The organism is Streptomyces sp. NTD91, assembly GCF_059510455.1.
Map to the genome: position 1 here is coordinate 1 of NZ_JCAJZW010000032.1, position 55,680 is coordinate 55,680.

A 55,680-nucleotide genomic window follows, 5' to 3' on the forward strand; every position below is an offset into this window, starting at 1 on the left:
GCTAGGGCGATGCTCGCATGACATCGGGCCAGAGCGGCCCGTCCCCCTCGCCCCCCACCGTGCCCTGAAACCCCGTCTCCCGCATCTTTCCGGCGACGACTCGCCGCGTCGGTGAGACCGGCACCCGAGGCAACGACGCCCACGTGCCGGCTCGCCGGTCCTCGCACGCCGTGTCCGGGTGCGGGGCGCGTTTCGTGGGCCTGCACGTGTGGCGGCAGCGGGCGGCGTACCCGTGGCAAGCCAGGGTCGAGACCCGTGAGGCACCGCAGCCGAACGAGCTACGGGCCCCACTCCTTCGTGTCCGATGATCAGACCGGCCCTTGATGTTCATGCGCTTGCGGCGATCGCTTCCCCCCGACCGGGAGACAGGGCATGCGCGAGACGGTACGAATCCGGAATGCCGCAGCGGCGGTCGCGGCCTCGGCCGCCGGACATCGACGCGCACTCGACGTACACCCTGCGCGTCGTGCTGAGCAGCGACTCGAACTTCCCGGCGCGCCGTTGGCAGTGCACACACCCCGGTCACACGCACGGCAGCACCAGCTACCTCTTCCCGGAGGCCTCGATCGCCTTCACCGGCGACGCCCTCGTCACCCATGACTCGGTGGTCGGCCGGGTCGGACCGTGCGTCATCTGCCGAGCCTTCACCCAGGACAGCCAGGCCGCGCTGGCCGCGCTGGAGAAGATCGCCGAACACGAGCTCGCCACCGTGCTGCCGGGCCACGGCGAACCGTGGAGGGACGGGTTGGCGCGGGCCGCGCGGCAGGCAGTGGCGAGCGGCATCCGGTGAGACGCCAGTTGCGCGGCTCCAGGTACCACCGGGGGCACTGCGCCATCGGTCTGTGTCTGGGCGCAAAGGAATCATGTCGTCCCGACGAACGACGACCGACGGGAACTGCTCCCCTCCCCCACCCTGCGGGCGGCGTCCGCGGTGCTGCCTACAAGGCTGCAGGCACGGTACCCCCCAGCTCGAAGTCCCTCTGTAGGAGACGAACTCGGTGAGAATTCGGACGGGGATTTCCTGTACGCCAACTACTCACATCCGGCACCGGGTCAACTACCGGACGGGCCTCGGGCCGGCACGTGCGGACGCCGAATTCCCTCGAGGTCGTCACTCTGGCGACTCCTTCAAAGCTGCGGCCCCTGGTTCGGGCGTCCGAGCCAGGAGATGAAGAGCCCGTCGGGATCCCAGGTGGCGCGGAGGTCGTCGAGAACACCCGCACTTGTTGTTCTTCCGGGTGCCCTGAGCACTGCACCCGGAGCCCCTCGACTCGGAGCGGGCCGAGTGCACGTGACACACTCCCCCGCCATCTGATCGAGCCGCTGTGCCGCCTCAGCCGCCGACGAGGGCGACGAGTTTGATGAAGACCAGGTCGGGGTCGGCCGTGAGATCCACGACTTCGTCGAGGGCGTCGACCTGCCGATCGCCGGCCAGCACGAAGAACCCGTTGGCCAGGAAGGCGCGTTCGGCGATCTCGGCCTGGCGCTGCCAGTCGATGCGGCGGGCCTCGCGGAGAGGGTAGCCGTTCAGCTCGGTCCCGGCGTCGTCGGGGCGGACGAGACCGTTGAAACGGTCGCCGGGACGTTCGTTGCGCCGGGCGACCTCTTCCCGGACCCGGAGCCTGATCAGCTCCCGTACGGTCATCCGGTCCGGCAGGCCGGCGACCTCCCACTCGGTGAGCGGCTTGCCCGCCGCGGTCTCGTCCCGGAAGGTCACTGTGGCCATCAGACGCCTCGCTCGATCTGCAGGAGAATGGTCTCGTCGGTGATGTCGGTGTCGGCGGCGAGCAGGAAGGCCTTGCTGACGATCAGGGAGAGCCGCTCGTCCTCGAACGGCAGGAACACCTTGCCGTCTCCCTTGCCGCGAGCCGGGACGACGCACAGGTAGCTGTCGTCCGGTTCCATGAGGATGTTGGCCGAGCCGAGGTGAATCCGGTACGTCCGCAGATCGCCGCGCACGACCAGGAACCTGCCGTCCAGCGTGCACCGGTCGGCGATCTTCAGGCGGGGCAGGATCCGTGCCAGGGCGTCGCGGCGCGCCTCGGCGCTCTCCGTCAGCTCGGCGAAGGAGGCCCGCTCCCAATACCTGCGCCCGGGGCCGCCGTCGGTCCAGTCGGGGTCGGCGGCGATCGAGGTCACGCCCACGAAGAGGTCCACGTCCCGCATCGCCTCGCTGAAGACGATCGGGGGCACGTCGGCGAGCGGTGTCTCGTGCCAGGTGCCCTCCACCCGGCGGTCGAACCGCACCTGGTCGGTCGAGGCCAGTTCGTCGCCGCCCGCCCAGTCGGCCCAACCGTGGAAGAAGCGGACCCGCCACTGTCCTGCGGCGAGGATGCGCTCGGCCTGATCGAACTCGCCGCCGTCCCAGGGGCCGAGCCGGTCGCTCTTCCATCCCCGGGACCGGAACAGGGCGAACATCGTGCGGTAGTGGACGATGTGCGCGGCGAAGCGGTTGGAGTAGACGCGGGTCCGCTCCTCGGCCGGGGCGAGGCGGTAGATCTCACGGAACGCCTGCTTGAACGGCTGCCGTACACGGCGTTCGGTGAGCAGGTCTCGAAAGGCTCGGACGGCGTCCGGGTCGGAGCGGAGCGGATGCCAGAGCCGTACGGCGGCCTCGTCGGGTGCGTCGGGAAGGTGCTCGTCCGTCTCGGGCAGGACGGCCCGCCACTCTCCGGGGGCGACTTCGATCTCCCAGATCAGCCGACGTACGAGAGTCCGGGCGAGCGGATGCCCGGCCAGCTCGGTTCGCCACCAACCGTAGGGGTGGACGGCGTCGACGGTGCACCCACCCTCCAACGCTCTTACCAAAGTGGCGAGTTGGGCGTTCACGCGCTTCACCAGATCGCGCAGTTCCCTGACCAGGGCGGTGTGGTCACGGCGGACCGGCGCCGGGAGGCTCCTCAGTGGGCGGCCGTCCTTCTCCCAGGTCAGCGTGGCGGTTTCGGCGACGGTGACCACGGCCTCGTAATCGCCGGCCCGCCGGCGCAGCACGCCGCCCATGGTGGACCCGCCGAGGCATGCGGTCTCGAAGCCGAGCCGGGGCAGCCGCAGTGCCACGTCCGTGCGTTCCGCCAGGGCCGCGTCCACCTTCTTGAGCATCTTGTCGAGCTGCTTGGGCACCCCGGCGTGCCGAACGGTCCGGCGAACGGTGCGGATCGCGGTCACCAGCTCCGGCGTCGGGAAGTCCTGCGCGGCGCGCACCACTTCGTACAGGAGGGCCTGCGACGGAAGTGTCCGGGCCGCCGTCGGGGCGAGACAGACGCCGGGCAGCAGCCGGTCGAACAGCTGAGGCAGCCAGGGTTCGTCACGCAGCAGCGCCACGCGCAGGGCCTGTCCCAGCGCAGTGATCTCCCGGTCCGTGAACGCCTTGTCCGCGTGGTAGGGAATGGCACCCTCCGCGATCGCGTCGGTGCGGTCGGCCGCCGCTTCCAACGCGCGGCGGGCGAACGCCACGTAGGCCGGGTTGTGGACCGACCTGCGCCATGCGTGGGCGCCCGGCGAGTCATACCGGTGCTCCGGGCCGAAGTCGGACAGCAGCGCCCGTCGCGCCGGGGGAAGGCCGGCGACGACGGCGATCTCGTCCGCGACGATGGGGCCCACGTCGCGCGAAAGGCGCTCCACGGCCGCGCGCAGTGTCTCACCGCCGGCGAGCCCCGCGACGGCGAGCAGTGCGTACGGCTGGCGCAGGGGCTCCCTCTCCAGCCGGATCCCGACGAGTGTGCGGGCCTGTTCGGACACATCCGGCGCCGGTGCCGTGCAGTGTTCCAGCGCGTCGAGGCCCAGGGTGAGGTCGGCCCAGCCGCGCTCCTGTGATTCTTCGACGAGTGCGTCGAACATGCTCCGGCAGGCGTCGGGTGTGTAACGCGGCCGCCGTTCCCTGGCCGCGTCCAGGATCGAGAAGCGGACCGTCGACATCGTGCGCCCGGCCGGGGTGTCCCTTCGGTGGGCCGCCACGAACAGAGTGCCGAGCTCCTCGTCGGAGACCTGCCACAGGTCCGGGTACCGGTCCGTGTCGCCGAGTGTGAAGTCCGGGTCGGTCAGCGCGCGCATCAGCCGGGCTGCGAGGTCCATCAGGCTCCCTTCTTGATCTGACGGAGAATCGTCCTGTCGATGATCTTCGTGTCACCGCGAGCAGGAAGGCGTTGTCGAGGATCAGGCAGAGCCGCTCGTCCTCGAACGGCAGGAACACCTTGCCGTCTCCCTTGCCGCGAGCCGGGACGACGCACAGGTAGGCGTCGTTGCGGCGCCGGGGAGGAATCGGCACCGGCGCGCGGCGGGGCTGCCCACGGGGCGTGAGCGGGGATCAGACCTTCGGGGATGTTTGCCTCGTCCACGGTCGCGAGCCGCGAGCGCAGACGCTGAGCGAGCATCGCACGCCCGCGTGCCTCGACCGTGGCGTCCACGAGTTCGGTGTGCGCGTGCCGCAGCCAGGGCAGGACCACGCGGAGGCCGTCGGCCTCGAGCTGGTCCGCGGCGTCCGGCACCGGCCTCGGTGAGTACGCGAACCGGAAGTTGCTGTCGTACTCGGTGGCGCGCAGGAGCATCACCGCGACCTCCTCGGGCGTCCACCTCCGCGCCCGGGAGATCAGGGGCTCCAGCTCGGTGCCGTACCGCCACGGCCTCGTGCCGTCGAAGCGGGCGGCCGGCACGAGGCACACGATCGCGGCCCTGCCCTCCTCGTCCGCGCAGGCGTCGAGCCGTCCGTCGATCTCGGCCCGGACCGCCGCGCCGGATCCGCCGGCTCGGCGGTGCTCGTGCCCCAGGACCCGCCGGAAAACCCTCCGCTGACGTTCGAGGAGATCCACGAGCCAGGGCACGCGGTGGAGCGCCGCGGACCGTGCAGGGTCCAGCGAGTCGTTCCTGCGGGATTCGGTCGCCGGGTCGTCGAACAACATGGCCGGATGATGACAGGGGGCACTGACAACGGGACCGACTCCGCGGGATCAGCGGGCCGCTGAACGGTGCGCCGTGCCCACGGGAAGGCCGGGCCCGTGCCGTCGGCTGAGACATCGCCATCTCACGCGTCCCGGGCATCAGTTGACCCGGGCAGCGGTACCGTGTGCCCCTGACCGTCGCCGGGCCCCATGGCCCGTGATCAACAGGGGAGTTTCATGCAGCACCGCAGACCGCGCCACCCCCGCAGACTCATAGCCCGAGCGGTCGGAACCGCCGGTGTGCTCGCCGTCGCGCTGAGTGCCGGGGTGACGCCGTCGATGGCCGCCGGGAAGGCGTCTTCCAAGCCCACGGCCACCGGGTCGTCGCCCGACGAGGACGCCACGAACTGGGCGCCCGACAACGACACCGCGGCTCTGCCCCAGGGCACCCGTCCCGCCGCCACGCTCGCCCGTGGCCGGGCCGCCGTCCAGCTCAAGCTTCCCGCGCCGAGCGGCCCCGACCGGGTCGGCACCTTCAGTCAGCACCTCGTCGACAAGTCCCGCACGGACCCGTACGTCTCCGGCAAGCGTGCCCGCGAGTTGATGGTGACGTACTGGTACCCGGCCTCCTCCACCTCCGGGCACGCTCCGGCACCGTGGATGCCGTCGGTCTCGGGCGCCCACTTCCTCCGCTCGCGTGGCCTGTCGCCGCAGCAGGTCTCGCTGCCGCAGACCTCCAGCCACGTCCTGGCCCCGGTCAGCACCAAGCTGGGCAAGCTGCCCGTGCTCCTGTACTCGACCGGGCTGCACTCGGACCGCGCGATGGGCACCGCCCTGGCCGAGGACCTCGCCAGCCGGGGCTACATCGTCATCGCCGTCGACCACACGCACGACGCCAACGAGGTGCAGTTCCCGGGCGGAAGGCTCGAGGTCAACGCCATGCCGTCGGGCGCGCACTCCTCCGACACGCTCAACGTGCGGGCCGCCGACATCAAGTTCGTCATCAACCAGCTCGGCACCGTCGCCAAGGGCGGCAACCCGGACGTCGACCACGCCAAGCTCCCCTCCGGCCTGTCGAAGACCGTGGACACCACCCGCATCGGGATGTTCGGCTGGTCGCTGGGCGGCGCCGCGGTCGACACCGCCATGCAGCTCGACCACCGCATCGCCGCCGGAGCCAACCTGGACGGCCAGTTCTTCGGCACGGCGCCGAGCAAGGACCTGAACCGCCCGTTCATGCTCTTCAGCTCCGGCACCCACAACCGCAACAACGACTCGTCGTGGCGCACGCTGTGGCCGCACCTCAAGGGGTACCGGGTCGACATCCAGCTCCATGGCTCGAGGCACCTCTCGTTCAGCGACAACGAGTGGCTGGTGCCGCAAGTGGCACCCCTGCTCGGGATGTCGCCGGACCAGGTGCGGCAGCAGTACGGCACGATCGCCACCGACCGGGCGATCAAGATCCAGCGCGTGTATCTCGCCGCCTTCTTCGACCAGGAACTGCGCAAGAAGCACAGCAGCCTGCTGGACGGCCCCTCCAAGAACTATCCGGAGATCGCCTTCGTCCGCTGACCTGCGTCCAGGAGACGGGCTCCGCACGGGCCCGTCCCGAACCGCTCGGCGAGTTCGATCCGGTCACCGTACGAACGGCCGGCCCAGCGCCTCCCGAGCCGGCTGCCGCCCGGTTCCCCGAAGGGGATGCCCCGGGGACACGAGTGTGACGGTTGCCTGATCTCGTACGGCTAAGGTGTGCGCTCGGTCGAACATCCGAGCGCTCGTCGCCGGTCGAGAGAAGCGGCCCGCCGTTCTGCCCACACCTTGCCGGCGTCACGTCACACCACACGCTCCAGGCCCGCCCGCCACGCCGCTGTTCGTGCCGCTGCCGGCGGTGCCGACCGCGGTCGCCGACCGATGCGGCAGGCGCCTGAGCCGCGACGGCCGGTCCGCCAGAGCTTCTCCCAGCGGTTCACCCGCCTACGACACGCAGGCCTGAGCGGGCGCGGTCCCGGCGCGCTCGGGACGATGCCCCGCGCCCTGAGGCGTGACTGCCGGGGGCCGCTCGGCCTGGGCGGGCGGCGGTGTACGGCGGTGGGACGACGGGTGCGCCGGAAGCCGGTGACGGCAGTCCCGCCGCAGGTGCCCGCGGCCCCGCGATTGCCCCCTTCCTCACCCGTACGGCGGTAGCCAAACGCCGGGAGGGCGATCAAACTCCGGCGGCTCGGCGAGGCGCGTGCGACGGCGGGAGACGCGCTGGTGAGACGACCGGGCGTTCGACTGCTGAGCGTGCGGACGACCGCACGGACGGCACGCGTACGGCGACAGGTGTCGCGCTCTGCCACGGTGTGTGCGCGGCGCGGGGTGGCCGGACAATGGTCGAATGGGGGCCCCGGCCCGATTCCGGCGGGCCGGGACCCCGTATCTTGCGGGAGGCGCTGGATCAGTAGTCCCAGTGGTTGACCACCCGGAAGCTGGCCACGACGCCGTTCTTGACCTCGATGCCGTCGACGTGGCCGGGCTGGATGCCGTAGCTGGAGCTGCCGGGTCCGACGGTGGCGATCGGAGCACCGTTGTCGCACACCACCCCGCGGAAGACCTCGATGGTCCGGTGGCTGTCGTTGCGGATGTTCAGCGTTCTGGCGCCCAGGCCGCTGATCACGGTGACGCAGTCGCCCGTGTGGCTCGAGTACGACCGCTCGTTGATCTGGATACGCCCCTCGTCACCTCCGTACCAGCCGTCGCCACCCCTGCTCCAGCCCTCGTCGCCCCTGTTCCAGCCCTCGTCGCCCCTGCTCCAGCCGTCGTTCCCCCTGCCCGGTCCACCATCGCCGCCGAAGGGCGCCGCGGCCGGGGCGGAGACGGCCGGGGCGGGCCGGGGCGTCCGGGCGGAGACGGCAGACGCGTAGGTGATACCGCTGGCGGCAAGCGCTGCCGCAGTGGCGACACCGGCAGTGACGACGGTGGAACGATCGAGCTTCATGTCGCTTCTCCTGTCGCAGAGATGCCGGCCCGTCAGCCAGCTTGCGATCAGAAAATTACCCATAGCAGTCATATCAGTCATACCGGAATTCTTCCCCAGGGGGCCGATCGAGGTATTCCTGACACCGTCCACCGCCCCCTCCGGGGGGCGATCGGGCATCAAATAACCCTGCATAAGAGAGGATTGACTGAGTATTAGACCGTCTGAGTGATCTTCTGACGCATGGTCACCCGGTCCCTGCTGCGGCGTGTCGGTGCGACAGGGACGGAAGGAGCCGTGTTAGGCGGAGACCGGCGGCACCGCAGGAAGGTCAGCGCCCTCCTTCCGCCGCTCGTCGGGGAGTTCGGGTGGCACGACCGGAGTTCGCTCGACGGCGCCGATCGGTGGAATGACCGCTCCGTGCGGGGGTTTGTGGCGCAGGCACTTCCGTGCCGGGGCTGGTCCCCGGTCAGGCGGGGGCGATCGTGTCGTCCACGGGAGCCGGGACGAAGCCGGTCTGCGCGCAGAGTTCACTGCCGGTGGAGTCTCGCAACGGCTCGTTGGTGAGGGAGTGTCCGATGTCCTCGACGGCGAGCGGAACGGCGTCGAGGCGGCCCGGTACGCACGGTGGTCGAGGAAACCGCCGTCGAGCAGGGCGACCGGCGGAACGATGCCCTGCGCGTCGGGACCGGTTGGTCTCGCGCTTGTCGCACAGGACGCGCGTGGGTGACGGAGAGGGCGCATGACGTGCGGACGCCGAGGGCTTCGAGCTCGGTCTTGACCACTGCGCCGCGCAGGGAGTTCTCGTCCGGCAGGGGGATCGCCACGGCTGTGTCGGCGCCTCGGGCGACGACGCGTGCGACGAACTCGTCCGGTGTCGCGGCGGGTTCGAACCGCGGCCGCCCGCGGATCCCACCGGCGGACGATGCGTTTGCCCGCCCTTTGCAGTGACCGCTCCAGCCGGACCCACTGGTCGTTCGTCAGGTCACCGCACTGACGGGGCGTGAACATTCACTCCCAAGAACACCTCCCACGAAGTGCCCCTGGCGGCCGACCTCACGGACGCCTCAGGATCGGTGCTCCTCCGCGGGGGTGAGGTGAGCCAGGCACAAGGACGGCTCGACGAAGGGTTCCAGGCGGTCGACACCCAGAGGGGACCGCACTTCCCTCAGGACGCCGCGCATCAGGCCCAGATGGAGGGAGCACACGACGTCGCGGTGTTCCTCCGCGGCCTCCCGGAACGGGCAGTGGCGCAGCGGAATGACCTGCTCCTGCCGGTCCTGGACGGGGCCGGGAGAGAAACCGGCGTACGCGAGGACCTGGGTCAGCCGCCGGACGGCTTCCTCGGCGTCGATGCGCTGGACGGGCGAGGGCGTGTCGGCCAGGTAACGCCCCCACGCCTCTCCGGCGTTCACCGCGGCCTGGGCCGGATGCGGAAGTACCTCGGTGACGAGGCCGGTCAGCATCTGGGCCAGGAGCTGGTAGCTGCGGTGGCCGGCCGGCACCTGGGACAGGGCGGCGTGGTAGACGGTGCGGGGTCTGCCGGGCCGGCCACGCCCCTCCGAGCGGGACTCGGCGAGCCCATCCTTGACCAGTGCGTCGAGGTGGAATCGGACGGTGTTGGGGTGCAGGCCAGTCTGCTCGGCGATCTCCCGGACGCCCGCCCCGTCGGGCGCGGCGCGCAGTACGTCGTGTACACGGGCCCGGCTCTCGCCCCCGGCGGGAGAGCCGACCGGATCCTGCAACGTCTGCTTGTTCACGACAGCATTTTACCCGGGAACATCGTAGAAACGCAGAAAAACTTCTGACCTGCGCTCCGTCGCCGCTCCCGGCACTCCTCGTCCTCGTCGTCGAGCCGGGCCGGCCGCGTCGCGAGGCGGTCGACCGGGATCTCGAACTCCGGGTTCAGGTCGGTGAAGTGCAGCAGTCGGTCGGCGAGCCAGGCCAGGCTGACGGTTTCCGCCCCCCGGCGGCCGCGAAGTTCCCCGATCGCCCGGTCGGTCACGTCCATCGCTCACCCTTTCGTGGGCCGTGCCGGTGCCACGGCCCTTCGTGCCACGTCGTCACCCGGTGAGGTCGGCGCGGCGGCGGATCTGCATGCCGGGGCGGCGACGGTGCACGGTCACATGGGCCAGGCCCCGGGACCCGGCCGTGATGCTGCGCGTCGAGCCGTGCGGCAGCCACAGCAGCGCCCCTTCCGCCAGCGGCAGCGCGCCTTTGGGGGTGTCCATCACGCCGTCACCGGTGACGACGAGCACCAGGACGTCCAGGTCGGGCTCGGCGTGGGTGCCGATGCACTCGCCGGCCGGCAGCCGGATGAGGTTGGCGTCGAGTTGGCGGCCGTACTCGGCCAGTTTGCACAGCACGCCCGTGGGTTCGGCGGGGTCGCCGGTGAGGGCACCGACGTCGCACAGCAGGCGCGCGACCGCCGTCCCGGCCGACGGTCCGCCGATCGCCTGCTCAGGCATCGTCGGCCACCCGGGTGATGCGGACCTGCCACCGCTCGGGCCCGGACTCGACATACTCCCAGGTGAAGCGGCCGGGGTGGGTGGCCTCGAACTCGCGGCGCAGCGGCTTGGGGTCGTGGTTGTTGACCAGGACGAAGGACTCTCCCCCCGCGAGACGGGCGAAGCGGGTGAAGATGCGCGGATGCCGTCGGCCGTGCGGGATCTCCCGGACGTCGAGCACCGCCGTCTCCTCGAGGCGGCCACCGTTCAGGACGGTGGTGAAGTCGCCGACCAGCGCGGACAGTTCCACACCGGCCAGGTCCGCCAGGGCCGGCAGCAGTACGGCGCGTTCCATGCCGAAGTGGACGGTGAGCATGCCGGTGAGGGTTCGGGCGGTGCCGGCGCGTTCGGCGCTGTCGGCTGCCGCGGCCAGGGAGTCGGCGTGCCGACCGATCAGGTCGGCGCCGGTGCGCAGTGCGCGGACCAGCAGCCGGGTCTCGGCGGCACCTGAGGCGGCCGCGTACAGCGTCTGACCGGTGGCCTGCAGAAGACGGCGCAGGCGGTCCGTGAAGCCGGTGGTGGGCTCGTCGGGGGACTCGGTGAGCGCGGCGAGCTCGGCGAGCAGGTTCCGGCGGGTTTCCTCGACGACGGCCTGCGCCCGGACGTCCGGGTCGGTGTCGGTCGCCTGGATGAACACCTCGGCAGCGGGTGGCATGCGTGATCCCCTTTGCTCCTGGCCGGGGGCGGGGACGCCCTGTGGGCGCCGCTCAATTATTACATGCCACCTAGTAAAAACTATACGGCTCGGTCGACCGGCGCGAATACAGGACGGCATCTCAAGGATACGGAGGCACAGGCACAGTCCGCTCCGCACACCGGCGACAGGTTCTTCCACGAAAACAGTGAAAATCTCGGTGACGTGTTCGAACGAGCGGGCGCCCGTTCCTCACCGCCGCTTGCTCAGCCACTCGGCGAGGACGGCGGCCTGACTGTGGTCCACGTCCTTCGTGGCGGTCAGCAGCATGACCTTGTCGTGCGCCGCAAGGTCACGCAGATGTTCGGCCGCCTCGCGGTGTTCGGTGTCGCGCAGTTCTGCCAGGTAGCGGCGGCGGAACTCGGTGAAACGTTCTGGTTCATGGCCGTACCACTTGCGCAGTTCGCTCGACGGGGCGACGTCACGCAGCCACTCGTCGAGATGCGCGTCCTCCTTGCGCATGCCCCGCGGCCAGACTCGGTCCACAAGCACTCGCTTGCCGTCCTGCGGCGAAGTGTCCTCGTAAACCCGGCGACAGGTGATCTGTTCGGCCATCACGATACCCCTTCCGGATGGGTCGCTCGGCCGTGCCACGAGCAGGTGGGCCACTGCGCCCTTTACTCCACGACAGGCAACTCCCGTCTCCCCCATTCTACGGTCGCGGCCGGGGGTACGGCCCGTGCCCTGGCATGCGGCCGGAGGGGTGTCGGCGCCCGGATCCCGCCGAGCTCCGCGCCGACTCGACGCACGCGGGCCGGGACGCCACAGCCCGCCCGGCGGAAACGCTCGGCTCGCGGCGGCGGCCGGCCCGCCATCCGGCCGGACACGAGGCCAGTGACGGATCCCTCACACCCTCCTTGCGGCAAGGGGTGGACCCGCCCCTTCGGCAGGTCCGATCGTGGGCACCATGAACGATCACCGCGTGACACCCGTCGGTGCCGGCTCCGGCGGCCCCGCTCCCGCCCACGGCCACTCGTCCGGTGCCGGATCGCCGGAGCCGGGCGCAGCCGCCGGCGCGGAAAGGGGCACGAGCACGGTGACATCCGGTGAGGAGGCCCGTGAGGTCCGGCGTTTCTGGGCAGGGCTCGGACTTCCCGGCCTGGTCGACGTCCACACGCATTTCATGCCCGAGCGTGTGCTGCACAAGGTCTGGGACTACTTCGACACCAACGGACCACTGACCGGTGGACTGGAGTGGCCGATCACCTACCGGAGGCAGGAGGCGGAACGCACCGCTCTGCTCCGGGAGTTCGGCGTCCGGGCCTTCACCGCCATGCTCTACCCGCACAAGCCCGGCATGGCCCGGTGGCTGAACGGATGGGCGGCCGGTTTCGCCCGCCGCACCCCCGACTGTCTGCACACCGCCACCCTCTACCCCGAGCCGGGCGTCGAGGACTACGTCCGCGACGCCGTCGAAGCCGGCGCCCGGGTGTTCAAGGCGCACGTCCAGGTGGGGGCGTACGACCCGGCAGACGCACTTCTCCGGCAGGCATGGGGGATCCTGGCCGAGGCACGGATCCCCGTGGTGATCCACTGCGGCTCCGGGCCGGCGCCGGGCAGGCACACCGGTCCCGAGCCGATCGCCCGGGTGCTGGCACGGCACCCGCAACTGCGGCTGGTGATCGCCCACATGGGAATGCCCGAGTACGAGGAGTTCCTGGGCCTCGCCGAGCGGTACGACCAGGTACGGCTGGACACGACGATGACGTTCACCGACTTCGCCGAGGGACTCATGCCGTTCCCGCGCCGGGCCCTGCCCCGGCTGGCCGCGCTCGGCGACCGCATCCTGCTGGGTTCCGACTTCCCCAACATCCCCTACCCGTACCTGCACCAGTTGCACGCCCTGGAGCGGCTCGGTCTCGGCGACGAATGGCTCCGGGCCGTGTGCCACGACAACGGGGGCCGGCTGTTCGGACGGTGAGTCAGGCCGCCCGCACCATGGGCATGGACGGTGCCTCGGCCGGCCCGGCCTTCGCGCCCTGGTTCCGGCCGACGCGGTCCTGTCGGGCGCCTGCCGGTTTGGCCGGCGGGCCGACCCGGATACCCATGGCGCATGATTCCCTCGCGCGTCGACGAGACCCTGCCGGAGCTTGCGCCGTTCGTGCACGCCGTACAGGCGCGGCGGCCCGACGACGGCACATGGTGCACGATGGCACATGGTGCGAGGCCTGGACGGTGAGGGACGTCCTGGTCCACCAGACGGGCAACGCCGAGGAACTGGCGCGGGTGCTCGAGGCGTATCCCGGGGGCGCGCCGGTTCGGACCCGGGGCTTCGGCCGTGAGGCTCCCTTCCGGCGGATGTCCGACGCCGAGCTGTGGGCGGCATTCCTGGACCGGTGCGAACGGCTCACCGAGATCGCCTCGGCCGCCGCAGAAGACGCGTCACCGGAGGCGGAGGTGATCTGGACCGGCCGTACGGTGAAGGTCCCCTTCTTCGCGGAGCACATGCGCGAAGAGCTGATCCTGCATCGCTGGGACCTGACCGGCGACGACCGGACGGCGGTGCAGGCGCTCACCGAGCCGTGGACGACCGAGCACAGCGTGGCGACTCGAAGGCCGACTGCGCACCCCGGGCATGGACGACGTCGTGGTGACGGCGGACGCCGAGGGCGGCAGCATCCGGCTCGCCGCCCCCGAGGGCCCCGCCACGATCGAGAGCGACGCGGCCGTGCGGGTCCTGCTGCTGTGGGGACGACGTCCCGCCGACCCCTCGCGCTGGCACAGCTCCGCCGGGCCCGAGACCCTGCACAGGCTGCGGACGCTTCTGAGCGGCTACTGAGGCGCGGTGTCCGTCGAGGCCCTGAACCGGCGGCCCACGCGGATCACGGCCGACCTCAGCGGCCGAAGACCCCGTCCTCACCCGGCCCCCTGGGGTCACCCCCCTGCCTGCACGACGAACGGTTGCATCAGCGTCACGGAAATGGGGGCGGTGCTGCTGTCGTCGGACACCTCGCACAGCAGGCTGCGGTCGTGGATCAGGCGCAGGGTCGGTGGCAGGCCATGGCGGACGGCGTCGGTGACCGGCTCGCCGACCACCAGTTCGGCGGTCAAGACCACCCCGGTGCGACGACGCCGGGGCGCGACGCCGACATGGCGGCGACCGGGCACGGGACTCGCGAGGAGATCACCGACCGCCACCGGCGCGCAGCGACGCGCTGGGAAACGGCCGGCACGCCGGACGTGCCCGGCATCCTGCGCGAACAGCTCAACGGCCCGGCGGGGACGCCGACCGGGTACGCCGCTGATCGGCGCGACACGGCCTTTGGTCTGTTGCGCGCCGCCTCCTGGCCACACTCTTCGCCCTATACCCCATGGGGGTATACAATAAGGCGTCGTTGACGCCAGCCCACGGCGAAAGGCTGCAGGCATGCATGCGATCGGACACGCGTTGTCCATTGCCGGGTCGATGACCTGGGAGATCACCTGGGCGTTGATCCTCGGCTTCACCCTGTCGGCCGTCGTCCAGGCCGTGGTGCGCCGCGAGACGGTCGTACGGCTCCTGGGGGACGACCGGCCCCGCACACTCGCCCTGTCCGCGGGGCTCGGTGCGGCCTCCTCGTCCTGCTCGTACGCCGCCGTCGCCCTCGCCCGATCGCTGTTCCGGAAGGGGGCGGATTTCACGGCGGCGATGGCCTTCGAGATCGCCTCGACCAACCTGGTGATCGAACTGGGCGTCATCCTGGCGCTGTTGATGGGGTGGCAGTTCACCGCCGCGGAGTTCGTCGGCGGCCCCGTCATGATCGTCGTCCTCGCGGTGCTGTTCCGGCTCCTCCTGCGTGAGCGGTTGCTGCGGCAGGCACGGGAGCAGGCCGAACAGGGGCTCGCCGGGTCGATGGAGGGACACGCCGCGATGGACATGTCCGTGCGCGGCGAGGGCGGCTTCGTGGGCCGACTGCTCTCCCGCGACGGCCTCACCTCCGTCTCGCACATCTTCGTCATGGAGTGGGCAGCGATCCTGCGCGACCTGGTGGCGGGACTGCTGATCGCGGGAGCGATCGCCGCGTGGGTGCCGGACGACTTCTGGCGCGGCTTCTTCCTGGCGGACCATCCGCTCGCGGCCGAGCTCGTCGGGCCGCTGGTCGGGCCGGTGGTGGCGATCGCCACGTTCGTCTGCTCGATCGGCAACGTGCCGCTGGCCGTGGTGCTGTGGAAGGGCGGCATCAGCTTCGGCGGTGTCATCGCCTTCATCTACGCCGACCTGCTGATCCTGCCGATCCTGAACATCTACCGGAAGTACTACGGCGCCCGGACGGCCGCCTTCCTGCTGGGCACGTTCTTCACCGCGACGGCGGTGGCCGGATACGTGGTGGAGTTCGCCTTCGGGGGCCTGGGTCTCGTCCCCGACCAGAGCGACGCGAGAATCCCCCATGCGGGAGTCGGCTGGAACTACACGACCTGGCTCAACATCGCCTTCCTGCTGCTGGCCGTGATCCTCGTGATCCGCTTCCTGCGCACGGGCGGTCCGGCGATGCTGCGGATGATGGGCGGCTCACCGGAGCCCGGGGAACGCGGACACGGCCACGTCCATGGACGGGGCGAACACGGCCCCTCCTGAAGCGCGCGCCTGCTGCGGCTCGTCCGACGTGCCAGGCCACTGTCGGTGCGGAAGCGTCGGTAGCGGGCGCCGCGGCCGGCCGGTGGATCGCTGCCTGTGGCAGGGCCGACGACTTCGGGCTGCTGCTCCTCAGGCCGGCCTTCGACCTGTTGACGGTCGGGCACGGCTCCCGGAAACCCTTTGGGCTTCTCGGTGGGCTGGGTCTGACCGTCGTGCTCACGCCGCTCGCGGCCGCCGCCCTGGAGTACGACATCGCCGCGCTCACGCTGGTTCTGTGAAGGGCGGGCGCTGTCGACGGCGTGAACCCGGCGTCCAGAGCCGTGGATCGCTCTGCAGTCGCGGGCGTCGACGTGGCCTGCGGAGGTCCCGTGTGCCGCGCCGTCGGCCGGGCCGGGTCAGTGCCCCGCGTTCGTCCGACGCCTGGAGCGGAGGTACCAGACGGCCGCCGCGGCGGTCAGCCCGCCGCCCGCGCCGAGGGCCGCGATGCCCACGGAGTCACCGCTGTCGGCGGCCCGGGTGGCGACACCGGCGTGCACCGTCGTGGTCGCGCCGGGCGCGTGGCAGGTTCCGCCGCTCACCATGTCCCGGTGCATCTTGACCACGGGGCGCGCGCCCTTGGCGGCGGCGACCGCTGCCGGGACGGAGCCGCCGGAGATCTCCTGATCGATCATGGCCAGCGCCTTGGTGTGCGTGTCGGCCTGCAGCTTGAGCCACGCCGCGTCGTATCCGGAAGTGCCCGCCTTGGCCTGTACGGCGGCGAGTGACCGGCGCTGCTCGGTGCTCTCGCTGCTGGGCAGCGAGACGTTCAGCTTGCGCGCCAACGCCCGGACGTCCGAGTCGAGCTTGGTGTGGTCGGCGACGAACTTCGCGGCTACCTGCCGCACGCAGTCGGTCGTGGCGTGGTTCGCCGCGTCCCTGCCCGCGGCGATCTCCGCGAGGTTCCCCTGGTGGGCGGCGCGCACGAACGACGCGTCCTGCGTGCCCGTGCCGACGGCGAACGCGGGCGCGGCGGCCGGTGCTGTGCCGCACATCGCCGCCAGGGTCAGCGCGGCAGAGGTCCTTGTCCGGTGCATCGGGGGTGCTCCTTCCGACCAGTGCGCGGACGACCGCGCCGGTCCAGTTCGGAAAGCGGGCGACTGGTGCGCTGCCCGACCTCGCATCCCTTCCACCGATCCCGACCGGCGTCGACGACACGCCGCATCGTCACCCGATCGGCACAGCGAATCACCCCTTCGGGGGCGGCCATGCGGCGCTCTGCGGCCTGCCGCTGTAGCGCAGGCAGTACGTGCGGCCCTCGACGCCCCATTCTCCGGTGGGTGGTCGCAGGCCTGCGTCGATGGCGCGCAGGCTGGGGCGGCCGATATGGGCGTAGACCAGGCGTCGTACTGCGTGCCGTGCCGCCCACTCGGCCACCGCGTGGACGCTCGCGTGGCCGCCGACGCCGCCCCGGAACCGTATGGGCCGTTCCCAGGCCGCCGCCTCGGCGAACATCAGATCCGCCCCCGCGGCCCAGGCCGGGCACTCCCAGAACTCCGGCGCCCAGACCACCACCACGTTCCCGGCGCTGACCCGGTAGCCGTACGCCGGGTGCGACGTGTGGGCCACCGGGCAGCAGCGCACCTCGACCTCACCGGCCCGGAAGTCGCCCGCGTGGACGCGGACATCGCGCAGTGCCCCCCGTTTCCGCAGGACGGACCGCAGTTCGGAGCTCTCGTCGCTGACCAGCCACGCGTCCAGGCGTCCAGGCGGCGGTTCGGCGCCCGGGCCGCCGTCGAAGGCCACCCGGTGCCCCGGGCAGCGCAACAGCAGGCCCGCCGGGGCGAACCGGGGCGAGTTCATCGCTCCCACGCCGAGGAGCGTCAGCCGGAGCCAATGGTTCATGGGAACGGGCGAGGCGTCTCCCCCGGGACCGGCCCGCCGCCCAGCGGCCCGGCGGCGGGCGGCCGGTCGTCCCTCACTCCGCGGATGTGATCTCGATTCGCCGGTGCTCGGTGGTCTGCGCCTTCGGTATCTTGATCGTCAGCACGCCCTCGTGGAGCGTTGCCTCGATGTGTTCGCTGTCGACCTCGGCGGGCAGCGACGTCCGGTACTCGAAGCGGCCCGTGCGCCTCATGGCCTGGTGCATGGTGCCGGTCTCTTCCCGTTGCCTGATCTCGCCGGTGATGATCAGCTCCCTGTCGCCCAGCTCGATGTCGATGTCCTCCCGCTTGACACCCGGCAGGTCGACCTCGAACAGGTAGGCGTCGTCCGTCTCGGAGAAGTCGGCCAGTGGTGACCAGGACATCCCCATGGCCGTGGGAGACCAGGGCGCACCCTCGGTGGCGGGCGCCCGGCCGAGCGTGGATTCCAGCAGCGACCCCATGCGGTTGAACAGGTCGTCGAACTCGGCCAGCGGGTCCCTCATCCAACGGGGGAACGGCCGCTCGGCAAGCCTGCCGGAGGGGCGTCGTTCAGGCAGAGTCATGTCAGTCAGCCTCCTATGAGTGTCTTCCGACCGAGAGCACCGAGTACTCGCCCGCCGGCCGGTATCGCGGTGTCCGGGTCGCGCCGGTGTGCGGGCGGGCGGCGGACGTGCCCGGCTTGCCGGCCCGGGAGGAACGCGCAGCCTGGGCGTTGTGGCGCTCTCGCACGGGACGCCGGGCCACCGGCTCGTCGGCGATCACCTCGACGGAGCCGGCCAGGAGATCGGGCTGCGGATCGAACCGGGCCCCCATCCAGGATGCCACCGGCACTCCGGTGATGCAGGAACTGGAGGCGCTCGGCCCGGACCGGGTCCGTACCGGGTCAGCGTCCAGCGCGTCGACCCAAACCCGCTTCAGGCGGACGAGCACAACTCCGAGGACCACGACGCAGCGATTCCGCTGCCCGGCAGGACACCGGGCGGCTCCAACTCGCACACCTGCGCCGCCGGGCCACGCGGCATGCTCGCCCTCCGCACCGGCAGCCTGCCGGTGCGCGCGGCCACCCGGTCGCTGTTCACCGATCCGGGCGGCTACGACCGCATCCGTCCCCGGCGGGGAGGGCGGAGGAAACCGGGAAGCACGGCCGGTGCCTGTCCCCCACTCCCCCGTTGTGTTTCCCGCGGTCCTGCAAGAGGGCCGCCGGCCTCCGGGCCCGGCACGGCTGTTCCGCCCTGTCGCCCCCGGTCAGGGCACGGTTCTGAGGCCCGCGCCGGGTGGTGCGGCCGAGGAGAGCCAGGTGAGGACCCGGCTGACGTCCGAGCTGCTGACGATGCCCACGACGCGGCCGTCCGCCAGCACCAGGGCGCGGCGGGCGGGGCTGCTGTCCAAGGTGGGCAGGAGCTGGACGAGGGGGTCGTCGGGGCCGACGGTCGGGACGGCGCCGAGGGGGATCATCACGGTGTCGACCGCGACCGAGTCCCGGTCCTCCTCCGGCACCTGTCCCGCGCTCCGTACGCTGACGAGCCCCACCGGATGGCCCGTCCCGTCGGTGACGGGGAAGGCGGAGTGCCGGTAACGCCAGGACGGGCCGCCGAGGAACTCCCGGACGGTCGTACCGGCCGGGACGGTCACGGGATCCGCGGTCATGGCCTGCCGGACCGGCACGGAGCGCAACAGTTCCCGCAGGCTGGCCTGGCTGCCCTCCATCGTCGCCATGGCCACCATGAACCAGCCGATCAGCATCAGCCACAGGCCGCCCCCGAAACCGCCCACCAGAGCCTCGTACAGTCCGACGGCGACCAGGATCCACCCCAGGACGCGTCCGGCGCCGGTGGCGACCTCGGTGGCGCGCAGCCGGTTGCCGGTGCGCCGCCACACCAGGGCGCGCAGCAGCCGCCCGCCGTCCAGCGGCGCGGCGGGCAGCGCGTTGAACACCGCCAGCAGGATGTTGATGCCGGCGAGCCAGCCCAGCGCCTCCACCAGCAGCACCGGTCCCCGCAGCGCGTGGGCCCACCAGGTGAGCAGGACGAACCCGCCGCCGAGCAGCAGGCTCACCAGCGGCCCGATCCCCGCGATGCGCAGTTCCGCCACCGGGGTGGGCGCCTCGTTGTGCAGGCGTGCCGCTCCGCCCAGCAGCCACAGTGTGATCTCGTCGCCGCCGACGCCGTTGTGGTGGGCCACCACCATGTGGCTGATCTCGTGGGCCAGCAGGGACAGCAGGAACACCACGGCCGTCGCCAGCCCCGTCACCCAGTACGCCCAGGCCGGCTCGCCCGGGTGGACCCGGGGAAGGCGCCCTTCGGCCAGCCCGAAGGCGATCAGCGCGAAGATGACCAGGACACTCCAGTGCATGCCGACGCGGATGCCCGCCACTCGGCCGAGCGTGAAGGTCGCGCCCACGGCCGCCACCTCCTTCGTCCCTGCGCCCCGGGTACCCAGCGGCGGGTGGACTACGTGGCCGCGAAGGACCGGCCGCCTCAGCCTGCCCTCGTGCCGCGTGGCACCGGCCGTCGGGCCGAGCCCGCGAAGGAGTCGGTGCGCCGGGCGGAGGCTTCGTGCCCGTTGGGGCAGGTGGCCGGGTCGGTGCCGTCGGCACGCCGGTCGTTCTTCGGTGCCGGCGCACGGCCGTCCACGCCGAGGCCTTCCGGCGCCGGAGCACGGGGGGGCCGCAGCCGGTGGTGCAGCGGCGGTGGCTGTTCGGCCCAGATGGTCTTGCCGTCGGGCGTGTGCCGGGTGCCCCAGCGCTCGGCGAGCTGGCCCACGAGGTACAGGCCGCGTCCGCCCTCGTCCAGGTCGCGGGCCCGGCGCAGGTGCGGCGTCGCATTGCTGGCGTCGGAGACCTCGCAGATCAGGGCGGTGTCGTGGATCAGCCGCAGCTGGATCGGAGGGCGGGCGTGGCGGATGGCGTTGGTGACCAGCTCGCTGACGATCAGTTCGGTGGTGGCGGTGGCGTCCTGCAGCCCCCAGGTGGTGAGCTGGCCCGCGGCCTGCCGGCGTGCGTCGACGACCACGGCCGGGTCGGCGGGCAGGTTCCACGAGGCCACATGGGTCTCGCCCATGATGTGGGTGCGCGCGACGAGGAGGGCGGCGTCGTCGTCGGGCCGTCCGGGCAGCAGCGCCTCGACGATCCGGTCGCAGGTCGCCTCCAGCGAGGGTGCCGGCCGGGACAGGGCGTCCAGCAGAGCTCGCTGTCCGGAGCCGATGTCCCGGTGGCGGGTCTCGACCAGGCCGTCGGTGAACAGCACGAGCAGGCTGTCCTCCGGCACCCCGATGTCGGCGGCTTCGAACGGCAGGCCGCCCACGCCCAGCGGCGGCCCGGGTGCCACGCCGAGGAAGCGCACGCTGCCGTCCGGGGTGACGAGCGCCGGGGCGAGATGGCCCGCGCTGGCCATGGTGCAGTGTCCGGAGATCGGGTCGTAGACGGCGTACAGGCAGGTGGCGCCGACCTCGCCGGCCGACTCGATGCCCTCTTCGATCTCTTCGAGGATGAGGTCGTCGAGCTGGGTCAGCAGTTCGTCCGGGGCGAGGTCCACGTCGGCGAGGGTGCGGACGGCCGTGCGCAGCCGGCCCATGGCCGCCGAGGCGTGGATGCCGTGGCCGACGACATCGCCGACGACCAGGGCCACCCGGGCCCCGGACAGCGGGATGACGTCGAACCAGTCGCCGCCCACGCCGGCCTGGGGATCGGCCGGCAGATACCGGGTTCCCGTCTCCACGGCCAGTTGGGCCGGCCGGTGGTGCGGAAGCAGGCTGCGCTGCAGGACCAGGTCGGCGCCGTCGTCCTCCTGCGGCAGGCCGGCCTCGAGGAACCACTGGACGTGTTGTTCGGCGTCCATCAGCGGGCAGGCCCGCAGATCGGCGTCCACCCGACGGCCGTGCCGGTCGCGGAGCGCGACTCGTCCGGCCCAGGCCTGCCGCCGGACGGCGCACCGCCTGGCCGCGTCGGGCAGGCGGGCGGCCAGAAGGTCCGCCGCCGGACGCCCCACGATCTCTCCGGGCGCGTACCCCAGGAGCAGCCGGGCGCCACGGCTCCACGCGGTCACGAGGCCGTGCGCATCGACGGCCATGACGGCCGTGTCCGTCACCTGTGTGCCATGTGTACGCATCACGCTCAGTTCCGCACATGTTCGAGGGCGGTGACTTCTCACATGACAGCGTCGGGGGACGGCCGAGCATTCCCGTGCGCGCGGGCCGTATGGACGCCGAGCAACCCGGCGGGGTGTCAGCGCAGCCGACGTGAGGTCACCGTGAACTGGGCACCGTCGGGATCACGCAGCACGGCTTCGTCCTCGTCCTCGTGCAGGACGCTGCCGCCGTGGTGCTCCGCGGCCCGGGCGCACGGTTCCACCTCGGGTACGGCGAAATGGACCTGCCAGTGCGGCCGGACCGACGGGTCGGGTGGCGCCTCCACGGCGCCCGACTCGATGCGGGCCACGATGTCGCCCTGGCTGCGCAGCAGCACGCCGCCGCCCGCGTACTCGACCTCGCAGCAGCCGGGGAGGCCCGAGGCCCAGTCGAGGACCTGGCCGTAGAAGATGGCGGCTTCGAAGGCGTCACGGGTGTGCAGGGTGATGAATGTCCTTCCCGCCTGCCGCCATGCCTCCCACTCGGTGACGAGCCGGCCCTGCCAGACCCCGAACGTGGCCCCGTCGCGGTCGGCGACCAGTGCCGCCCTGCCGGGAGGAAAGGAGATCGGCCCCACCGCCACGGTGGCGCTGCGCTCCCGGACGCGGGCCACCGCCTGGTCGGCGTCCGCCACGGCGAAGTACGGCGTCCAGGCCACGGCCACCTGCCACATACCGGCCACCTCGGCGATCCCCGCGACGGGTACCTCGTCCGCCAGCGCGGTGCGGAACCGGTCACCCAGTCTGGCGGAGCGCCACCGCCAGCCCATGACGGCGCTGTAGAAGTCCTGCGTCACCTCGAGGTCCCGGCTGCTCAGACTGACCCAGCAGGGAGCGCCGAACACGGAGTGCGTGGAGACGAGGTCCGTCGTGTCCGGTGAGTGTGTCGTGTCCTGGTTCATGGCCATCGCGCCCTGGTCTCCTACCCGGCAGCCACCGCTCTGACTGACTCCAGTGTCCAATCAGAGTCCCCGGCCCGCATGCCACCTGCCCACCGGCAGGTCACCCGGCCCACCCCCGCGGGCCCGGGCACGGCGGGCGCCGCGGTCGGGACGGACCCGGGCGTCCGACGAGCCGGGTACCGCACCGCGCCAGGCGCGAGCTCGTCGCCGGGGGATGCGGCTTCGCCGCTCACGGTGTACCGGGCCGGGACTCGTAGTGCAGGCTGTGGAAACGGCCGCTCTCCTCGCGTCCGGCGGGGTCGTGGCCCAGCTCCCGTACCGCCGCGACCGCATACTGCTGTTCCCGCTCGTCGGTGAAGAGCCGCTGGGGATAGGTGCGGGAGGTGTCGAGCGTGGTGCGCAGTCCGTGCGCGGCCAGGGTGTCGGCGATCGGCCGGTACGACACCGTCCGCAGCACGAACGAACTGACCCAGACCGGTCGCCGGGCTCCGTCCAGCAGTGCCGTGAAGGTGCGGGCGGTGACATAGCTGCCGCCGCCCGTCAGCGTGATCAGGCCGACGTCGCGGAGCGCGTGTCTCAGTCCGGGGCCGGGCGGGCCCTGTTCCAGGTCGTCGGTGAACGCGTCGTCCAGGAGACCGACCTCGAGCGCGTACCGCACGGCCGGGGCCGCGACGTCCAGGCCGAACACCCGTAGCGCGTCGGGTCGGCGCCGCTCGGCGTAGAACTCCCTGTCCTGTGCGGCGAGCCGGGCGGTCGACAGCTCCTGGTGGGCGGGCGATGTGTACCTCTCGTACAGGTCGGCCAGGGTGACGTCGTGGTTGAGCAGCGCGGCGTTGATGCCGTACGAACAGCACACGTCCAGCACGGCCGGCCGGCGGGGACGGCCGTCGTCGAGCGCGGTCCGTTCGGCGGCGACGCGGCGGAAGACCGGCTGGGCGTGGTGCGGGATCTCGTACTCCAGCGGGGCCAGCCGCCGGAAGTACATGCGGGGATCCGGCCGGTCGTAGATCTCGTCGAACCGCGCCTTGCCGCCCGCGCCCGCGGAGGCGCCAGAGCCCGACCCGGACATGCCGTACTCCTCCTCGCGGGACACATGTGTGTGTCTCCATCATGTCCCGCCCCCGCGGGCCGGGACGTCTGCCACACCCGGGAGCGCACAAGGTGCACCCGGTCGCTGAGGGAAACGCGCGGACGCCGAGGACACATGTCCCCGCGTCGGCACATGCATCACCGCCGGGATGCGATCCGTGCCGTGCCCCTACGGTGCACGAAGTGGCACCGACGCGCGCGCCGCCGTGTCGGGCGCCCGAGAACGCCGTCGTGCCGCCGCCCGCCCGTTCCGGCGCCCGCGAAGCGGGTTCCCGGAGGGCGGCGACGAGCCCGATCTGCCGGGCCGGTATCTCGCACGGATCGCCGCCTCCCCGTTGCTCGACGGTGCGGACGAAGGACGGCCGGCGGCTCGTGGTGGTGTCGGTCGCCGAACGGCACGCCCATCGCGGAGTGCCCCTGCACCGGACTGGGCGGCGAGCCGAGGGCGACGGCCGGCCGTATACCGGCACCCGCGCGGGGTACTCCGTCTCGCATGGCCGGTATCGAACTCAGAAGCGCAGCCTTCAGCGACCACAGCATGATCCCGCGCCATCACGCGCATGACGCCGACAACGTCTCCCCACCGCTCACCTGGTCCGGGGTACCGGAGGACGCGGCGGAGCTGGCACTGCTGTGCGAAGACCCGGACGCCCCGTCAGGAACCTTCCTTCACTGGCTCGTCACCGGTATCGATCCGCGCGTCGGGGGGCTGGACGCCGGTGAGACGCCACAGGGCGGTCGGCCGCATCGCAACGGCTTCGGGGAACGGGGCTGGAGCGGCCCGCAGCCGCCGGTCGGGGACGACGCCCACCGCTACTTCTTCCGCCTCTACGCCCTGCCCGCTCCGGTCTCGCTTCCGGACCGGGCAACCGCCGACGAAGCACACGCAGTCCTCGACCGGGAGCAGGTGGCCAGCGGCACCCTCGTGGGGCTGTACCAGCGCTGACCACGGGGCCGGCCCGGGCGTCCCGCCCTGTGCCGGGGCCGGTCCATCGGCGAGCCGCCGGCTGCGCGGTCGGCCGCGCGCCGCCGGGCCGCACCGGCCCGGCCGGGACACTGCCGCACCACTGCGGCGACCTCCTCGGTCAGGGGGCCGAGGTGTCCGTGCCACGGCTCGGACGCTCGGGCATCGCGTCGGGTTCCACGAACAGCGAGCCGAACTCGTCGGGCAGGCCACTGCGCAGGTCCGACTCCAGGCCGGTGTCGTCGGCCGTGATCCGGGCGACCACCATCCGCGCCAGGAACAGCGCCTGCTCGGGAGTGGCTCCCACGGGCCGGGCCACGTCGGCGAGCAGTTCGTCCAGCCGTACGTGCGACCTGTCCTCCGCCCGGCCGCCGTATTCCAGTGCGCCGCGCTCGTGCGCCGGTACGGCCTGCCGCAGATGGTCCCGGCGTGGCGGGTCGAGGCGCCTGCCCAGCGCAGCGAGGACGAGGTGGACCGCGGCGTCGGCGGCCTCCGTGTTGTCGAGCCGGGCTCGAGAGGACACCTCTTCCACCAGATGTCGATGGGTGATCATGCTGCCTCCCGCTGGTAGGTCGGGGCGCTGTCCGAGGGGTGTGGGACGGGGGCGGTCCCTGAAGGCCGCCTACCGACGGGTGCCCAGGGGAATCGATGGATACACGGCTGCGCATGCCATCCGGAAGCGGACGTGGATCGTCGTATGCGTGGCGAGGGCGGGCCCGGTCGTGGTGGGGCACCGCCCGCCGCGCGGCTCCTGGCCGGTCCCTTCGCCGTGGTGCCCGTAGCGGGGGGTGAGGACGGCACTCGGCGCCCTGCGGACGCGGCCCCTGAACGTGCGATCGGCGGCCAGGCCGCCCGGGATTTCGGCGGAAACCGGCGGCCCTCGCCTGCTGCGCGTCACACGCCGACGGGCCACGTCTCCCGCTCCGGGCTCTCGGCGGTCACCGGGCGCAGAGGCGTGAGGGCGTGAGTGCGGTCGAGGTAGCAGAAGGCGTCGTAGCGCTCGGCCAGGACCGTGGGGACGTAGTTTCCGACGCGCTCGTGCTGCGACCGGTAGACCACGCCGATCGCGCGGTGGCCGCGCTCTTCGTGGAACCACCGGCCGTGCCCGGCGGAGGGCGGCCGCTGGAACTGCACGTGCGGAAAGACGAACAGTGCCCGCGCTCCGGGCAGCGCCCGGTGCAGCACATCCTCGAGGCTGCCCCGGTGCGCTGCCGGCATGTCCATGACCTTCGGTGCGCCGCCCCACCCGTCCGCGGCGATCACGGTGCCGGAGTGCGAGCCGAACCCCACCAGCACCACGCCCCTGCCGATGTGGCGCTCCCGCACGAGCTGGCCGACGTTGACCATGCCGGTGTCGGCCATGTCCGTGGCGCGGGCGTCGCCGATGTGCGTGTTGTGCGCCCACACCACCGTCTTGGCGTCGGGGCCGTAGTGGTCCATCAGCCGGTCGAGGGTGTCGGCCATGTGATGGTCCCGGATGTTCCACGCCTCGGGCCCGCCGTCGAGCACGGCCCGGTAGTAGCGCTCGGCGCCCGCCAGCACCTCGGCGTTCTGCCGGGCGGTGAACTCCGCGAGCGAGCCGTCCGGGGCCGCCGTCTGCGCCGCCCGCCGCCGCAGCTCGGTGAGCAGGGACGTCACCTGTGGTTCACAGTCCTCGGGCAGGTACCGGGGGGCCGGTGCGTAGGATTGCGGATCCTGTGCGTACGGCTCGAAGCAGCGGTACGCCTCCAGGGCCTGCTCCACCCGGCCGGGGTCGTGCTCGCGCAGGTGGGCGAGCACCGCGCTCAGCGACTCCCACAGGCTGTAGACGTCCAGCCCGAAGAATCCGACGCGCCGCTCGGGCGGCAGCCCCCCGTTGTGCCGGCGCAGCCATCGGGTGAAGGCGGCCACGTCGGTGTTGCCCCACACCCACGCCGGCCAGCGCCTGAAGCCCTCCAGTACCTCGCCGGGATCCTCGGGGGCGCCGGGTGTGGCGACCACCGCGCTGTGCACGGCCTGGCAGTCGGGCCAGTCGCCCTCCACCGCGACGAAGGAGAAGCCCTTCTCCTCGACGAGCCGGCGCGTCAGCACGTCACGCACCTGGTAGTAGTCGGCGGTGCCGTGGGAGGCCTCACCCAGCAGCACATAGCGGGCGTCACCGATGCGCGCCATCAGCGGGTCCAGCGACGCCGGATCGGCCAGGGGCAGGGCACGGTCTCGGATGCGGTCCTGGTCGGTGTCGGGCACGGCGTGCTCCCCCCTTCCGCGGGGCGGTGCGCCCCTTCCTCGGGGTGCGGCACCGGGTTCCCGTGGCACCGCACGCCGAAACGGTCGGCGAGCGGCTCCACGGCCGTACGACAGGAGTGCAGGCGGGGCGCGGCGGCCCGGGCGCACAGGAGCGAACAGGGGCCGGCCTCACCGGGCGCAGCCGACGTCCAGCACCTCGACGACGTCGCCGTGGATGGTGTACACGAGCCAGCACCACTCCCCGAACGCTGCCGCGAGGTCCGGCGCCTGCGTCCCGGTGTCGTCCGTGACCGCTCCGATGAGCCTGATGATCTCCTCGTGCATCTCGTCCGGCACTTCGAAGAGGACGTTGGCGGCTGTCTGGATCATTTCGACTTTCATGGCACCCCCCGATCGGCAGGAGCGGCATGGTCCGGCGAAGACGGCTACTCGGGGTGGCGCACGATGTCCCGGCGCAGCCCTCACCGACCACCGTAGACCCACCGGCCGGCCCTCAGGGAACCCCGACGGCGAGATCGTCCACCACTGCGCGCAGCCCGTGCCGGTCCGCGACACGCCTCTGGCGCGCCGCGCCGGTCCCGGTGCGCTGGAGGGTGCTCAGCCAGTCGCCGACACGTTGGTCGTCGTTGTGCGGGCCGAGGTGGGGCTCGACCCGTTTCCACAGCTCCTCGATCAGCCGGCCGACGGCCGTGGGGGCGCAGTCCCGGGTGTGGGTGGCCGGCAGGCTCCCGGTCGGCCCGTACCGGGCTGCCCGCCAGCACGCGGCCGTCAGCAGCGTCCCGGGGACCTCGGGCGCGGGTTCGCCGGCCCGCACCACTTCGACGGCGTGCCCGACGAGGGCTCGGACGAGCAGCGCGTACGCGGTGGTGGCCCCGGCGTCGGGCAGCACGTCCGCGATGCGCACCTCGATGGTGGGCAGATGCGCCGAGGGCCGGACGTGCCAGTAGACCATGGCCGGATCCAGCGCCGCGCCGCTGGCAAGGAGTCGGCCGACGACCCGTTCGTAGTGGTCCGCGCCGCGCAGAAGAGGAGGTGGTCCGGCCGAGGGCCACCGGCTCCACACCACCGAGCGCCAGCTGGCGTATCCGGTGTCCGCTCCGTCGCAGTGGGGCGAGTTGGCGGTCAGCGCCAACAGCAACGGCATCCAGCCCCGCAGGTGGTTGACCGCCCGTACGGACTCTTCCCTGTCGGCCACGCCGACGTGCACGTGACACGCGTTCACGCCCTGGTCGTGGATCATGGGCCCGAAGCGGCGCGCCAGGGCGTGGTACCGGTCCCGGTCCAGAACGGGCGGCGGCCCGGCGCGGCCCAGGACCGCCACGCCGCTGGGCACCAGCAGGCAGTCGCGCTCGGCCGCGGCGAGGGCCGCGCCCGTGCGCAATCGGACGACCTCCGCGTCCAGTTCGGCGGCCGTACGGCACACCGCGCTGACGGTCTCCACCTGCGCCTGCGACAGCTCCGGTGTGGCGTACGGCCCGCCGAGGCGGGCGCGAGCGGCGGCCACGACGTCGGCCGACCTGTGGACGGCCGACCTGCTGTGCCGGTCGGCCAGAACGAACTCCTCCTCCACGCCCATCGTCGGCGGTGCTGCCGTTTCCGGCGGGCATCCGGGGCCGCCGGCGGCGGCCGGAGTCACGGCATCGAACGGCTCTGGCACATCCAGCCCCTTCGCTCGACACAGGAGACGGCCACCCCCCGTCGCGGGCTCCGCGCGCTCGGCCTCGCGCGCCGAGGCGCACCGGCCGCCCACGGACGGACGACGAGTGGGAACCGCCATGCTCAGCCCTGCGCCGAGACCGCCACAAGCGGTTGCCAAGCCACCATCGCCGCAGGCCGACCGCCCACCGGGAGCGCCTCGGGAGGCGTTTGGTGCCACTGCCGCTCGTGGGGCGTGCTCGGGATCGTCGCGCGGTCACTTTCCGGGCAGGCCGCTCTCGGGGTTTCGCGCGGCGGCGGCCTGGAGCGCCCCGGCGCCGTCCGGTCGGCCGGCGTGGGACCGCGAGGAACCGGTCGCGTCCGCCCCCGAGGCACGGAGCCTCGACGCTCAGGGGCCGTCCTGGGGCGGCGACGTCGTGCCTCTCACTTCGAGGAACGGCGTGGCGAGGTCCAGCTCGCCCGGACGGTCCGGCTCCTCGATCCGGTCCAGCAGCCGCTGCGCGGCACGCCTGCCCACGTCGTGACTGGCGTTGTCCACGGTGGTCAGCCACAGATGACGCAGGCGGGAGAGATAGGTGTTGTCGTAGCCGACCAGGGAGAGGTCCCGCGGCACCCGGAGGCCGGTCTCCCCGGCGGCGGAGAGTGCGCCGACGCAGGTCATGTCGTTGACGGCGAAGACGGCGGTCGGACGCCGGCGGCGGCTCAGGAGCCGGACAGCGGCCCGGTAGCCACCCTCCTCGGTGAGGTCGCCCTGTTCCACGACCGCCGTGTGGGCGAGGCCGTGCTCGCGCATGGTCGCCTCGAAACTGCGCCGGCGCAGGGCGCCGACCGCGCCCCGACCGGCGATGTGGGCGATGTGCCGGTGGCCGAGGTCGATGAGATGCTCCGTGGCCAGGCGGGCTCCGTGCTCGTCGTCGTTGGCGACGATGTCCACCTCGGGCAGCACCGGTTCACGGGTGCCGGCGACGACCGTGGGGACCAGTCCGGCGGCGGTGCGCAGGGCCTGCGGGTCCTGGAGCGTGCCGACGGCGATCAGACCGTCGACGCGGAGTTCGGTGAAGGTCCGGGTGAGGTCCTCGCCGAGGCGCCGATTGAGGCGGCCGTCGGCCAGCAGCATGTGCAGACCGTGGTCGGACAGCCGGGAGTTCAGCCCGTCGAGCAGTTCCACGAACCAGGGATTGCGCATGTCGTTCAGCAGCACGCCCACGGTCCTGGTGCGGCGCTCGCTCAGGCTGCGGGCGGCGGCGTTGGGCCGGTACCCGAGTGCTTCGACCGCGGCGAGGACCGCCGCGCGCTTCTCCGGCCGCACACCCTCCGAGCCGCGCAGCACCAGCGAGACCAGGGACTTGGATACGCCGGCCCGTTCGGCGACGTCACGGATGGTCGGAGAGCCCATGACTGGACCGTTCCATATTCGGATCGCGCCTGTAAAGGTCTCTTGACAGCTGTAATCGGCAGGACTCAAGGTGGGCGCAGCTTATGGAACGGTCCAAAGAAGGGCGCTCATGGTGCATACGCTCGGCGTCGCCGTCGTGGGATTCGGCTGGATGGGACGCGTGCACACCCAGGCGTACGCCCGCCTGCCCCACCATTTCCCGCAGTCGTCCGTGCGGCCGGAGCTGATCGCCGTCGCGGACGAGGTACCGGGCCGGGCCGAGGAGGCGGCCGGTCTGTACGGCTTCGCCACCGCGACCCGGGACTGGCGGGAAGTGGCCGCCGATCCGCGCGTCCGGGCGGTCAGCATCACCGCACCGAACTTCCTGCACCGGGAGATCGGCGTGGCCATGGCCGAGGCCGGCAAGCACCTCTGGGTCGAGAAGCCGGTGGGGCTGACCGCCGACGACGCCCGGGCCGTGGCCGACGCGACGGCGAAGGCCGGGGTCCAGGGCACGGTCGGCTTCAACTACCGCAACGCGCCTGCCGTCGAGGCGGCCCGGGACCTGATCGCCTCCGGCGGCATCGGTACGGTCACCCACGTCCGCATCCGTCTGTTCAGCGACTACGCCGCCCATCCGGACGGCGCCCTGACCTGGCGTTATGAGCGCAGCCGTGGCGGTAGCGGCGTTCTGGGCGACCTCGCCTCGCACGGCGTGGATCTGGCTCGCTTCCTGCTCGGCGAGATCGCCTCGCTCACCGCCGACACCGCCGTCTTCGTACCGGAGCGGGCCCGCCCGACCGGTGCCACGGCCGGGCACAGCCTCGCCTGCGGCGGTGAACCCGGGCCGGTGGAGAACGAGGACTACGTCAACTGCCTGCTGCGCTTCGCCTCCGGCGCCCGCGGGGTTCTGGAGGCCTGCCGGGTCTCGGTCGGCGAGCAGAACAACTACGGCTTCGAGGTGCACGGCACCAAGGGCGCCGTCTTCTGGGACTTCCGCCGCATGGGCGAACTCGCCGTCAGCCGCGGCACGACGTACCAGGACCAGCCCGTCAGCACGGTGTACGTCGGCCCCGGGCACGGCGAATACGCCGCGTTCCAGCCGAGTGCGGCCACCAGCATGGGCTACGACGATCTCAAGGTCATCGAGGCGTACCGCTTCCTGCGGTCCGTCTCGGAGGGCACCGCGGTCGGCACGACGCTGAGCGATGCCGTGGCCGCCGCGGTGGCGCTGGACGCGATGGCCCGCTCGGTCGAGCAGGGGACGTGGGTCGACCTGCCATGAGCCGTACGCGTCGGGGTCGGCGGCCGACTCCGCGTCGTAGGGCCGGCCGATCGCCGGCAACGGCTTCCGTCGTCGTTCGGCCCCGGGAGCCGGGTCCCGGCTCCACCCGATCGGGCGGTGAGTGAGACGGCCGATGTGCCGCGGTGGCGGATTAGGATCCGAATCGTGGCAGAGGTCCCCGACGAGTTGATCAGGCTGGAACGGACCGCCGAGGAAGAGCGCGCGAGACTCGCGGGCCTCACCGGTGACGCGTACGACGCTCAGGTGGGGCGCTGGCGCGAGGCGTCCGAGGCCGTACGAGCTGCTGTCGCCGCGTACGCCACGGCCACCGGCGCGAGCCCGGGCGAGGTCGGACAGGCCCTGAAGAGAGCCGTGTGGGGGAGCCAGGAGGACCCGGCCGTCGAGTAGATCGCCCGGAACCGGCAGACAGCTGACCGGGAGAGTTCCCGGGCATGGCCGGGCAGACAACGCGGACCTGTTCGGCGATGCTGGACAGGTGTGGCACTCCTGCATGCGACAAGGAGCACGGTATGCCGACAGATCCGGTCGGACGATTCCTGGCGGCCCTCGACCCCGGTCACCGCGAGGCCGTCGGCGCCAAACCGCGCCAGGAGCAGGAACAGCTCGCGGCGGCCTGGGAACGGGAACTGGAATCCGACGACGAACTCGACACCCTCGACGAGCTGTCCCCGCCCGCCGCGGAGGCCGAGGCCGCTCGCCGGATCCTGCACGGCGGGGCCGGCTAGGTCTGGCGCAGACCTCGACGACGGGCACGCCCCGCGCGGCGGCCGTTTCACAGCGTCAGCTCCACCACCACGGGGCGGTGGTCCGAGATCGCCGTGCCCGGCGCGGACACCGAGCGCACCGACTTGGCCGTGATGCCCTTCGCGAGGACATGGTCCAACTGCACGAGAGGTCGGTGCGCGGGATAGGTGGGCGTCCGGATCAAGTCCCGCCAGCGGTCGGCCGGTCGTCGGAGCGGACCCGATGCCGCCAGGTCGAGCACGGTTCTCGGCAGGGCACCCACCAGGTTGAGGTCGCCCAGCAGCAGCTGCGGCCGGGGCAGTGCGGCGATCCAGCGGGACACGGTGACCAGCTGGCCGAGGTTCCAGCCGGGTACGAAGGAGAGGTGCACCGCCACCACTGTGAGCGGGCCGCGCGCTCCTTCCAGCACCGCCGCCACCGCGGCGCGGGGCCGGTCCCGGCTCATGGCGAGCCCGGGCCTGCCCGCGACCCGCAGCGGAATCGGGCAAGGCGCCGCAGGCAGCCGCAGCACCCGCCACTCCCGCACCGGCAGGCGCGACAGCAGCGCGATGCCGTGCGAAGGGACCTCCCGCGCCGGGTTCGCGTGCTGCGGACCGTACAGGCGCGCCCCCGGCCACGCCGGGTCCGGGACCCACCCCCCTGTCGGCGCCGGCTGTCCGTGCAGGGCGGACGCGTAGCGCCAGTCGTGCGCGCCCATGGCACCGGCGGCGACGGCCGCCTGGTCGACACAGCCCGACCTGTCCTGGAACCGGTCGACCTCCTGGAGGGCGAGCACGTCGGCGCCCAGAGCCGCGACGGCATCGGCCAGCGGACGCCAGCGGACATCGTCCGGCACCGGTGCCGGGTGGCCGTCGTCCCGGATCTCCCGGCCGTGCAGGACGTTGAAGGTCACACATCGCACGCGCACCTCACCCCGACCGCGTCCAAGGAGAGGACATCACCGGTCGACCTCCCACTGACTGCTGCCCACAGCCGTCCGCCTCATCGGCCGCGTCCCGGCCCTGGCGCCCATGGTCGCCGACGCACCCGGCGGTCTGCCACCCCTCGCCCGCTGCGGGCGGACAGACGCGCTCGTCCGGCCGCGCGGCACGGCACGGTCTCCCGTCGTAGGTCCGAAGCCCGATCCGTCCCACGACGGGGCGTGCCAGCATCGAGCCATGTCTCACTCCTGGCCCAGCCACCTCGACGTGGGAGCCGTCCGCTTCGCCCGGCCCACGGCGAAGTACGACGACGTGCTCACCTTCTACCGCGATGTCATCGGCCTGCCGGTACTCGCCCGATGGCGTGGCCACCACGGCTACGACGGCGTCGTCCTCGGACTGCCCGGCACACCGGTGCACATGGAACTGCTGCAGCACGGCGACCCGCCGCGCATCCCCGAGCCGCACCCGGAGAACCAGTTGGTGCTCTACCTCCGTGGCCCCGAAGCCGTGGCCACCGCCGCTCGGCGGATCGCCGAGCACGGGTACAGCCCGGTCCCGTCGGCGAACCCGTACTGGCCGGAACACGGCGCCGTTCTCTTCGCGGACCCGGACGGCTGGCAGGTCGTACTGGCGCCGTGGGTCTTCGGTGAAGAGCCCCCGCCGACCGCCTGAACGCTCGGCGGAGGGAGGGACGGTCATCTTCCACGGCACCCACGCCGCGTGGCACGTGCCGTCCCTCCAGGGCCGTACGGCCGGAACCGGTCAGCCGTAGAAGCGGGACAGGCTCTGCAGCACCGCGGCCGGCTTGGAGGCGTCCTCGACCTCGATCGTGCCGTCGACGGTGATCTGGACGCCGCCGGGCACGTCCTCGACCGAGGTGAGGCGGGCGGCGAGCCGGATGCGGGAGCCCACCTTCACCGGTGCGGGGAATCGGACCTTGTTCAGGCCGTAGTTGACCTTGGTGGTCACGCCCCGCACGTCCAGCAGTGCGGTGAAGAGGGCGATGAACAGGGACAGGGTGAGATAGCCGTGCGCGATCGGTGCGCCGAAGGGGCCCTGGGCCGCCCGCTCCGGGTCGGTGTGGATCCACTGGTGATCGCCGGTTGCGTCGGCGAAGGTGTCGATCCGCTCCTGCGTGACCTCGATCCACTCACTGGTGCCGAGGTCGCTGCCGGAGAGCTTCCTCAGTTCGTCCAGACCGTTGACGGTGATGCTCATGAGTCGCCTTCTTCTTCAGGGGGTCGGGGTGCCGTAGCGCCGGCGGACCCGGGACTTGAGGAGTTTCCCGGAGGCGGTGCGCGGGAGTTCGTCCGCGATGACCACCGATGTGGGGATCTTGTACTTGGCCAGCCGCCCGGACAGCGTCGCCAGCACCTCGTCCGGGTCGATGTCGGCTCCCTCGACCGGGACGACGACCGCGCGGGGCACCTCGCCCCATCTGTCGTCCGCGACACCGATCACCGCGCACTCGGCGATGCCGGGGTGGCCGAGGAGGAGGTCCTCGATCTCGGCGGGGTAGATGTTCTCGCCGCCGGAGATGATCATGTCTTTGATCCGGTCGACGATGTACACGTAACCGTCCTCGTCGACTCGGGCCGCGTCCCCGCTGCGGAACCAGCCGTCGGTGAAGGCGGCCTCCGTCTCCTCGGCCGGCCCCCAGTAGCCGGGCATGACGTGCGGTCCGCGCACCACCACCTCGCCGGTCTCGCCGATGTCGACCGGGGTCAGGTCGGGCCGTACGACCCGTACGTCGCTGAAGAAGTGCGGTACACCGGCCGAGCCCGCCTTGTCGACGGCGTGCTCGGCGTCCAGGAAGAGGGTGCCGGGCGCGGCCTCGGTCATGCCGTAGCCCTGGAGGAAGGTGAGCCCGCGCTGCTGGTAGGCGGCGATGAGCGGGATCGGCACCGGAGATCCGCCGCAGGTGAGGATGCGGAGCGAGGACAGGTCGGCGTCCGGCCAGCGGGGGTGCCGGGCGATCCGGTCGAACATCGCCGGGACCCCGAACATGAAGGTGATCCCGTGCCGTTCGATCAGGTCGAGGGTCGTCTCCGGGTCGAAGGCCTCGACCAGGACACAGGTGCCGCCCTTGAGCAGGACCGGCAGGGTGAGCATGTTGAGGCCGGCGGTGTGGAACAGCGGGGCGGAGACCAGGGCGCGTTCGTCGGCGATCAGATCGTGGTCGACCAGGACGTTGACGGCGTTCCAGGTGATGTTGCCGTGGGTGAGCATCGCGCCCTTGGGGCGGCCGGTCGTACCCGAGGTGTACATGATGAGGCAGGTGTCGTCGGGGCCGACGGGTTCGTCGATGGGCTCGTCCGGCGCGGCCGCCAGCGCCTGTTCGTACGCGTCGCCGATCCCGAGGTACGTCCGTACGTCCGTCTCGCCCTGCAGTCCCGCGACGAGGCCGGCGTGGGCGGGGCCGTACACGAGGGCCTTGGCTCCGGAGTCGGCGAGCTGGTAGGCGATCTCGGGGCCGGTCAGGCGGGTGTTGAGAGGGACGAAGACGGCCCCGAGGGTGCCGGCGGCGAACAGGGTCTCCAGGTGGGCGGGGTGGTTGGGGCCGAGGTGGGCGATGCGGTCGCCGCGCCGGACGCCGCGGGCGCGCAGGGCATGGGCGAGGCGGGTGACGCGGGAGTACAGGGTGCGGTAGTCGATCGACTGCCCGCCGTGGATCAGGGCCGTGCGGTGCGGGGTCTTGCGGGCCCGGCGTGCGGGCCACGACCCCAGTCCGTCGTTGCGCATCCGACACCCCTTACGGTTTCGCCAGCCCGAGCAGCCGGGCCGCGTTCTCCTTGAGGATCCTGGGCCTGACCTCGTCCCTGACCGGCAGTTTCGCGAAGTCGGCCAGCCAGCGGTCCGGGGTGAGCACCGGGAAGTCGGAGCCGAACAGGACCTTGTCCTTCAGCAGTGTGTTGGCGTAGTGCACGAGTTGCGGCGGGAAGTACTTCGGCGACCAGCCGGAGAGGTCGATGTGCACGCCGGGCTTGTGGGTCGCCACGGCCAGCGCCTCGTCCTGCCAGGGGAACGACGGGTGCGCCAGGATGATCTTCATGTGGGGGAAGTCGGCGGCCACGTCGTCCACGTGCAGCGGGTTGGAGTACTTCAGGCGGATGCCGCCCCCGCCGGGCACGCCGGCGCCGATGCCGGTCTGCCCGGTGTGGAAGAGGGCGATGGTGCCGGTCTCCTCGATCACTTCGTACAGGCTGTACGCCACCGAGCGGTCGTTCGGGAAGAAGCCCTGGATGCTGGGGTGGAACTTGAACCCCTTGACCCCGTACTCCTCGACCAGCCGCCGCGCCTGCTTCACGCCCGCCTTGCCGCGGAAGGGGTCGACGGAGGCGAAGGGGATGAGGACGTCCGCGTTGGCCGCCGCGGCCTCGGCGACCTCCTCGTTGGGGACGGGCGCGGTGCCGGTCGCGGACTCGGCGTCCACCGTGAAGACGACGGCGGCCATCTTGCGCTCGCGGTAGTAGGCGGCGGTCTCCTCCAGCGTGGGCTTCCGGTTGCCCTCGACCTTGAAGTAGGCGGAGGAGGCGTCGTGCAGGTCGTCCTCCAGGGAGGAGTGGCCCTTGGAGGACACCTCCGCGTGGGTGTGGACGTCGATCGCGACGAGGTCCTCGATGTCGAGGGTCGGCATGCTCACGCCTCCGGGATCCTCGGGGCGGGGACGCCCACGGTCTCTGGTTCGGCGCCGACCGAGGTGTGCCAGGCGTCGGCCAGGGCGTCCGGTGTCCACCCGCCGTCGGCGTAGGCGGCCCGGACCTCCTGCGGATGTGACCAGAGGGCCACCTTGTCGCCGCCGATCCCGATGCACTGGCCGGTGATGCCGCGGCCGGCCTCGGACGCCAGGAAGGGGACGAGCGCCGCGCAGTCCTCCGGGGTGCCGAAGCCCTCGCCCTTGCGCAGGAATTCCGGCAGCGGTTCACCGTTCCTCATGGCCTGGACGTACGGGGCGAAGGCGGGAACGGTCTCGGTCATCGCGGTCGCGGCGACCGGCACGATCGCGTTGACGGTGATGTGCGCGCGGGCGAGTTCCATCGACCAGGTTCGGGCCATGGCGGCGATCCCGGCCTTGGCGGCGGCGTAGTTGGTCTGACCGAAGTTGCCGCGCTGCCCGGCCGGCGAGCCGACGAGGACGAGTGTGCCGCCCTCGCCCTGCTCGCGCAGACGGACGGCCGCGGCGCGGGCGCAGGTGAAGGTGCCCCTCAGATGGGTGGTGACCACCGCGTCGAAGTCGTCGTCGGTCATCTTCCACAGCACCTTGTCGCGCAGGATGCCCGCGTTGGTGACCAGGACGTCGAGCCTGCCGAACTCCTCGACGGCACGGCCGACCAGCCGGTCGGCGGCCTCGGCCGTGCCGACCGGGACCACCTCGGCCACGGCGGTTGCGCCGGCCTCGGTGAGGGACTTGACGGCCTCCTCGGCCACGGCTTCGTCGATGTCGTTGACGACCACGGCCGCGCCGTGGGCGGCCAGGGCGTGGGCATGGGCCAGGCCGAGGCCCCGACCGCTGCCGGTGACGACGGCGACCTTGCCGGTCAGATCGATGGTGGGCACGAGCGATCCCTTCGCGTGGGTGGGGTCGTGGCGAGATCGAAGCTAAGAGCAATAATTGTTGTCGTCAATAGTTGTTGTCACCTTCCCGGTACGTCATGCTGGACTCCGTACGCGACAAGCCACCCCCGCAAGGGAGCCGTGAACGGCACCCGGGGGCCCGAGACCAGGGAGCCCGCCATCGCCCGCCGGCACACCGACACCCCGACCCCCATCGACGCGGACGAGCCGTGGATGCGGGCGCTGCACGCGGACACGGGCTATCTCCTGTACCGCCTCGGCCTGCGCTCGGGTCAGTTGTTCAACACGTTCCTGCAGGAGTCGGGGGTGCGACTGCGGCACTACGCCGTGCTCCGCTTCCTCGCCACCTGCGAAGGAGCACTTCAGCGCGAGTTGAGCGCGCGCCTCGGCTACGACCCGAGCGCGATCGTCGGACTGGTGGACGACCTGGAGAAGCTGGGCTTCGCCGAGCGCCGCCCCGCCCCCGAGGACCGCCGCAGCCGCATCGTCGTCCTCACCGAGGACGGCCGGGCGTTCCTCCGCGACACGGACCAGGCGGGCCGGCGGGTGACCGGCGAACTGCTCACCCCGCTCGCCCCCGCGGAGCGGGAGACGCTGCACGCCCTCCTGCTGCGCGTCGCGGAGAACAGGCTCGCCTGAACGCCGCGGACGCCGCCCGTGTCAGCCGGGTACCGGTCACCGCGCGTATCACGGAGCACGCGGACTCGTAAGGTGTCCGCGTGACCGGTCCTGTCCCCCGCCCCCAGTCGCTCCTGCTCAGCTTCCTCGGTGACGAGGTCCTGGGCCGTGGGGTGTGCGTGTACACGGGCAGCGTCATCGAGGTCTTCCGGCGCGCCGGAGTCGGAGAGCAGGCCACCCGGTCCACGCTCACCCGCATGGTCGGCCGGGGTCTGCTGAGCCGCCGGCGCGCGGGTCGGCGGACCTACATCGGCCTCACCGACCGCTCGGAGGCGATCCTGCGCGACGGCGAGCGGCGCATCTGGAGAACGGGTGCGGTCAACCGTGACTGGGACGGCACCTGGACACTGCTGGGCTTCTCGCTCCCGGAGTCGTGGCAGCGCCAACGGCACGATCTGCGCGCCCAGTTGACCTGGGCGGGCTTCGGGGCGCTGTTCAGCGGGCTGTGGCTCGCGCCGGGCCGGGTGGACGTCTCCGGAATCGTCGCCGAACTGGGCCTGAAAGCGCACGTGAAGGTCTTCCGGGCCCGAGCGGACGCCGGGACGGACATCGCCGAGATGATCGACGACACCTGGGACCTGGCCGAACTGGCCGCGCACTACCGGGCCTTCCAGGCGTCCTGGCAGCCGTACACCCGGGGCGGCGCGGACGCGGCCGCCGAGGACGCCCTCGCCCTGCGGCTGCGGCTGACCGCCGAGTGGCTCCAAGTCATCCGGAGCGATCCCCGGTTGCCCCTGCGGCACCTGCCGGCGAGCTGGCCCGCCGCCGGCGCCGAGCGGACGTTCCGTACGGTTCACGCCCTGCTGGAGGGGCCCGCACGGGACGCGGCGCGCCGGCTGATCGAGACGATTCCGGCGGTGTAGCGCCGCTCGCACCGCACCGCGGCCCCCGCACGGTGATGTTGTGCATTCTATTGACGGCCGCAAGAAATGAGCCCTACATTCCTCCCCACCTTCACTCAGTGCACTGAGCATCTGCCAGGTCTCCGCTCCGCATCCGCCTCGAGGAGCCACCTCCATGCCCGCGAGCACCCGCGCCCGAACTCCCCGCACCCGCCTGCGCGTCGCCCTGGCCGCCCTCGCCACCCTCCCCGCACCGGCCGCCCAGGCGGACCCGGCGGACGCCGCCCGCCTCACCGGAACCCTGCCCGACGGCGCCACCCGCTGGAACGGCACCCTGCTGCTGTTCAGCCACGGCTTCGGCCCCACCGTCCCCCAGGACGCACCCTCCGACGCCGTACGCACCGAACTGCTCGCCGAGGGCTATGCGACGGCTGGGTCGGCGTACGCCCCCCATGGCTCCATGTGGGCCCTGAACAGCGCCGAACGCGACCAGTTCGGCACGCTCGGCGCCGTCACCGCGAAGATCGGCACACCACGGCGCACCCTGGCCGTCGGCCAGTCCATGGGCGGGCCCGTCAACGCGCAGATCGCCCGCGACGGCGCCGGCCGCGTCGACGGCGCGCTCGGACTGTGCGGCCTGGTCGCGGGCGGCACCGACCTGGACAACTACCAACTCGACGCCGAGTACACCATCGCCCGGCTGCTCCTGCCCGGGCAGGACCCCGGCCTGGTCCGCTTCGGCTCCGCCGACGCCGCTGCCACCACCGCCGGGCAGCTCACCGACGCGGTCACCGCCGCCCAGGCCACCGTGCAGGGCCGCGCCCGGATCGCCCTGGCCGCCGCCTTCCTCAACCTGCCTGCCTGGGCGCCCGGAAAGGACCGGCCCGCCCCGACCGACCGGGCGGGCCAGGAGGAGCAGCAGTACGCGTGGTTCGCACAGGGCATCCTGTCCTTCGTCGAGGGCGGCCGGTACGCCGTCGAGCAGTCCGCCGGAGGCAACACCTCCTGGAACCGGGGGTCGACTACGGTCACCTGCTCGCCGGTTCCGTGCACGCCCCGCAGGTTCGCGCGCTGTACCGGGCGGCCGGCCTCGACCTGCGAGCCGACCTGGCGTCCCTCACCCGGGGCGCCTCGATCACCGCCGACCCCGCCGCCGTACGTACCGCGCAGCGCACCTCCTCCGCCGGTCAGGGACTCGAACTACCGCTGCTGGATGTGCACACGGTCGCCGACGGCCTCGTCCCGGCCGAGCAGGAGCGGCGGTTCGGCGACCGGGTGCGCACGGCCGGGGACGGCGCGCTGCTGCGGCAGGCCCACGTCGAGCGGCAGGGCCACTGCACGTTCACCGAGACCGTGGCAGCCCTGCACGCGCTCGACCACCGCGTCACCACCGGCCACTGGGACGACGCCGCGGCCCCGGCCTCGCTCCAGCGTTCCGCCACCGCCCTGGGCCTGGACGGGGCGGCATACGTCCCGTACCACCCCGCACGCCTGACGGTCGGCCGCGACCGGCCGGCGCCCCCCATCCACCCCTGACCCAGGAACTCTCATGTCCGACACATCCGCCGCCCCGCGCGGTTCTCTCCCCCTCGGCACGCTCGTCGCCGGCTGTCTCGCCGTCTGCCTCGCGCAGATCGGACTTGCCATACCGGCCACCCTGAACGGACTGTTCCAGGAGCACCTCCACCCCGTCGGCTCCCAACTCACCTGGATCTCCGACGCGTTCCTGCTGCCCGTCGCCGTCCTCGAACTCTCCTTCGGGGTGCTCGGGGACCTCTTCGGCCGCAAGCAGCTCCTCGTCGGCGGCGCGGGGCTGCTGTGTGCGGGCGAGGCCGTCGCCGCAGGCGCCATCGGCATCCATCAGCTGTGGGTGGGGCAGGCCCTGGCCGGCCTCGGCGCCGCCGCGCTCTTCCCCACCTCGCTCGCCATGATCGCGGCCGGCACGCACACCGGTCCGCAGCGCGCCCGCGCCATCGCCGTATGGGCCTCCAGCCTGTCCGCGGGCGGATTCCTCGCCCCGCTGCTCGGCGGCATCACGGGCACCTACGGCTCCTGGCGGTCGGCGTTCGTGGTGGTGGCCGTGCTGGCCGCGGTCAGCGCCCTGGTCAGTCTCTGGCTTGCCACCAACTCCCGCTCCCCCGAGGGACGTTCACTCGACGTCGGCGGTCAGATCACCATCGGAGTGGGACTGTTCTCCCTGTTGTACGCCGTCATCCAGGGGCCTACGGACGGCTGGGGTTCGGGCCCCGTGGTCGTCGCGTTCGTGATCGCCGCGGTGTTCGTGGGCCTGTTCGTGGCCGCGGAGAGCCGGGCCCGCTCGCCCCTCCTGCGCCTGGACCTGTTCCGCAACCGCTCCTTCGCGATCGCGTCGGTCGTCGCGGTCGTGGGCATGTTCAGCTTCCTGGGCACGGCCTACGCGGCGAGCATCAGGCTCGGCCCCATCCAGCACCAGAGCCCGATGCGCACCGCCTTCGCGTTCCTGCTGCTCAACGGCATCACCCCGGTCCTCACCCCGCTGACCTCCCGGCTTCTGCACCGGCTGCCCGCGCGGGCGCTGCTCACCACCGGTCTCGCGCTGATCGCCGCAGGCGACTTCCTGGCCGCCGGGCTCGACGTCGGCGACCGGAACCTCACTTCGCTGATCCTGCCGCTCGGACTGGTCGGCGTCGGCTTCGCCTTCACGGTGTCGTCCATCACCGCGACCGCCGTCAACACCGTGCCGCTGCCGCTGGCCGGCATGGCGAGCGCGGCGACCAACCTGCTGCGCGACTTCGGCTTCACGCTCGGGCCCGCCGTCATCGGCGCGGTCGCGCTGAGCCAGGCGGCCTCCCGGGTGACGTCCTCATTGGCCACCTCGTCGTCCCTGAACGCCGGGTCGCGGGCGGCGGCGCACGAGGTGCTGAAGGAAGGCGGCCCCCTCTCCCTCAACTCCGTCCCCGCCGTCTCCCCGCCGGGCGCGGCCCGCGCCTACGCCCTCGACGCCCTCGGCCACGGCTACTCGATCGGCTTCGTGGTGTGCGGTTCGGCCGCCCTGTTCTCGGCCCTGCTGGCGGTGACGGCGCTGCGGGGGCGTGCGGCGGAGGAGAGCGGGGCGCCGACGGAGGAGGGGACCGAGCGGACCGCCCTGGCGACGGGGTGAGTCGTGCTCGCGGCTGCTCGGCGTCGTCACGTCGGCAGCGCGTCGGCACCGGCCTCTCGCGGCGGGTGCCCAAAACGACCGGAGCTCAGTGGGCGGGGCGGAACCGGAGCGCCGACCAGGTGTCGTCGATGGCGATCTGCCGCACGGGCCGCACGCCCCGCTCCGAGAGCGCGGCGACCAGGCTGTCGCGGTTCAGATCGGTGCCGAGCTCTCCACCCTTCGGGTAGGCCACCCAGGCGAGGGCATCCCGTCGCGCGGCGGCGAGCGCCGCCTGCGCGTCCGGGCCTTGAAGATCGCCCGAGGTGGTGACGAAGGCGAGGACCGCGTCGGCCGAGGCCGGGTCGTGAGCGGCCTCGGCCTCCAGGTAGAGGTCGTCGGGCCCGCCCAGGACCGCGACGCTCCGGCCGGGCTTGATCTGCAGCTTGTCGGTGACGGACACCCTGCCGATCCTGCCACAGATCCGTTCGCCGGGGCTGCGGCCGCCCGTCACGGCAGATCCGACGGCCCAAGGTCGGCGAACGCCGTCGTCGGTGCCGTCCGTCATGATCGGACGCACGGACCGGATCGACGCGTCCGCCGCGCTCCGCGCACGGGGCGCGGGTTCGCCGCGTCCGCCGCCCCGCAAGGGCGGGGCAGGGCTCTGAGCAGCTGGAACGGGGACACCTCCGCCGACGCTGAGCGCCGACAGCACGCGACTGCGGGCCTTCGGTCTGCTGCCGGAAACCCTCCGCGTTCTTTGGCCGGGGGGCTTTCGCGTTCCGCCGACCGGGGCGCCGGACGTACGAATGGCCGCTCCCCCCTGTCGACTTCCAGAGGAAACGGCCGTTCGTGGCAGGAGAACCGGTGGCTCAGCCGGCGGCTCGCGTCTCCGGCTCGGACTGCTGCCCGGTCTCCGGCTCGAAGCGCGCGTGGAACCGCCGGGTGTGGTCCACGTGGCGTTCCGGGCCGGTCAGGGTGACGGTCGCCGTCAGACGGGCATCGGCGCTGGAGGCCGCCAGACGCAGGTGCAGTTCGCCCGGTTCGACCACCCGCCGTCCGTCACGGCCCGTGAAGGAGGCGAGGTCGGCCGGCACGGTCACCCGCAGACGGCGGCTCTCACCGGGGGCCAGCGGAACCCGGGTGTAGCCGACGAGGCGCTGCACGGGCTGGACGACGGAGGCCACGGGGTCGTGCAGATAGAGCTGCACGACCTCGGTGCCGTGCCGTTCCCCGGTGTTGCGGACGGTGAAGGCGAGGGAGAACTCGCCACCGGTGCCCGTCTCCGCCTGGTCGACCGTCAGCTCGCCCCAGTCGAAGGACGTGTAGGACAAGCCGTGACCGAAGGCGAAGGCCGCTGTGGGGTCGATGTTGGAGACATCGCTGGCTTGCGCGAGCCGGGCGCCGAGGTAGGTGGAGGGCTGGGCACCGGAGCCGCGCGGCACACTGACGGGGAGCCGCCCGGACGGGTTGGTGCGACCGCTCAGCACGCCGGCGATCGCAGGGGTGCCTTCGGCGCCGGGGAAGAAGGACTGCACGAGGGCGGCCGCCTCGTCCACGGCGCGGCCGAGGGCGTAGGGCCGCCCGGTGAGCAGGACCGCGACGACCGGCGTGCCGCTGTCGAGCAGAGCGTCCAGCAGCTGCTGCTGGGCTCCCGGCAGGGTCAGCGATTCGCTGTCGCAGCCTTCGCCGCTGGTGCCGCGGCCGAAGAGGCCCGCGCGGTCTCCCAGGGCCGCGACGACGACGTCCGCCCCGCGCGCGGCGCGGACGGCCTCGTCGATGCCGGAGAGATCGCCGTCGTCGACACCGGTGCCGCGTACGACGGTGAACTCCGCGTCGGGGAACTCGCGCCGGAGGGCGTCGTACAGCGTCGGCAGGTCGACGCCGACCGGCGTCTCCGGGTGGTGCACGCCGACGTGCTGGGGGAAGGAGTAACAGCCCAGTACGGCCGTGGCCTCGGTCGCGTTGGGGCCGACCAGGGCGATGCGGCGCGGCCGGTCCAGGGGCAGGGTGCCGTCGTTGGCCAGGAGCACGACGGCTTCCTCGGCGACGGTCCGGGCCAGTTCTCGGTTGGCCGGCGAGTCCAGGTCGATGGTGCCGCGCAGCGTCTCCGGGGCGTCCGGGTCGGCTCCCGCGAGCGCGGCCGGGACGGGGTCCCAGTCGGCGTCGAGCAGACCGAGCCGGGCCTTCTGGGTGAGCACCCGGCGCAGCGCACGGTCGATGAGCGCCTCGGGCACCCGGCCCGCCGCGACAGCCTCCGCGAGGGGCGCGCCGAAGGCCTTCACGGTGGGCAGTTCCACGTCGACACCCGCGCGCAGGGCCGTGCCCGCGGCCTCGGCCCAGTCACCCGCGAGGCCGTGCAGGGTCTTGAGGAAGGCGATGCCGAAGTAGTCCGCGACGACCGTGCCGTCGAAGCCCCAGGTGTCGCGCAGCAGCCCGGTGAGCAGGCCCTCGTCGGCCGCCGAGGGCATCCCGTCGGTGTCGGTGTAGGCCTGCATGACGGAGTCGGCTCCGCCCTCGCGCAGCGCCATCTCGAAGGGCGGCAGGATGACGTCCGCCCGCTCGCGCGGGCCCATGCCGACGGGCGCGAGGTTGCGTCCGGCGCGGGAGGCGGAGTAGCCGGCGAAGTGCTTGAGGGTGGCGACGACGCCGGTGGACTGCAGGCCCTGTACGTAGGCGGTGCCGATGGTGCCGACCAGGTACGGGTCCTCTCCGATGGCTTCCTCGACGCGTCCCCAGCGTGCGTCGCGGACCACGTCGAGGACGGGTGCGAGGCCCTGGTGGACGCCGACGGACCACATGTCGCGGCCGATGGCGGCGGCCATCCGGCGGATCAGTCCGGGGTCGAAGGTGGCACCCCAGGACAGGGGCACGGGGTAGGCCGTGGCGCCCCAGGTGGCGAATCCGGCCAGGCACTCCTCGTGTGCCAGGGCGGGGATGCCGAAGCGGTTCGCCGCGGTGATCCGCTTCTGGGTGCGCGCAAGGGACAGCGCGCCGAGCGCGGGGTCGACGGGTGCCGTGCCGAACGGGCGGGTCAGCTGTCCCAGACCGGCGGGCAGAAGGGCGTCGAGGGCGACGGCCTCCTCCATGTCGTGCTGGTGGGGGGCGACTTCGCCGCCCTCGGCGGAGGCACCGACCCACACGCCGTACAGCTGGGCGATCTTCTCGTCCAGGGTCATCGCGTCGATCAGTGCGGACACTCGGACGGCGATGTCCTGGGTGGGGTCGTTCCAGAGAGGGGCTTCGGGGGTGGTCTCTACGGCCACGTTGGCGGTCACTTTCCTCCCACGCCCATCAGACCCTGGACGAGGGCCCTGCGGGCGAACAGGTAGACGAGCAGGACGGGCACCATCGACAGCATCACGGCTCCCAGCAGGCCGGGGATGTCGATGCCGTGTTCGGTCTGGAAGTTGTACAGACCCAGGGTGATCACCTTGGTGGAGTCGGACTGGGTCAGGACGAGGGGGAACAGGAAGCCGTTCCAGGCCTGGAGCGCGGAGAACACGACGATGGTGGACAGGCCGCCGCGCGAGAGCGGGACGACCAGCTGGAAGAACATCCGCCGCGGAGTCGCTCCGTCCACCGTCATGGCCTCGAACAGCTCCGGGGAGATGTCGCGCATGGCGCCGCTGAGGATCAGGGCCGACATCGGCAGGCAGAACGCGGCGGTGGGCAGGATGACGCCCAGGAGGTTGTCGTACAGGCCCGCTTCGCTGATCAGGTAGAACATCGGGACGATGACCGCCTGGGCGGGGATGGCCAGGCCCAGCAGGAAGAGCCGGAAGATCTGCGAGGTGACCCGGCTGCGGCTGCGGACGATCGCGTAGGCCAGCGGCGGCACGAGCAGCAGCACCACACCGACGACGCAGACGGTGACGATGATGGTGTTGAGGAAGTACCGGCCGAAGCCCGAGTCGAAGGCCGACGTGTAGTTGTGCGACGTGAAGTCGTGCGGGAAGGACAGGGGTCCGTTCTTGGCGTAGTCCTGCCGGGTGCGCAGGGTCGCCGCGAGCATCACGTACAGCGGCAGGCCCACGAGGACGAGCCAGACGATCGAGCCCGCTCCGGCCAGGTAGTTGGGGCGTCGCCTCATGAGACACCCTCCATGTCACTGCGCATCTTGTCGTAGCCGGAGACGCGGACGACGACCAGCGAGATGATCGTGGCCGCGACGACCAGGCAGAGCGCGATGGCCGAGCCCGCGCCGAAGTCGAAGCCCTGGAAGGCCTTCTGGTACATGTAGTAGGCGCTGATCGTGGTGTCGCTGCCGGGGCCGCCCTGGGTCAGGATGAGCACCGTCTCGAACGTGGTGAGCCCGCCGACGACCATGAGAATCATCGAGGTGATCATCGAGTTGCGCAGCTGGGGCAGGGTGATGTGGAAGAACTGGCGGTAGCGTCCCGCACCGTCGATCTCGGCCGCCTGGTAGAGCACCTGCGGCACGGCGCGGGCGGCGCCCTGATAGATCAGCGTGTGGAACGGGGTGAACTGCCAGGTGCTGACGAAGGCCAGCACCCCGATGGCGGTGGCCTGCTTGCCGAACAGATTGCCGTCCCCGAACAGCCAGGTCATCCGTGCGGGAATGCCGAAGTTCGGGTCGAGCAGCGCCCGCCAGAGCACCGACACCGCGGTGGAGGACAGCAGCAGCGGGACGAAGTAGATCGCCGACAGCACCGCGCGGTTGCGCTGGTGGCCGGCGGCCCACACACCGAGCACGATGCTCAGCGGTGTCTGCAGGACCACGCCCAGTGTGGTGAGCAGGAGGGTGAGCCAGATGCTCTTGATCATCACCGGGTCGTCGAGGATGCGGTTCCAGTTGTCCAGGCCGACGAACTCGGGGGACCCCAGGCCGTTCCAGCTCATGAAGGACAGCACCGCCACCACGACGAGCGGGACGATGGCGAAGAGGGTGAAGAAGACGGTCGCGGGCAGCGCCCACAGGAAGGTGGGGCGCGTGCCGCGGGCGGCGCGGGTGTCTTCCGGCCGGCGCCCGGCCCCCTTGGGGGCCGCGGCGGCGGGCGGAGCACTGGTGGTCTGTGTGCTCATGAGGGGTTTCACTTGGCAGGAAGGGCCTGCATGGCCTTGATGAAGCCGTCCGCGTCGATCTGTCCGTCGAAGAACTGCTGGACGGCCTGGTGGATGGGCGTCATGGCCGCCGGCGGGTAGGCCTGGTCCCAGGACAGCTGGAAGGACTTGGCCTTGGCGACGAGGTCGTACTGGAAGCGCGAGTACGCAGGGCTCGCCGACTGGCCGAGGAACTTCGGGGTGTTCGTCGTCGTCGGCAGGTTGCCGATGGACAGCTGGGCCTTGACGAACTCGTCCGAGTACATGAGCTTCAGGAACCTGGCGACGGCCTCGGGGTGCCTGGTCCGCTTCAGCACCGAGTAGAAGTTGTTGGTGTTGCCGACGACGTCCGAGTTGTCACCCTTGCCGCCCTGGATGGTCGGGAACGCGCTGTAGCCCAGCCCCTTGGCCGCGAACGCCTTCGCGTCCTGCTGCTGCTGTGCGTAGTACCAGGAACCCATCAGCTCGAAGCCGGCCTTGCCGGAGGCCACGAGCGCGGGCGAGGCGCCGTTGGTGTACTTCACCGAGTCGTAGTTCTTGCCGAAGGCCCCGGCGTCCACCAGCTGCTTGAGCATGCCGAGCGCCTTCTTGCTGTCCGCGCTGGCCCACGCCTCCTTGTCCCCGGCAAGGGCCTTCTGGAAGAGGTCCGGTCCGGCGACACGGTCGTAGACGTACTCGAACCACATCAGGGTCGGCCACTGGTCGCCACCGCCGAGGGCGATCGGTGTGACACCGGCGGACTTCAGCTTCTTCACCACGGCGAGCAGCTCGTCCCAGGTCTGGGGCGGCTTGACGCCCGCCTTGTCGAGCACGTTCTTGTTGTTGAACAGCAGGACCGGCTGGGTGCCGCGCATGGGGACGCCGTAGGGGTGGCCGTCGACGACGGCGCTGTTGAAGACGGCGGGCAGGAACTTGTCGTTCAGGTCGGGGTCCTTCTTGACGAAGTCGTCCAGCGGCATCAGCAGCCCGGCCTTGACGAACGGCTGGATGCTGCCGCCACCCCAGTTGAAGAAGATGTCGGGCGCCTTCGGAGTGCTGATGATCGTCTGCAGCTTCTGCTGGTAGTCGGCGCCGGGGATGGTGTCGAGGACGGCCTTGACGTCCGAGGTCTTGTTGAAGGTGTCGACGATCTGCTTCTCCACCTTGTTGCTGGCGTCCCCGTAGACGAGCACATGGATCTTGCCGTCGCTCGCGGAACCTCCCCCGCCGCTGTTCCCGCAGGCCGCGAGACTCGCCGAGAGAGCGAGTGCCGTGGCACAGACGAGCACCCGGGACATCCGTACACGCATTGATCATCCGCCTTCCGAAAATTTCGGCATCCTCGCCGAAAGTACTGCGGCTGGACAGTAGGCGCCCAGACGAGAATCGGTCAACGGTCGTGCACCCACGCGGCCAAACCGTTATCGGTGGCGCATGGCCTATGCTGCGGCCATGCACGAAGAAGACCAGGTGGCCCGCAGAGTCACGCTGGCGACCGTGGCCAGAGAAGCCGGCGTCTCACTTCCGACAGTTTCGAAGGTGCTCAACGGACGTTCGGATGTGTCGTCTGCGACCCGAGCCAAGATCGAGCGTCTGCTGGAGGTCCACGGCTACCGGCGGCGCACCCTGGGTGCGCCGCCCACGCCGCTCATCGAGATCGTCTTCCACGAGCTGGAGAGCGTCTGGGCCATGGAGCTCATCCGGGGCGTGGAGAACGTCGCCAAACAGCACAACGCGACCGTCGCGCTCACGGAGAGCGGGACCCGGCAGGCTCCCGGACCCGAGTGGATCGAGGGCGTGCTGCGCCGCCGGCCGCTCGGTGTGCTCCTGGTCTTCTCCACCCTTCCCGAAGACGTGAAGCGGCGACTCGTCTCCCGGGCCATTCCGTTCGTCATCGTGGACCCGGCCGGTGACCCCGACCCCGACGTCCCTTCCGTCGGCTCGGCCAACTGGGCCGGCGGGCTGGCCGCCACACGGCACCTCACGGACCGGGGCCACCGGCGCGTCGCGATCATCACCGGCCCCGAGGACCTGATGTGCTCGCTGGCCCGCCTGGACGGCTACCGCTCGGCGCTGGCGATGGCCGGAATCGACGCGGACCCTCAGCTGATACGTTTCGGCGACTTTCACGTCCAGGGCGGCTTCGAGCACGCGCTCGACCTGTTGAGGCGCCCGGACCGGCCCACGGCGGTCTTCGCCGGCAGCGACCTGCAGGCCCTCGGCGTCCTTGAGGCGGCACGGGTGCTGGGGCTCAGCGTGCCCGGAGAGCTGTCGGTGGTCGGGTACGACGACGTGCCGCCGGCCCAGTGGTCGAGCCCGCCGCTGACCACCGTCCAGCAGCCGCTCCAGCGCATGGCCGAGGAAGCGGCCCGTATGCTTCTGCAACCCAAGGACGCCAAGAAGTCCGCCTCGCGGATCGAGCTGGCCACCCACCTGGTCGTCCGGCAGAGCACCGCCCCGCCCGCGGGAGACTGACGCTCGCGAAAGTCTCGGTTCGAATATCCGATCCTTCAGGATGAACGGTGCCAGGGGTTCCGTTCGGATCAGCCCGGGTCCGCGACGCCCGGCAGGGTGCGCCTGGCCCGGTGTGTCGTGGACGGCGGGCGGCCCCTGCGGAGAGCCGCGGAACGCTTCCAGGTCGGCCGCACCACCGCAGACCGCTGGGCGAGCCGCTACCGGCAGCTGGGCGAGGCCGGGATGCGCGATCGCTCCGGCCGCCCGCACCAGAGCCCGCGCCAGACTCCTGCCTCGGTTCCCCCGCACAGCACCGATGCGGCCCATGACTGCCCGCTCCCGCACAGGACCTGTCCGTCATGCAGGAGGCCGGCAAGCCCCGACGGCCCCTGTCCGGGCCCTGCGAATCTCAACCAGCGCCCTTCAGGCGCCCGTCGGACATGGCGCGCCGTGCCCACCACCGACCGGACGGCCCCCCGGCGGACATCCGGCGTCCGCGCACCCACCAGAACAGCACCACCGAACACAGCGCCGCGAGCGCACACCAGGTCGACACGAACTCCAGTCGCCACAGCGTCCAGCACACCGCAGCGCCCGCGGAGACCAGGATGCCCAGCACGAACAGCCGCCGGTCGCCGGACAGCAGCAAGGAGCCCACCGTGGCCAGCAGATAGCCGACGACGAGCGGCACGACGGGCGTGACGTGCAGGGCGTATCCGACGGTGTGCCCGCGGATCTCGGCCGTCACCGGGTCGCCGGCGAGGCCGTGGGCCAGCAGTACGGCCGTCACCGCCCCCGCGGCGAGCGGGAGTACCAGCCGCGGCCGGGCGTGCGGCGGGGCCACACACATCACGCCCGTCGGGACCCAGGCCGCCGCCACCGGCAGCGCGATGACGGCCCAGGCGAGGGTCGCGGGGCCGCTGCCTCCGCCCGAGCGCCAGACCACCGACTCCACGATCTGGTGGGCACCCAGCAGCAACGGCAATGCCGCCAGCGGCAGTTCACGGACGCTGCGCACCAGCGCCACGCATGCCGTCCCGACCGCCGCGATCGCGCTGCCCGCCACGAGATCGGCCGTCGCACTCCAGCACATCCACGCCACCCAGGGGTCCGCCACGGGCCTTCCGGCTCTGTCGCCGACCACGGTACGTCCTTCTGCCACGGGCTCCGATGATGATTGACTTGCCCCGGCCCTCGGGCCACCACCCGGCCCGGCAGTCAGGAGGACTCCGCACCATGAGCAGCGGCTACGCGTACGAGTACAAGGTCGTCACCTTCCGGGAGTCGCTGATCGGCGACGCCCTGGACAGCGACAAGCTGGAGAAGGTCCTCAACAAGCACGCGGAGGACGGCTGGGGCCTGAAGGCCATCACCTCCGCCGACGTCAAGGGCCGTATAGGACCCGGAGCCGTCGAGGGACTGCTGCTCACCTTCGAGCGCCCGCGACAGTGACGTCCGCTCGGCCGGCCGGACTCGTGACGCCCCCGTGCCGGGACAACGCGCAGCCACGGACGCCCCGCGGTCTGCGCACCGGACCGGGCGTTCTGCTCGAAGACACGCCCTGGTCCATGTGAGACTGTGGTGGCAGGAATCCCGCCTGCGGACACGGTCGACGCGATGGATCTCAGGGACCTGGCCGGCAACCGCGGGGGCGATCCGTTCGGCATCACGGCTGCCGCCGTCGCCCTCGTGGACGTACACGGCCTGATCCGCTACTGGAGCCGGAAGGCGGAAGAACTCCTCGGGTATCCGGCGTCCGGAGTGCTGGGGCAGCCGGCTGCGTCCCTGCTCACCGGCGAGCGCTCACCCGCCTCCGTACTCGCCGCGGCCCAGCGGCTCGGAGAGGGCTGGGAGGGGCTGATCACCGCACGTCACCGCGGGGGCCACCCCGTCGAACTGGCCCTGCGGGTGTGTCCGCTGAGCGCCGAGCACGGCTCCGGCTGGCTCGCCGTGGCATGCGACGCCTCCGACGCACGCCGGTGGGCACTCGACCAGGCGGTGAAGCGCGGCCTGCTGGAGGAGTCGCCGATCGGCATCGCCGTTCTCGACGGTGAGCTGCGCTTCCAGTGGGTGAACCAGGTGCTGGCCGCCATGGAGGGGCTGCCCGCCGACCTCGCAGTCCCACATACGGCGGGGTCCTCGGGTCCGGAACAAGTGCCCTCGGCCGTGGACTGGCAGGCACGCCAGGCGCTGATCTCGGGGCGGGACACGCCGACCGTGGAGCACGTGCCGCCCCCGCACGGCAGATCCCGGCGCAACGCGCAGAGCCACCTCAGGCTCCGCTCCTCCTTCCCGCTGAAGGACCTCGACGGCAAGACGCTCGGCGTGTGCCACACCGCCGTGGACTTCACCGCCCAGGACCGGGCACGCCAGCGGCTCGCCCTCGTCAACGAGGCCGCGCAGCGCATCGGCACGACCCTGGACCTCGACCGCACGGTGCAGGAACTCACCGAGGTGCTGGTGCCGCAGCTCGCCGACTTCGCGGCCATCGACCTCTTCCAGGGCGTCCTCGCGGCCCGGGACCTCACCCCGGGACCCGTCACCGGCGGCCCTCTCCAGCGGGCCGCGCACATGTCGATCCACGAGGAGCTGCCGGAAGCGATCGTTCCCATCGGGGGGCCCTCCGAGTATCCGGCCAAGTCCCCGCAGCGACGGTGCCTCACCACCGGCCGGCCGATCCTCGATCCGGTGCTGGACCCGACGACGTGGTGGCTGGCCGACGACCCGCAGCGCGTGTCCAAGATCATCGGTCTTGGCGTGCACAGTCACCTGGTGGTGCCGCTCCGGGCCCGGGGTGTGACGATGGGGGTGGTCACGCTGCTGCGCTGGGAGAACCCCGGCCCCTTCGACGAGGACGATCTGCTGCTGGTGGAGGAGCTGGTGGCGCGCGCGGCGGTGTGCGTGGACAACGCCCGGCGGTTCGTCCGCGAGCACAACGCCGCCCTCGCCCTCCAGACCAGTCTCCTGCCCCCCGATCTGCCAGGCCACTGCGCCGTCGAGGTCGCCTACCGCTATCTGCCGGCCGACCCCGAGGCCGGTGTGGGCGGCGACTGGTTCGACGTCATCCCGCTGTCCGGCGCCCGCATAGCCCTGGTCGTCGGGGACGTGGTCGGCCACGGCATCCACGCCGCGGCCAGCATGGGCCGGCTGCGCGCGGCCGTACAGACACTGGCCGACATGGACCTGCCGCCCGACGAGCTTCTCGCCCGCGTCGACGACCTCGTCCTGCGTCTGGCCGACGAGGCGGAAGCGGCCGAGCACGGGCCGATGGTGATCGGCGCGACCTGCGTCTACGCGGTCTACGACCCGATCTCACGGAGACTCGATGTGGCGCGTGCCGGACACCCCACTCCCGCCATCGCCCACCTCAGCGAGCCGGTCGAACTGCCCGACATCCCCGCCGGTCCCCCGCTGGGACTGGGTGGACTGCCCTTCGAGTCGGCCGAGATGGAACTGGAGGAGGGCAGTGTCGTCGCCCTCTACACCGACGGTCTGATCGAGGCCTCGGACCGCGATGTCGACGTCGGCTTCGAACGGCTCTGCTTCGCCCTGGCCCACCCCGACCGGCCGCTGGAGGAGATCTGCGACACGATGGTCCGCATCCTCCTGCCGGACCGTCCGCACGACGACGTGGCCTTCCTCATCGCCCGGACGCGCGCGCTCTCACCCGACCAAGTGGCCTCCTGGGCGGTGCCGTCCGATCCATGGGCGGTGCACGAGGCACGTGACAGCACCGCCCGACAACTGGCCGCGTGGGGACTTGAGGACCTCGCCTTCACCACCGAGCTGATCGTCAGCGAGCTGATCACGAACGCCATCACGCACGCGTGCGGACCGATCGGCCTGCGCCTGATCCACGAACGGACGCTGATCTGCGAGGTGTCGGACGCCAGCAACACCTCACCTCGTCTGCGCCGCGCCCGCACCACCGACGAAGGCGGGCGGGGCCTCTTCCTCGTCGCACAGCTCGCCCAGCGCTGGGGCACGCGCTACACCGCCACGGGCAAGACCATCTGGGCGGAGCAGCAAGTGCCGGGCGGCGCGCCCTGCTGAGCCAACCGGCGGCATGCCGCGCAGGACGTTCCCCACCGAAGACCTCCCCTTCGGCGAGGGGCGAACGGCCCGGCCGCCGCTACCGCGTCCGCTTCGCCTGTACGTACGACAGCCATGGCCGCACATCGCCGTGCCCGACCAGCTCGAAGCCGGCGTCCGTGACCAGGGGGCCCAGCAGATCGACCCGGTGGTGCGCCATGGCGGGACCGGCCCCGCCGTGCACCAGACGCCGACCGATCCCGCTCTTCGGCGGACGGAACTCCGCGACCAGCAACCGCCCGCCGGGCCGCAGGACGCGGTGCATCTCCCGCAGGGCCGTGGGCCGCAGCTCCTGCGGCAGGTGGTGCAGCATCAGGCTGGTCACGACCGTGTCGAAGGCGGCGTCCGGGAACTCGAGTGCTTCGGCGACGCCCTCCTGGTAGTCGCAGCGCGCGCTGTCCGGGCGCCGACTCCTGCCGCGGGCGTACTCCAGGACCGGCGGTGAGGGGTCCACGCCGGTCACCGCGCCGTCCGGACCGACGCGGGCGGCCATGTACCGGGTCAGGAAGCCGGTACCGCAGCCCACGTCCAGGACGCGGTCGCCCGGTGCGGCGCCGCTCAGCTGCGCGAGGCGGGAGAAGGCACGGCCACGGCGGCCGGCGAAGCATACGGCGCCGAAGAGTTCGTACGCCCGCGGGGTCCCGATGGTCACGCCGGGCGTGTCCGCGTGTGGTGTGCCGTGCATGAGGTGTCCGAGGGGCATGGCTCTCCTCCATAACTTAGTCACGACTAAGTGCGCGTCCAACTTAGTTCCGACTAAGAAAAACGGCAAGAGGGAATACGATGATCGATGTGACCGAGCCCCGACCCCGTCCGCGCACCCGCCTGAGCGCCGCGGAGCGCCGCGCCTCGATCCTCGCCGCTGCCACCGAGGTCTTCTCCGAGACCGGCTACCAGCGCGGCAAGGTGTCCGACATCGCCCGACGGGTCGGCGTCACCGAGCCCGTCGTCTTCCAGAACTTCGGCTCCAAGTCCGCGCTGTACCGGGCGGTCCTGGACCATGCCACCGACGCGGTCTCCGCACTCCTGCACCGTGCGGCCGACGCGGGCCGTCCGGTCCCCGAGGTGCTGGCCGGGTTCCTGGACCCCGCCCACATGGAGCACTTCCACCGGCCCGGCTCCCACGGGTTCCTCTTCGCCGACGCCACCGCCCTGGCTCACGACCCGGACCTCGGCGAGGCGCTCCGCCAGGTCCACCGGCATCTCGCCGACACGCTCACCGACCTGCTCCGCCGCGGCCAGGCCGCCGGCGACGTGCGCGACGACGTCGAGCCGCATTCCGCCGCCTGGTGGCTCGTCTCACTCCTGGCCGGGCGCTCCTTCCGCGCCGCCGTCGTGCCGGACCGCGACACCGTCGAGGCGGACCTGACCCGGCTGGCCCTGCAGTCCCTCCTGCCCCAGCCGTCCGGCACCCCGGCCGACGAGTGAGGGCACCCGTCGACGACCGGCCCCGGCGCGGACACTGAGTACCATCACCTCCTTCGCTATGACGATGATTCATTGATTCATCCTTGCTTTTCAAGGATTCTGACTGCCTTCTGTCAACTTTGGAAAGATCCTGCTTTATTCATTGACACCAAAAAAGAACCTCTCTAAGTTTCCGGCCATGCGCTCGGCCCCCTCCCACGAGGCGGCCCCGGCCATGACGCCGGCGGCCTCCCTGGTATTCACCACGCTGCTCTCCCACGGTCCGCTCACCAGAGCCGAGGTGGGACGGCGCACCAAGCTCTCTCCGGCCGCCGTCACCAAGGCGGTCCGTCCGCTGATGGAGCTCGGCTATCTGGTCGAGGGCGTGGACGAGGGCGCGCGGCCCGCGGTCGGGCGACCGGCCAGTCTGGTGTGGGTGGACGCGGGCACGGCGTTGTTCATCGGGATCAAGGTGACGGGCGACGAGATCATCGCCGTACTGGCCGACCTGTGCTGCCGTATCCGGCTCTCCCGGCACGTACGGCTCACGGGCCGCGAGCCGGAGGCGGTGCTCCCCGTCCTCACCGGGCTGGTACAGGAGTTGCTCACGGAGGCCGACGGATTCGGCGTGCGGGTACGCGGGCTGGGCATCGCGATCTCCGGCGATGTGGACCGGGC

General features: G+C 71.8%; 51 protein-coding genes and 7 pseudogenes (1 of these 58 only partly in view). 22 read left to right on the forward strand and 36 right to left on the reverse strand.

Going from position 1 to position 55,680, the window contains the following annotated elements:
- Positions 1-397: 397 nt before the first annotated feature.
- Positions 398-790 carry an MBL fold metallo-hydrolase gene (locus tag AC5WRT_RS27365; RefSeq protein ID WP_496096717.1) on the forward strand — a complete coding sequence of 131 codons (393 nt, stop codon included), beginning with the start codon at positions 398-400 and terminating at the stop codon, positions 788-790.
- Between the two features lie 543 nt (positions 791-1,333).
- On the opposite strand, the gene AC5WRT_RS27370 is transcribed toward AC5WRT_RS27365, so the two are convergent.
- From AC5WRT_RS27370 to AC5WRT_RS27380, 3 genes and pseudogenes are all read right to left on the reverse strand, one after another.
- Positions 1,334-1,726, reverse strand: coding sequence for a hypothetical protein (locus AC5WRT_RS27370; RefSeq protein WP_496100695.1), 393 nt, complete (start codon positions 1,724-1,726; stop codon positions 1,334-1,336).
- Positions 1,726-4,071: a DUF4132 domain-containing protein gene (locus tag AC5WRT_RS27375; protein WP_496100696.1), complete on the reverse strand. Its 2,346-nt coding sequence runs from the start codon at positions 4,069-4,071 to the stop codon at positions 1,726-1,728. Before AC5WRT_RS27375 ends, AC5WRT_RS27370 begins: the two co-directional genes overlap by 1 nt.
- Positions 4,072-4,180: 109 nt before the next feature.
- Positions 4,181-4,264, reverse strand: a pseudogene (locus AC5WRT_RS27380) (hypothetical protein); the annotation flags it as partial.
- 847 nt (positions 4,265-5,111) lie between these two features.
- On the opposite strand from AC5WRT_RS27380, the gene AC5WRT_RS27385 reads away from it, so the two are divergent.
- Complete coding sequence (locus tag AC5WRT_RS27385) at positions 5,112-6,446, forward strand: alpha/beta hydrolase family protein (protein WP_496100697.1); 1,335 nt, start codon at positions 5,112-5,114, stop codon at positions 6,444-6,446.
- Positions 6,447-7,311: 865 nt separating this feature from the next.
- On the opposite strand, the gene AC5WRT_RS27390 is transcribed toward AC5WRT_RS27385, so the two are convergent.
- The 6 genes and pseudogenes from AC5WRT_RS27390 to AC5WRT_RS27415 all read right to left on the reverse strand — a co-directional run bounded on the left by AC5WRT_RS27390 (position 7,312) and on the right by AC5WRT_RS27415 (position 11,586).
- The gene (locus tag AC5WRT_RS27390; RefSeq protein ID WP_496096721.1) at positions 7,312-7,851 is read right to left on the reverse strand and encodes a hypothetical protein; all 540 of its coding nucleotides are present in this window, start codon (positions 7,849-7,851) and stop codon (positions 7,312-7,314) included.
- 1,046 nt (positions 7,852-8,897) lie between these two features.
- Positions 8,898-9,590: a helix-turn-helix transcriptional regulator gene (locus AC5WRT_RS27395; RefSeq protein ID WP_496100698.1), complete on the reverse strand. Its 693-nt coding sequence runs from the start codon at positions 9,588-9,590 to the stop codon at positions 8,898-8,900.
- A gap of 74 nt (positions 9,591-9,664) precedes the next feature.
- Positions 9,665-9,841 (reverse strand): annotated as a pseudogene (locus AC5WRT_RS27400) (DUF6104 family protein); the annotation flags it as partial.
- A 52-nt stretch (positions 9,842-9,893) separates the two neighbouring features.
- On the reverse strand, positions 9,894-10,298 hold the full coding sequence (locus tag AC5WRT_RS27405) for a hypothetical protein (protein ID WP_496096723.1): 405 nt from the start codon (positions 10,296-10,298) through the stop codon (positions 9,894-9,896).
- The gene (locus AC5WRT_RS27410) at positions 10,291-10,992 is read right to left on the reverse strand and encodes a DUF2249 domain-containing protein (RefSeq protein WP_496100699.1); all 702 of its coding nucleotides are present in this window, start codon (positions 10,990-10,992) and stop codon (positions 10,291-10,293) included. The genes AC5WRT_RS27405 and AC5WRT_RS27410 overlap by 8 nt, the downstream gene beginning before the upstream one ends.
- Positions 10,993-11,223: 231 nt before the next feature.
- Positions 11,224-11,586 (reverse strand): DUF488 domain-containing protein, encoded by a 363-nt coding sequence (locus tag AC5WRT_RS27415; RefSeq protein ID WP_496096725.1) that lies wholly within the window; start codon positions 11,584-11,586, stop codon positions 11,224-11,226.
- A 352-nt stretch (positions 11,587-11,938) separates the two neighbouring features.
- On the opposite strand from AC5WRT_RS27415, the gene AC5WRT_RS27420 reads away from it, so the two are divergent.
- From AC5WRT_RS27420 to AC5WRT_RS27430, 3 genes and pseudogenes are all read left to right on the forward strand, one after another.
- Positions 11,939-12,952 carry an amidohydrolase family protein gene (locus AC5WRT_RS27420; RefSeq protein WP_496096726.1) on the forward strand — a complete coding sequence of 338 codons (1,014 nt, stop codon included), beginning with the start codon at positions 11,939-11,941 and terminating at the stop codon, positions 12,950-12,952.
- 125 nt (positions 12,953-13,077) lie between these two features.
- Positions 13,078-13,500: pseudogene (locus AC5WRT_RS27425) on the forward strand (maleylpyruvate isomerase N-terminal domain-containing protein); the annotation flags it as partial.
- A gap of 106 nt (positions 13,501-13,606) precedes the next feature.
- A complete protein-coding gene (locus tag AC5WRT_RS27430; RefSeq protein ID WP_496096797.1) occupies positions 13,607-13,810 on the forward strand; it encodes a hypothetical protein in 204 nt (67 codons plus the stop codon).
- Positions 13,811-13,905: 95 nt separating this feature from the next.
- Here AC5WRT_RS27430 and AC5WRT_RS27435 read toward each other — a convergent pair whose 3' ends face one another.
- Entirely contained in the window at positions 13,906-14,082 is a 177-nt protein-coding gene (locus tag AC5WRT_RS27435) for a hypothetical protein (RefSeq protein ID WP_496096798.1), read from the reverse strand.
- Between the two features lie 316 nt (positions 14,083-14,398).
- Here AC5WRT_RS27435 and AC5WRT_RS27440 point away from each other — a divergent pair, with 316 nt between their 5' ends.
- A complete protein-coding gene (locus AC5WRT_RS27440) occupies positions 14,399-15,586 on the forward strand; it encodes a permease (protein ID WP_496096727.1) in 1,188 nt (395 codons plus the stop codon).
- Positions 15,587-15,735: 149 nt separating this feature from the next.
- Positions 15,736-15,864: a hypothetical protein gene (locus AC5WRT_RS27445; RefSeq protein ID WP_496096728.1), complete on the forward strand. Its 129-nt coding sequence runs from the start codon at positions 15,736-15,738 to the stop codon at positions 15,862-15,864.
- A gap of 117 nt (positions 15,865-15,981) precedes the next feature.
- Here the strand turns inward: AC5WRT_RS27445 and AC5WRT_RS27450 are convergent, their stop codons facing one another.
- The 9 genes and pseudogenes from AC5WRT_RS27450 to AC5WRT_RS27490 all read right to left on the reverse strand — a co-directional run bounded on the left by AC5WRT_RS27450 (position 15,982) and on the right by AC5WRT_RS27490 (position 23,606).
- Entirely contained in the window at positions 15,982-16,659 is a 678-nt protein-coding gene (locus AC5WRT_RS27450) for a DUF4142 domain-containing protein (RefSeq protein WP_496096729.1), read from the reverse strand.
- 151 nt (positions 16,660-16,810) lie between these two features.
- Positions 16,811-17,467 carry an MBL fold metallo-hydrolase gene (locus tag AC5WRT_RS27455; RefSeq protein ID WP_496096730.1) on the reverse strand — a complete coding sequence of 219 codons (657 nt, stop codon included), beginning with the start codon at positions 17,465-17,467 and terminating at the stop codon, positions 16,811-16,813.
- 73 nt (positions 17,468-17,540) lie between these two features.
- Positions 17,541-18,050 carry an Hsp20/alpha crystallin family protein gene (locus AC5WRT_RS27460; RefSeq protein WP_496096731.1) on the reverse strand — a complete coding sequence of 170 codons (510 nt, stop codon included), beginning with the start codon at positions 18,048-18,050 and terminating at the stop codon, positions 17,541-17,543.
- A gap of 13 nt (positions 18,051-18,063) precedes the next feature.
- Positions 18,064-18,312 (reverse strand): hypothetical protein, encoded by a 249-nt coding sequence (locus AC5WRT_RS27465; protein ID WP_496096732.1) that lies wholly within the window; start codon positions 18,310-18,312, stop codon positions 18,064-18,066.
- Positions 18,313-18,732: 420 nt separating this feature from the next.
- Positions 18,733-19,887 carry a site-2 protease family protein gene (locus AC5WRT_RS27470; protein WP_496096733.1) on the reverse strand — a complete coding sequence of 385 codons (1,155 nt, stop codon included), beginning with the start codon at positions 19,885-19,887 and terminating at the stop codon, positions 18,733-18,735.
- Positions 19,888-20,171: 284 nt separating this feature from the next.
- A pseudogene (locus AC5WRT_RS27475) lies at positions 20,172-21,254 on the reverse strand (ATP-binding SpoIIE family protein phosphatase); the annotation flags it as partial.
- A gap of 51 nt (positions 21,255-21,305) precedes the next feature.
- Positions 21,306-21,593, reverse strand: a pseudogene (locus AC5WRT_RS27480) (PAS domain-containing protein); the annotation flags it as partial.
- Between the two features lie 116 nt (positions 21,594-21,709).
- On the reverse strand, positions 21,710-22,513 hold the full coding sequence (locus AC5WRT_RS27485) for a VOC family protein (protein WP_496096791.1): 804 nt from the start codon (positions 22,511-22,513) through the stop codon (positions 21,710-21,712).
- A 229-nt stretch (positions 22,514-22,742) separates the two neighbouring features.
- Positions 22,743-23,606 (reverse strand): hypothetical protein, encoded by an 864-nt coding sequence (locus tag AC5WRT_RS27490; protein WP_496096734.1) that lies wholly within the window; start codon positions 23,604-23,606, stop codon positions 22,743-22,745.
- Between the two features lie 489 nt (positions 23,607-24,095).
- On the opposite strand from AC5WRT_RS27490, the gene AC5WRT_RS27495 reads away from it, so the two are divergent.
- The gene (locus tag AC5WRT_RS27495; RefSeq protein WP_496096735.1) at positions 24,096-24,548 is read left to right on the forward strand and encodes a YbhB/YbcL family Raf kinase inhibitor-like protein; all 453 of its coding nucleotides are present in this window, start codon (positions 24,096-24,098) and stop codon (positions 24,546-24,548) included.
- Positions 24,549-24,687: 139 nt separating this feature from the next.
- Here AC5WRT_RS27495 and AC5WRT_RS27500 read toward each other — a convergent pair whose 3' ends face one another.
- From AC5WRT_RS27500 to AC5WRT_RS27520, 5 genes are all read right to left on the reverse strand, one after another.
- Positions 24,688-25,119, reverse strand: coding sequence for a DUF2267 domain-containing protein (locus AC5WRT_RS27500; RefSeq protein WP_496096736.1), 432 nt, complete (start codon positions 25,117-25,119; stop codon positions 24,688-24,690).
- Positions 25,120-25,460: 341 nt separating this feature from the next.
- A complete protein-coding gene (locus tag AC5WRT_RS27505; protein WP_496096737.1) occupies positions 25,461-26,792 on the reverse strand; it encodes an erythromycin esterase family protein in 1,332 nt (443 codons plus the stop codon).
- A gap of 168 nt (positions 26,793-26,960) precedes the next feature.
- Positions 26,961-27,161: a hypothetical protein gene (locus AC5WRT_RS27510; protein WP_496096738.1), complete on the reverse strand. Its 201-nt coding sequence runs from the start codon at positions 27,159-27,161 to the stop codon at positions 26,961-26,963.
- 124 nt (positions 27,162-27,285) lie between these two features.
- The gene (locus AC5WRT_RS27515) at positions 27,286-28,449 is read right to left on the reverse strand and encodes a carboxylate-amine ligase (protein WP_496100700.1); all 1,164 of its coding nucleotides are present in this window, start codon (positions 28,447-28,449) and stop codon (positions 27,286-27,288) included.
- Between the two features lie 387 nt (positions 28,450-28,836).
- A complete protein-coding gene (locus tag AC5WRT_RS27520) occupies positions 28,837-29,844 on the reverse strand; it encodes a LacI family DNA-binding transcriptional regulator (protein WP_496100701.1) in 1,008 nt (335 codons plus the stop codon).
- Positions 29,845-29,953: 109 nt separating this feature from the next.
- On the opposite strand from AC5WRT_RS27520, the gene AC5WRT_RS27525 reads away from it, so the two are divergent.
- The 3 genes from AC5WRT_RS27525 (at position 29,954) to AC5WRT_RS27535 (ending at position 31,854) form a co-directional block, all read left to right on the forward strand.
- On the forward strand, positions 29,954-31,108 hold the full coding sequence (locus AC5WRT_RS27525) for a Gfo/Idh/MocA family protein (RefSeq protein WP_496096741.1): 1,155 nt from the start codon (positions 29,954-29,956) through the stop codon (positions 31,106-31,108).
- Positions 31,109-31,273: 165 nt separating this feature from the next.
- Positions 31,274-31,516, forward strand: a complete 243-nt coding sequence (locus tag AC5WRT_RS27530) for a hypothetical protein (RefSeq protein WP_496096742.1) — start codon at positions 31,274-31,276, stop codon at positions 31,514-31,516.
- Between the two features lie 122 nt (positions 31,517-31,638).
- Complete coding sequence (locus AC5WRT_RS27535; RefSeq protein ID WP_496096743.1) at positions 31,639-31,854, forward strand: hypothetical protein; 216 nt, start codon at positions 31,639-31,641, stop codon at positions 31,852-31,854.
- Between the two features lie 47 nt (positions 31,855-31,901).
- Here the strand turns inward: AC5WRT_RS27535 and AC5WRT_RS27540 are convergent, their stop codons facing one another.
- Positions 31,902-32,765 (reverse strand): endonuclease/exonuclease/phosphatase family protein, encoded by an 864-nt coding sequence (locus AC5WRT_RS27540; protein ID WP_496096744.1) that lies wholly within the window; start codon positions 32,763-32,765, stop codon positions 31,902-31,904.
- Positions 32,766-33,030: 265 nt separating this feature from the next.
- Here AC5WRT_RS27540 and AC5WRT_RS27545 point away from each other — a divergent pair, with 265 nt between their 5' ends.
- Positions 33,031-33,468, forward strand: a complete 438-nt coding sequence (locus AC5WRT_RS27545; protein ID WP_496096745.1) for a VOC family protein — start codon at positions 33,031-33,033, stop codon at positions 33,466-33,468.
- 90 nt (positions 33,469-33,558) lie between these two features.
- Here AC5WRT_RS27545 and AC5WRT_RS27550 read toward each other — a convergent pair whose 3' ends face one another.
- Genes AC5WRT_RS27550 through AC5WRT_RS27565 form a run of 4 tightly spaced genes read right to left on the reverse strand, consistent with a single transcriptional unit; the run spans position 33,559 to position 37,353 of the window.
- Positions 33,559-34,014: a MaoC family dehydratase gene (locus AC5WRT_RS27550; RefSeq protein WP_496096746.1), complete on the reverse strand. Its 456-nt coding sequence runs from the start codon at positions 34,012-34,014 to the stop codon at positions 33,559-33,561.
- Between the two features lie 15 nt (positions 34,015-34,029).
- Positions 34,030-35,538, reverse strand: a complete 1,509-nt coding sequence (locus AC5WRT_RS27555) for an acyl-CoA synthetase (protein WP_496096747.1) — start codon at positions 35,536-35,538, stop codon at positions 34,030-34,032.
- 10 nt (positions 35,539-35,548) lie between these two features.
- Positions 35,549-36,433, reverse strand: a complete 885-nt coding sequence (locus AC5WRT_RS27560) for an amidohydrolase family protein (RefSeq protein WP_496100714.1) — start codon at positions 36,431-36,433, stop codon at positions 35,549-35,551.
- 2 nt (positions 36,434-36,435) lie between these two features.
- Positions 36,436-37,353 (reverse strand): SDR family NAD(P)-dependent oxidoreductase, encoded by a 918-nt coding sequence (locus AC5WRT_RS27565; protein ID WP_496096748.1) that lies wholly within the window; start codon positions 37,351-37,353, stop codon positions 36,436-36,438.
- Positions 37,354-37,584: 231 nt separating this feature from the next.
- On the opposite strand from AC5WRT_RS27565, the gene AC5WRT_RS27570 reads away from it, so the two are divergent.
- The 4 genes and pseudogenes from AC5WRT_RS27570 (at position 37,585) to AC5WRT_RS27585 (ending at position 42,030) form a co-directional block, all read left to right on the forward strand.
- Positions 37,585-38,010: a MarR family winged helix-turn-helix transcriptional regulator gene (locus tag AC5WRT_RS27570; RefSeq protein WP_496096793.1), complete on the forward strand. Its 426-nt coding sequence runs from the start codon at positions 37,585-37,587 to the stop codon at positions 38,008-38,010.
- Positions 38,011-38,090: 80 nt separating this feature from the next.
- Positions 38,091-38,912 carry a PaaX family transcriptional regulator gene (locus tag AC5WRT_RS27575; protein ID WP_496096749.1) on the forward strand — a complete coding sequence of 274 codons (822 nt, stop codon included), beginning with the start codon at positions 38,091-38,093 and terminating at the stop codon, positions 38,910-38,912.
- Positions 38,913-39,066: 154 nt separating this feature from the next.
- Positions 39,067-40,427 (forward strand): annotated as a pseudogene (locus AC5WRT_RS27580) (alpha/beta hydrolase).
- 13 nt (positions 40,428-40,440) lie between these two features.
- Complete coding sequence (locus AC5WRT_RS27585; RefSeq protein WP_496096750.1) at positions 40,441-42,030, forward strand: MFS transporter; 1,590 nt, start codon at positions 40,441-40,443, stop codon at positions 42,028-42,030.
- Positions 42,031-42,115: 85 nt separating this feature from the next.
- Here AC5WRT_RS27585 and AC5WRT_RS27590 read toward each other — a convergent pair whose 3' ends face one another.
- The 5 genes from AC5WRT_RS27590 to AC5WRT_RS27610 form a co-directional block, all read right to left on the reverse strand.
- On the reverse strand, positions 42,116-42,469 hold the full coding sequence (locus AC5WRT_RS27590) for a hypothetical protein (RefSeq protein WP_496096751.1): 354 nt from the start codon (positions 42,467-42,469) through the stop codon (positions 42,116-42,118).
- A 409-nt stretch (positions 42,470-42,878) separates the two neighbouring features.
- Positions 42,879-45,284, reverse strand: coding sequence for a beta-xylosidase/alpha-l-arabinosidase (locus tag AC5WRT_RS27595; protein WP_496096752.1), 2,406 nt, complete (start codon positions 45,282-45,284; stop codon positions 42,879-42,881).
- Positions 45,281-46,099 carry a carbohydrate ABC transporter permease gene (locus tag AC5WRT_RS27600; protein ID WP_496096753.1) on the reverse strand — a complete coding sequence of 273 codons (819 nt, stop codon included), beginning with the start codon at positions 46,097-46,099 and terminating at the stop codon, positions 45,281-45,283. The genes AC5WRT_RS27595 and AC5WRT_RS27600 overlap by 4 nt, the downstream gene beginning before the upstream one ends.
- A complete protein-coding gene (locus AC5WRT_RS27605; RefSeq protein ID WP_496096754.1) occupies positions 46,096-47,052 on the reverse strand; it encodes a carbohydrate ABC transporter permease in 957 nt (318 codons plus the stop codon). Before AC5WRT_RS27605 ends, AC5WRT_RS27600 begins: the two co-directional genes overlap by 4 nt.
- Before the next feature lie 8 nt (positions 47,053-47,060).
- Entirely contained in the window at positions 47,061-48,359 is a 1,299-nt protein-coding gene (locus tag AC5WRT_RS27610) for an ABC transporter substrate-binding protein (RefSeq protein WP_496096755.1), read from the reverse strand.
- A 142-nt stretch (positions 48,360-48,501) separates the two neighbouring features.
- On the opposite strand from AC5WRT_RS27610, the gene AC5WRT_RS27615 reads away from it, so the two are divergent.
- Entirely contained in the window at positions 48,502-49,524 is a 1,023-nt protein-coding gene (locus AC5WRT_RS27615; protein WP_496096756.1) for a LacI family DNA-binding transcriptional regulator, read from the forward strand.
- A gap of 30 nt (positions 49,525-49,554) precedes the next feature.
- Positions 49,555-49,794, forward strand: a pseudogene (locus tag AC5WRT_RS27620) (helix-turn-helix domain-containing protein); the annotation flags it as partial.
- A 118-nt stretch (positions 49,795-49,912) separates the two neighbouring features.
- On the opposite strand, the gene AC5WRT_RS27625 reads toward AC5WRT_RS27620, so the two are convergent.
- Positions 49,913-50,596, reverse strand: a complete 684-nt coding sequence (locus tag AC5WRT_RS27625) for a DUF6629 family protein (RefSeq protein ID WP_496096794.1) — start codon at positions 50,594-50,596, stop codon at positions 49,913-49,915.
- 143 nt (positions 50,597-50,739) lie between these two features.
- Between AC5WRT_RS27625 and AC5WRT_RS27630 the strand changes: the two genes are divergently transcribed.
- Together AC5WRT_RS27630 and AC5WRT_RS27635 are read left to right on the forward strand one after the other, a co-directional pair.
- Positions 50,740-50,955: a DUF4177 domain-containing protein gene (locus AC5WRT_RS27630; RefSeq protein ID WP_055703870.1), complete on the forward strand. Its 216-nt coding sequence runs from the start codon at positions 50,740-50,742 to the stop codon at positions 50,953-50,955.
- A 165-nt stretch (positions 50,956-51,120) separates the two neighbouring features.
- A complete protein-coding gene (locus AC5WRT_RS27635; RefSeq protein WP_496096757.1) occupies positions 51,121-53,556 on the forward strand; it encodes a SpoIIE family protein phosphatase in 2,436 nt (811 codons plus the stop codon).
- A 79-nt stretch (positions 53,557-53,635) separates the two neighbouring features.
- Here AC5WRT_RS27635 and AC5WRT_RS27640 read toward each other — a convergent pair whose 3' ends face one another.
- Positions 53,636-54,298 carry a class I SAM-dependent methyltransferase gene (locus AC5WRT_RS27640; protein ID WP_496096758.1) on the reverse strand — a complete coding sequence of 221 codons (663 nt, stop codon included), beginning with the start codon at positions 54,296-54,298 and terminating at the stop codon, positions 53,636-53,638.
- An 89-nt stretch (positions 54,299-54,387) separates the two neighbouring features.
- Here AC5WRT_RS27640 and AC5WRT_RS27645 point away from each other — a divergent pair, with 89 nt between their 5' ends.
- Entirely contained in the window at positions 54,388-55,023 is a 636-nt protein-coding gene (locus AC5WRT_RS27645; protein ID WP_496096759.1) for a TetR/AcrR family transcriptional regulator, read from the forward strand.
- A 178-nt stretch (positions 55,024-55,201) separates the two neighbouring features.
- Positions 55,202-55,680, forward strand: the beginning of a protein-coding gene (locus AC5WRT_RS27650) for an ROK family protein (RefSeq protein ID WP_496100702.1). 709 nt of this gene lie beyond the right edge of the window; only the first 479 of its 1,188 coding nucleotides appear in the window; the start codon lies at positions 55,202-55,204; the stop codon falls past the right edge of the window.

Excerpts from the sequence above, each read along its gene's own strand:
- AC5WRT_RS27365 (WP_496096717.1), top strand. The coding sequence starts at position 398 with ATGCCGCAGCGGCGGTCGCGGCCTCGGCCGCCGGACATCGACGCGCAC.
- AC5WRT_RS27370 (WP_496100695.1), bottom strand. The coding sequence starts at position 1,726 with ATGGCCACAGTGACCTTCCGGGACGAGACCGCGGCGGGCAAGCCGCTC.
- AC5WRT_RS27375 (WP_496100696.1), bottom strand. The coding sequence starts at position 4,071 with ATGGACCTCGCAGCCCGGCTGATGCGCGCGCTGACCGACCCGGACTTC.
- AC5WRT_RS27385 (WP_496100697.1), top strand. The coding sequence starts at position 5,112 with ATGCAGCACCGCAGACCGCGCCACCCCCGCAGACTCATAGCCCGAGCG.
- AC5WRT_RS27390 (WP_496096721.1), bottom strand. The coding sequence starts at position 7,851 with ATGAAGCTCGATCGTTCCACCGTCGTCACTGCCGGTGTCGCCACTGCG.
- AC5WRT_RS27405 (WP_496096723.1), bottom strand. The coding sequence starts at position 10,298 with ATGCCTGAGCAGGCGATCGGCGGACCGTCGGCCGGGACGGCGGTCGCG.
- AC5WRT_RS27410 (WP_496100699.1), bottom strand. The coding sequence starts at position 10,992 with ATGCCACCCGCTGCCGAGGTGTTCATCCAGGCGACCGACACCGACCCG.
- AC5WRT_RS27415 (WP_496096725.1), bottom strand. The coding sequence starts at position 11,586 with ATGGCCGAACAGATCACCTGTCGCCGGGTTTACGAGGACACTTCGCCG.
- AC5WRT_RS27420 (WP_496096726.1), top strand. The coding sequence starts at position 11,939 with ATGAACGATCACCGCGTGACACCCGTCGGTGCCGGCTCCGGCGGCCCC.
- AC5WRT_RS27430 (WP_496096797.1), top strand. The coding sequence starts at position 13,607 with ATGGACGACGTCGTGGTGACGGCGGACGCCGAGGGCGGCAGCATCCGG.
- AC5WRT_RS27440 (WP_496096727.1), top strand. The coding sequence starts at position 14,399 with ATGCATGCGATCGGACACGCGTTGTCCATTGCCGGGTCGATGACCTGG.
- AC5WRT_RS27450 (WP_496096729.1), bottom strand. The coding sequence starts at position 16,659 with ATGCACCGGACAAGGACCTCTGCCGCGCTGACCCTGGCGGCGATGTGC.
- AC5WRT_RS27455 (WP_496096730.1), bottom strand. The coding sequence starts at position 17,467 with ATGAACCATTGGCTCCGGCTGACGCTCCTCGGCGTGGGAGCGATGAAC.
- AC5WRT_RS27460 (WP_496096731.1), bottom strand. The coding sequence starts at position 18,050 with ATGACTCTGCCTGAACGACGCCCCTCCGGCAGGCTTGCCGAGCGGCCG.
- AC5WRT_RS27485 (WP_496096791.1), bottom strand. The coding sequence starts at position 22,513 with ATGAACCAGGACACGACACACTCACCGGACACGACGGACCTCGTCTCC.
- AC5WRT_RS27495 (WP_496096735.1), top strand. The coding sequence starts at position 24,096 with ATGGCCGGTATCGAACTCAGAAGCGCAGCCTTCAGCGACCACAGCATG.
- AC5WRT_RS27500 (WP_496096736.1), bottom strand. The coding sequence starts at position 25,119 with ATGATCACCCATCGACATCTGGTGGAAGAGGTGTCCTCTCGAGCCCGG.
- AC5WRT_RS27510 (WP_496096738.1), bottom strand. The coding sequence starts at position 27,161 with ATGATCCAGACAGCCGCCAACGTCCTCTTCGAAGTGCCGGACGAGATG.
- AC5WRT_RS27520 (WP_496100701.1), bottom strand. The coding sequence starts at position 29,844 with ATGGGCTCTCCGACCATCCGTGACGTCGCCGAACGGGCCGGCGTATCC.
- AC5WRT_RS27525 (WP_496096741.1), top strand. The coding sequence starts at position 29,954 with ATGGTGCATACGCTCGGCGTCGCCGTCGTGGGATTCGGCTGGATGGGA.
- AC5WRT_RS27535 (WP_496096743.1), top strand. The coding sequence starts at position 31,639 with ATGCCGACAGATCCGGTCGGACGATTCCTGGCGGCCCTCGACCCCGGT.
- AC5WRT_RS27545 (WP_496096745.1), top strand. The coding sequence starts at position 33,031 with ATGTCTCACTCCTGGCCCAGCCACCTCGACGTGGGAGCCGTCCGCTTC.
- AC5WRT_RS27550 (WP_496096746.1), bottom strand. The coding sequence starts at position 34,014 with ATGAGCATCACCGTCAACGGTCTGGACGAACTGAGGAAGCTCTCCGGC.
- AC5WRT_RS27555 (WP_496096747.1), bottom strand. The coding sequence starts at position 35,538 with ATGCGCAACGACGGACTGGGGTCGTGGCCCGCACGCCGGGCCCGCAAG.
- AC5WRT_RS27560 (WP_496100714.1), bottom strand. The coding sequence starts at position 36,433 with ATGCCGACCCTCGACATCGAGGACCTCGTCGCGATCGACGTCCACACC.
- AC5WRT_RS27570 (WP_496096793.1), top strand. The coding sequence starts at position 37,585 with ATGCGGGCGCTGCACGCGGACACGGGCTATCTCCTGTACCGCCTCGGC.
- AC5WRT_RS27585 (WP_496096750.1), top strand. The coding sequence starts at position 40,441 with ATGTCCGACACATCCGCCGCCCCGCGCGGTTCTCTCCCCCTCGGCACG.
- AC5WRT_RS27600 (WP_496096753.1), bottom strand. The coding sequence starts at position 46,099 with ATGAGGCGACGCCCCAACTACCTGGCCGGAGCGGGCTCGATCGTCTGG.
- AC5WRT_RS27605 (WP_496096754.1), bottom strand. The coding sequence starts at position 47,052 with ATGAGCACACAGACCACCAGTGCTCCGCCCGCCGCCGCGGCCCCCAAG.
- AC5WRT_RS27610 (WP_496096755.1), bottom strand. The coding sequence starts at position 48,359 with ATGCGTGTACGGATGTCCCGGGTGCTCGTCTGTGCCACGGCACTCGCT.
- AC5WRT_RS27615 (WP_496096756.1), top strand. The coding sequence starts at position 48,502 with ATGCACGAAGAAGACCAGGTGGCCCGCAGAGTCACGCTGGCGACCGTG.
- AC5WRT_RS27625 (WP_496096794.1), bottom strand. The coding sequence starts at position 50,596 with ATGTGCTGGAGTGCGACGGCCGATCTCGTGGCGGGCAGCGCGATCGCG.
- AC5WRT_RS27630 (WP_055703870.1), top strand. The coding sequence starts at position 50,740 with ATGAGCAGCGGCTACGCGTACGAGTACAAGGTCGTCACCTTCCGGGAG.
- AC5WRT_RS27635 (WP_496096757.1), top strand. The coding sequence starts at position 51,121 with ATGGATCTCAGGGACCTGGCCGGCAACCGCGGGGGCGATCCGTTCGGC.
- AC5WRT_RS27640 (WP_496096758.1), bottom strand. The coding sequence starts at position 54,298 with ATGCCCCTCGGACACCTCATGCACGGCACACCACACGCGGACACGCCC.